Below are 57671 nucleotides of genomic sequence, written 5' to 3'. Positions count from 1 at the left end.
CTAAGATTGAAATTCCATTTGCTCAAATGCTCATGTAAGGGGAGTACAATCTATTTTTGGATCTCCTCAACATCGAGTGAGTAACTAAATTAATTTACATCTGCCTTTCAATCGTCATGGAATTCAAAGAACTCATGCAAATCGCAATCGTATGACCAAAAATATCACATATCAGTTAAAGGATTGTCCAAGGGAACTATCTACAATTGCGAATATTTGCTTGTAAGAAGGAATAATTACCCACACGATCTTAAAGAGAAACTATAAATTTTATTATGCTTTTGTTCTTGAAAAAGTATTAGGGGAAAATTAATGAGAATATTGTATAAAATATTTGCCCGCAGATATGTAATTTTATTAGTGGTTTTAGCCCTGACTTTAATGTGTTCTTTTAGTGCTTATGCCTCAGATATTGCAACTCAAAATGGAACTTATGATTCTACAACAAATGAAAACATATCTAACAAAAACAACAGTCAATTACCTGATAACGATACAAATTCTACTACAAATGTTGTTACAGGAAATACTGAATCTACCGGAGATGTATTGGATATAAAGATAAATGTATTGAATCAGCTAATCCAATCTATTATTTTATTATTTACTATAATCATAACCATTGGTATCGCAATACACCAAGTTTTAGAACCAAAGTACCATCCGTTATTGAAAACATTATTATTTAAAAGAATGAATGGTTTCTTTTTAGCATTGATCTTACTTTTTTATTTTGCAGTGTTGGCAATAAATTTTTATCATACACCTACCAGTCGAGAATTAAATATTGAATTACCTATCATATTTCTCCCAATATTCTTCCTATTATTCGTATTGTACAAATTGTTATGTTATTCAAATAAATCAACTCTAATCGAATTATATTTAAAATCATTAAGTAGCTACGATATTTTTTCTGAAGTTTGTAATAAATTTGAATATCCAAAAGAAGAAAATATATCGGGTCCACTTATCGCTTTAAAACATTCTTATTATACATTTCAACACACAGATGATGATGAAAAAGTTGATTTGCCTACATTTGCAGAAAATATAAAGAGAGATGGTGAAAAGATTAGAAAATTGAATTTAGACATAAGAACTCTTGGTCAAGAGTCTGATCTTGAGTCAGTTTTTGATATTTTAGCATTAGCAATTGAAAAATCAGAATATAAATTTTTCTCAAAATGTATTGATAAAATGAATGAGAAAATATTTCCAATTTTACTTGACAATGCTCTTAACGATACGATCAAAGAGAACATTGTATTATTGATAATTGAAAATTACACAAAGCTAGCAAAAATCTCAATCCACGAAGAAAATTACCATTCTTATACAATTTTAATTCACAATTATGAAAAAATCGGGAAAATACTTATCGACACAAACGATTTTAAGAATGCAAAAAAAATAGTTGATTGTGTTGGAACTCATTCATTTGACCTTAATAGTAAAACATTCCATGTTGACTATTCTTATAAAGGAAATGACTGTATTTTTAATTTGATTAATTACTATATCGATAAAGAATCTTATGATGATCAAAAAATACAAAGATGGTTAGAAATAATAGGTGCAATTGCAGAAGATATTGTAAATGTTGACTACCAAATAAAGCATCGATCCATAAGAGACGATTATACATCAAAAACAGAATCAGATTACAATCCGGTTAACCAAATAATTAATGATTTGGAACTTCTGAATACAAAAATAATTAAAAAGATCACTCCAATAAATGATGTTTCTAAAAATGGAGAAAATCTTATTGAGACAATCAGCTTAATTTTAAAGCAGATAACCATGGAATTATTGAAACGAGATGATTACTCTACTACTTATAATGTCTATTCAGCATATGGACAAATAGCTCGGGCAGCAATTGGTAATGAAGTACATTATGCAATACATTACATTATAGATGATCTTCATAAAATCGGAAACGAAATCATCATTAAGGAGTGGCCTAATAATTCGAATGCATTATTATTTGATATAGCTGAATTAGGTGTTTTTGCTGAAAACAAAGAATTGATTAATGCATATGAACCAAAAGAATATTGGTTCTACAATTTTGCAGAAGTTTTAAAGCATTTGTATGAAAGATTTGTTGATGTTTTTGTAGAAGAGCCACACCAAAAATATCCAAGTGACTTTTTCATGGAGTTGGGGATAGTCTCTGATTCTACAAATTTTGAAAACTATTACAAATTATGCAAACCAGACGAACATATATGGGAAGATGTCAAGGAAGGACCTTGACTATGAAATTATAGTAAACTTCTAGTTCTTGTTAATGATAATAATTAAGAGTATCGTAAAAAAGAAAAAGGTCCAGAATTGGATTAATTCTGGCAAATTTTTAAGTTTAGCTTTTTCGGGGTGGACATTTGTGAAATGTTGACACCTTTAAAGCTGACAGAAGTCCAATATGATACCTTGTTTCCAGAATCATCATTAATACGATGATCCTGCACCCCTTCATTTTTCAACTTTTTGCAAAATGCATTATATTTAATGGGTATTGCACAGTTATCGGTGCACCATTCCTTAAATTTTTCATACATTTCCTGCTTTGATATTAACCCATTGGAACCGAACACAACGCAATCTTCAAGGAAAGTTTCCACTGAATTTATATTTGCTCGATATGTTTTTTCAATATCTTCGGGGGATTTTTCATAGGTAAACTTGTTATTCTTAAGTATTCGGTGTAAACCTTCAAGTGCAAGATTCAAGAATCCCGACATCTCTTCAGGAGTGCATAATTTCTGAAGCAAATTTTTATCTTCCTTTTTTCCATCAAAAGTATTTGGGAATGGGATTAAGAGCCACCGTCGGTAATACGCATAGGTTCCATCTTCAATTGGGGGCAGATTGTTGGCACTGAAAATTAATCGTGCTGTATTTTCGAATTCGAAGGAATCCTTGTATTTCTGTTCCCCATGTATCTTGTCTCCACCAACTAGCATTTTGAAAGTAGAGTCTGAATAAATCCTATGTGATGGAATATCAGGCGATATGTTCACCAATTTTCCGAATAGTCTGGCAACAGAGAATTTATCCTTATCAAGCTTTTGAAGTGATACCCCGCTGATGTTATGTTCTCCGATAAAATCTTCCAGGAATAGAAGGAATATAGATTTACCATTCCTTCCATTTCCGTATAACATCAATGCTTTTTGCAATTTTGTATCTGGTATCAGGCAGTATCCGGAATATTCAATAAGAGTTTGAGCATCTTCTTCAGAAACGACTTCGGACATGAACTTCTTAACCATTGGACAATCTGCATCGGGGTTATATTTTACTGGAATTCGAATTGTAGAATACACATCGGGTGTATGCGGTATGAATTGCCCATTATTTATGTCATAAAGTCCATTGGTGAGGTTTATAAGATGTGCATCATTGTTTAATTCGGATCTTTCTATTTGAGTTTCATCCTCAATGAATCTTAGGGCTTCTGAACGATCCTTTTCTTTGACATATTTTTGTAATAACCTGTTGACCATCCACCTTATAACTTCAACACCGTCATTGACATAAACACCATTCCTGTAGACGTAGATGTCTTTCTTACCACTCTTGCCAACAGTTAGGAATCTATAAAATTTCCTAATGTCAGATGCCAATAATGGAACATCGATGTTCTTTTTTTCATCCAAAAAATATTCGGATGGTTTGCTGTTTATTATTTCAGCATACCTCATATCCATTAATATGTCAGCAAGTTCAAATGCGGCTTCTGAAGATACTTTGTACTTTTCTTCAAGCGAACTGGCAACATAATCTTCCGTAGCACCATCGTTTACAATATTAATTCCAGTTTCTAACATCTTCTTTCCAAGAGTTTCTTCCAGCTGGTGATGTTTACAGAAGGGCTTTATATCGATATTGCTACCTTTATCATGAAGGGATCTTTGATGCCTCTTATTATATGCTTTAATGAGTTCATTAAGATTATCGATATGTTCATTACCGAGTTTATTCATTAATACATCAGCAATTGACTTCGCATTTCTTCCTTCTATGTTTCCTTCAGTAATTTGTGCTATATAGTTAGCAACGTCCATGGTTCTCTTTTTATTATATGAAAAGAGATCATCGGCTTTGATTTTGACAAAGGATGGATGAAGTTCATCCTTGTATTTTGCATAGAATTGGAAATTTTTGCCATCATATCCAATCACAAATTGCAAGTCAGAGTTGCTTGTTTTAAGCATGAAAGATGCTGAAACATCGGTTTTTTTAGGATCTCCGATATCTTTATATCCATCTTCTGGCTTACTTCCTTTTGCAGCATTATTAATTTGCGGGTTTTTGGCGAGATCCGTAAATTCTTTTTCATCAACGGGTTCAGATTTCGGATTATCAGTCATATTTGGATCACCTTGTACGTATTGCAAGATAAACAATAATCCAATAATGAGGATAGTTTTTCCCATTCCTCTTTTGTACATCCCATAATTTCATAGGTAGCGGAATATCCTTCAAGTAATTCGTCATCCGTTTCCATTTTAGCAATTAACTTTTGGATGAATGTATTTGCAATTTTCATTTTTAGCTCTGCAATTTCTATTTTTTCATTTGCAAAGTTAATCATTTCTCTTGCAGCCTCGATCATTTCATTTGCAATTTCTATTCTTTCATCTGCAACTATGATCAGATCATTTGCAAATTCTATTCTTTCTTCAACGGACATTTCATCACGATTAATCATTTTAGTCACCTTTTTATTTATCCACATTTTAAGCCTCTGCCTCATTAATATTCATGATTTCAACCGAAACATCAACAAACAATTTTAACATCGGTTTTGTTTTGGCCATCAGATCATACAATTCGGGATTCTTTTTCTTCAACAAAGCAAATTCTTTAACTAATTCATTTTCTTTCAAATTTTGACTATTTACCATTTTTATACTCCTTATATTTGTTTTGATTTATTTTGGAGTTTGAATCATGAAGATTCAATCCTATAATGGGCAGGGGAATATATATCATCTATTTAGTACGTACTAAATGTAGAGGAATACAATTTGCAAAAGATGAATTATGATATATATAAAAAAATATATGATGCGATTCCAGAAAATGGAGATCCAATAAGATACAATAAATTGTATGATAAATTAAAACCAAATCTTAAAAGGATAAAACAAATCGAAGAAAAAAAATCTCATAGAAAATTAGGAATGATGAGCAAGAGTACACTAACTAAATACTTGGACTTTTTAATTTTCGAAAATTATGTTATTCGAACTAAATTAGAAGGAACTCGTGGTGGTGGCGTAGAATATAGAAGAAATCTTGCATACAATAAAATAAATGAAATGGCAAACGACGCTACAAATACAGCATATTACCAATACATCCATCTCAATCATGCCATCACAAAAATTATTAAATTGTTGCTGATGGATTTAAAAAAATATTCCGAAACAGATAAAAAGAATCAGGGGTCGAAAGATTATAGATTAATGATAGATGATCAACTTGCACCCATGCTCAATAAATTGACCAAACATGTTGAAGAAGAACAACTGGATGAAGATGTATTCAGGTGTTTGTTGGGTGACCATAACAATTCGCTGAGATACAAAAATTACGAATATGGTTACTACAAAGATGTGCTAAGACCATTACTATATAATACAGATGCAGAAGATGAAGAGCCACTAATCCACCAAAAATTGTTATTAAAAACAAAATACAAAGATGTATCACACGATTCACTTACTGATATAGATGCTGAAGATGGGGAACCACCAGTTCACCAAAATTTGGTATTAAAAACAAAATACAAAGATGTGGAAGATAAATTACTATCTTCTATTAATAAAGAGAAAGTGAATGAAAAATAATCGGTTGTAGTTAATGTATTATCAAATTTAAATAACCTGAATGCGAGGGGTGCGATTCGAACGCACGAACTCCTACGAGAATGGGTCCTAAGCCCATCGCCTTTGGCCTGGCTGGGCAACCCTCGCACAATTGCTGTTGTTAAATAGCTATTTTACATATTAATATTACGGAAGTATTTTCATTTAAAAATATTACGAACCCCTGTGAGAAGTTTCCTAAGCCCTGCGCCTTTGACCTGGCTGGGCAACCCCCGCAAACAGAAACAATCTGTAAACTCATTTTTGATATTTAATCTTATGCAATGGATATGCCAGAATCTATTTTCTATGCACCCATATCGCAGCCCGTACAGTTCTCAATTAACAGATTCAGCCGGAGGATGTTTGAGGGACCTTATTTCCCTCAGGAACATGACCGCCACAACTACGAGCATCAGGTATATACCGATCGGAGCTGCCATCCAGACACCCATAAGACCGTATTGTTTCGGCAAAATGAACAATAAGGGGATAATGAAAATGAATATCTTACCGAAATGGATGAACAATGACGGTTTTATCTTATTCACGGACTGGTAATAGACCGCTGAGGAGATTATAATACCTTCAACGATGATCCCGAAAATGAATATTCTCATGCCTTCAGCAGCGGTTATCAACAACTCCGGATCGTTGCGATTGAAAAGCTGGATGATAGCTTCCGGAAACGTGTACAGCACAATAAATCCTGAAAGCCCTACCAAAAAACAGGATAACATTGCCATCTTTATCGCACTATAGACACGGGAATAGAGCTTTGCACCGTAATTGAAGCCGATTATTGGCTGGACACCGGCAGAAATACCCTCGAATATCATGTAGAAAATCGCGAACGAATATTCGATGACACCATAGGAAGATACAGCGACCTCTGAACCGTACTTCAGAAGCATATAGTTATAGCTCAGAACAAGCACTCCGAGAGATATCTGCATTACAAATGCAGGAAAACCGGTCTTCAATATACCTGCAATTATCTTCGGATCAGGGCTTATATCGGAAAGACGAAGCCTCAAATTTGCATAGCTGCTGAAGAAATATGCTGTGAATACAACAGCAGAAGTCACAAATGCTATCACCGTAGCAACCGCTGCACCCTGCATACCCATTCCCCAGCGCATGACGAAAAGGTAATCAAGAACAACGTTGATCACTGCACTCGCCACCATCATTTTCATCGCGAATGAAGGACGACCGTCATTACGCACAAGAGAGTCGAGACCTATGCCTGCAACAAGACCGATCGAACCTATGAACATTATACGAAGATAATCGTTAGCCATATCAAAAACAGTTCCATTGGCACCCACCAGTCTAAGCAATGGTTCGGTAAAAAATAGGCCTAAAATAGCAAAAAATGTGCTTACCACAACTATTAAAGGTAGCATATCAGAAGCAATACGGTGAGCCATTTTCTTGTTACCCTTTCCAAGCTCAATCGCCACAAGTGAAGCACCACCAGTGCCGATAAGCAAAGCTGTTGCCACCATAGCAATGAGCAAAGGGTAAACAAGCGTCACTGATGTAAGTCCAAGAGTGCCAACACCATTGCCGATGAAAAAACCATCAATTGTGATCTGAACGCCACTGATGATGAAACCAAAGACTGCAGGCAATGCAAATTTCCGGAATAACTTCCCGATACTTTCAACTGCCAGTTCGTCTTCACTCATTTCCCACGACTCCATTCAAGATTGGAAGTTATCTTTTCCCACAAGCCTCCAAAGACCTCGAACTCATCATCGTTGAGTATTTCCCTGATCTTTTCAAAGAATAATTCATCAGCAGATCTGCTCAGTTCGATCACTTCATTTCCTTCTGCAGAGAGGGTCAACCTGGATACACGTTTATCAGTGTTCGAGCGTTCGACCTCCAGCAAACCCATATCAACAAGTTTCCTGACCATGTTGCTTGCAGAAGGTTTCTTAACATCCATTGCAGATGCAAGCTCCGATATTGTAGGATTGATAAGTGACCGAACTTCCCTGAGATATAATAAAGAATTAAAGCTCACATCGGAGTACTTCTCAAGCATTTCATTTTTGTTAAGGATCTTCTGGTAGTACTTGTCGACCTTTTCAAATGAAAGTTGTACGGGCATATTGGTTAGTTAGACTAACTAATATTTAAGAATGGTGGAGAACTATCGAACAAAAAATAAAGAACAAAACAGAGATCAACGTCAAAAACAACTAAACCAAAAAAGAAGATTCACAAAATACATCAATATTATAAACATAAGACCATGCAACTGTTTATTCACATCATCAGATATCGGTAACCTGACTTGCTGACCTGAACATGAATAATGAGATCTCCCTTTCTTTGCTGTGCTCAACAATAGGTTCCGGATAGTTCGGAACCTCTACTCCACCATCCTTATCCGGTTTGTGAATGTACCGTGGTTCAACATCTGCCAGTTCCGGGATCCACTTTTTGATGTATTCACAATCTTTGTCGAACTTCTTTTGCTGCAGCCAGGGATTGAATATCCTGAAATATGGCTGAGAGTCAGCACCAGTGGAAGCAGCCCATTGCCAGTTACCATTATTCACACATGGATCATAGTCCACAAGTTTGCTTGCAAAATATCGCTCACCCCACCTCCAGTCGATATGAAGGTCTTTCACAAGGAAGGAAGCTACGATCATCCTCACACGGTTGTGCATGTACCCGGTGCTGTTGAGCTGCCTCATACCTGCATCAACTATTGGAAATCCTGTCATCCCCCCACACCACCTACTGAACTTTTTCCTGTCATTTTCCCATTCCATGGATTCATATTTTTTCCGGAATGGGTGACCAAAAACATGAGGATCATTGTATGCAAGGTGAGTGAAAAAGTCCCTCCAGTAGAGCTGTGCCACCAGTGGATGATGCAGTCCAAGCTCTTCCACTATGGCATGATATACCTCCCTTATCGAGATCGTGCCAAACTTGTTATGTGCAGAGAGTCCGGTGGTTGCATCAAGGGAGGGATAATCCCTTTCTTCATGATAATTATCGAACATGTCGAGGTTTTCGAGGATCTTCAATGCATTTTCCCTGCCCCCGTGCAAATATATGTTGCTATTATCCCGACTCAGCATTTTGTCCAGAATACCTTTATCCTCACCTCCAATGACTCCTTTGAAGAAATTACCCGAATCCATCATCGAAGGGAACTCCACAGGCAACTTAGATGATGCCTTGAAAAAAGGAGTGAATACTGAATAGTGTTTACCACTTTTTGTAATTACATCCTCAGGTTCATTGAGAAGGACATCAGGACTCTGGAAGAAAACAGCATTATGCCTATTACAGACCTTTTCTACCAGAACATCCCTTTTTTTGCTAAACGGAGTATAATCCCTGTTAACAAAGACAGCATCCACCTGCTGCTCTTCTATCACCCGTTCTACGACATCATGTGCTTTCCCATAGAATATGTGCAGATCCCCATTTCTTTTTTTGAGCTGAGACCTAAGATCCTTCAGAGATTCCACCATGAACTGGAAAGCATTTTGGCTGAAATACCTGTTATCCTCCTTCTGCCGGGGATCAAATATGAAACAAGGTATGACCTCAACTGAACTTTGCAGTGCATTTATGAGGGCTGTATTATCATCGACCCGCAGGTCCCTCCTGAAAATAAAAAGGGACCTCTGGAACCGGGACATTATTCGAGCTCCACTGCGATCTCGTTTCTCATGATCATAGGAGGGACCCAGGGAGGATTATATCGCATCAGGAACATCTCGCCTTTTGGCTTCAGCCCATGCTCTGAGAGCTTCTCCTCAAGTATGAGTCGATGAGATTCAATTTTAGAAACGGTCACATATCCTGAAAAAGATATCACGGCAAGCTTCCTGGGAGATACATCGTGGATCGATACAGCCTCATCCACAGGTAGAGGAGCGTTGCCTGAATCATAGCCTTCCGGTAAGACAAAAGACATATGCAGGACAGTGTCCTCCTGCCGGGACATTACAGGCGCAGTCATCGCGATCTTTGCATCATTTTCGTTCTTGCCGAAGATATAGTCGGAGAGTATCCTGAAACCAGAGTTCGAATCCTTTGCTTCTGCAGATATGAATGTACTTTCACCATACTGCCTTATCTCAACTCCGTTACCAACCTCTTCTATCACTGTATAATTAAGTTGTTCAGTACTCATTGAAACCCTGACCCCCACCAGAAACCATATTGCAACAAGAGCTAACATTAGCAACAATATCACAAATACTGCCCCCAATTTCTCCATGATGAATATGGGAGTGGGAACTTAATAAGTCTTTAGAAAGGAAAACAAAATGATGATAATAAAACCACAGTCATCACTCCAGGGAGCATTGGTCATAAGAAAATTAAAAGGATGCGCCGACCGGGATTTGAACCCGGGTTTAGGGCTTGGAAGGCCCCAGTCATAGCCACTAGACCATCAGCGCACTTGCATCCCCTAACTTGCATTTTTAGAATATAACCTTTTCGCCTAAACCTAATAGCAAGACAACTGTATTGCACCAGCTCCAATACGCCCGGCCACACTTATAAGGAATATGTGCTGCGAAGCTCCTTGATCTGGTCCCTTAGTGCTGCTGCCCTCTCAAATTCCAGATTTGCAGCTGCCGAATGCATCTCTGCCTCAAGATCAATGACCATATCTGCAAGCTCCATATCGGACAGGTCTTCTGCAACCTCAAGAACCTCGGACTTAACTTCCTCATATTCGGTCTCTACAAGCTCCTTCTGTAAAGCCTTCCTGATGGTCTGCGGGATTATGTTATGCTCCTTATTATACGCAAGTTGCATCTCACGCCTGCGGCTGGATTCCTTCAGGGCACCTGCCATTGAGCCAGTTATATTGTCAGCATACAGTATTACGTACCCTTCCGCATTTCTGGATGCTCTTCCGATCGTCTGTATCAGCGACCTTTCAGAACGCAGGAATCCCTCCTTGTCTGCATCAAGGATCGCAACAAAAGCAACCTCAGGAATATCAAGACCTTCCCTCAAAAGATTGATACCGACAAGAACATCGAACTCGCCTTTCCTCAGGTCCCGGAGGATCTCTGCCCTCATGAGAGTATCAATGTCCGAATGCATGTAACGCACCCGGATCCCCATCTCCAGCAAATAATCGGTCAGGTCTTCAGCCATACGCTTGGTCAGGGTCGTCACAAGAGTGCGCCAGCCGCGTTCCGTTACCTTGTTAACCTCCCCGATAAGATCGTCGATCTGATTCTCCACAGGGCGCACGAATACTTCAGGGTCCACAAGCCCTGTCGGCCTGATTATCTGCTCCACAACTGCACTGCTGAGCTCCAGCTCATAGTCCGCAGGAGTGGCTGAAACATATATTGCCTGGTTTATCTTCTGATGGAACTCATTGTACCTCAAAGGCCTATTATCAAAAGCAGAAGGTAAGCGGAAACCATAGTTGACCAGTGATTCCTTCCTGGCACGGTCACCATTATGCATCCCCCTTATCTGAGGAATGGTCACATGGGACTCATCGATCACCAGAAGGAAATCATCAGGGAAGAATTCAAGCAAAGAGGATGGAGGATCGCCCGGACTCCTGCCATCGAAATGACGGGAATAGTTCTCGATACCGCTGCAGTACCCCAGTTCACGGATCATCTCCATATCGAATTTCGTACGCTGTAGCAGCCTCTGAGCCTCAAGTATCCGATTCTCAGACTCAAGCTTTGCGACCTGACCCTCAAGCTCTTCCTCGATAGAATCCAGCGCATGCACCATCTCTTCCTGAGGCATTACAAAATGCTTTGCAGGATATATGACAATACTGTTATCCTCTTTTACAACCCCGAGTGTCTTGCCGGTCAGAGGATCAAAGGAAGAGATCCTATCGATCTCATCCCCGAACAATTCGACACGGATACCATGAGTCTCCTGTGCCGGAAACACTTCAACAGTATCCCCTTTTGAACGGAACGTGCCTTTGGCATAGTCCATTTGGTTACGTTCATACTGAATGTTGATAAGACGTGCGAACAGGTCACTCCTTTCGATCTGTTCACCCGGCCTCAGAATTACGGACATGGACCTCCATTCTTCAGGAGAACCGATGTTGTAGATACTTGAAACACTGGAAATAACAATGACGTCCCTGCGTTCGATCAGCGATTTAGTGGCTGAAAGCCTCAACCTGTCGATCTCCTCGTTCACAGAGGAATCCTTCTCAATGTAGGTATCGGTGGTCGGAAGATAAGCCTCAGGCTGGTAGTAATCATAATAACTGACAAAATATTCCACAGCATTATCAGGGAAGAACTCCCTGAACTCCGAGAACAACTGAGCTGCAAGGGTCTTGTTATGAGCAATTACAAGCGTAGGCTTCTGTACTTTCTGAATAACATTTGCAACTGTGAATGTCTTACCGGAACCGGTCACACCCAATAATACCTGATGCTTTAAGCCCTTGTTAAGGCCATCTACCAGCTTTGCGATAGCTTCTGGCTGGTCACCTTTTGGTTCATATTCAGATACAAGCTTAAAATTGCTCATCACTCTGTGAATATGTCTGTGAATATCTATAAACGTATGTATGCGACACTTTGACCCTATTCACAATACAACATGATGTAAATACATAATTACATGTCCACAACATTTGGCCACGGCATCCCACCTGCAAAAACAAGGAAAGACCAATGATAATTTACAAAAAAAGTTTCAGATCACCATTTGTAATTCCATAGAAAATAATCAAATTAGGTCAATAAAAATTATATCCTCTGCATTTGCCACACAGGAGCATATCCCTGTTGTGTAGCCTGGGCAGCAACCTCTTCCCTGTCCCCGATGTAAAGATATTCACGCTGCGTACGGTTACCACGGCGTTCCAGAAGGTTCTTACGATACATGCGGGAGAGATATGTAGAAACTGTGCTTAGCTTGATCTCGCCGTAAACGCGTTCGTAGTTCTGCTGGACCTGTTGTGAAGTGGACCAAACACGAGGATGCTCATACTTCAGGAACAGTTCAAGCCGTTCGTTGATCGTAAGCTTTGAATTGTCTACCTTGTCGCGAAGTGGTACATTCGAAACAGTATTGTTGTTAACCTGTGGGACCTGTTGTTCTGTCATAGCACCCTGAACTGGACGAACAGGAGCGAAGTTGCCAGAAGATGCAGTCGCTTGCAGCGGTTGTACTGGTTGTTGATAACAAACCGGCTGGTTCACTACAGGATTCACAACTGGATTAACTGTTTGCTGGTTTACAGGCACATAGTACTGTGGGTACTGTGGAATTTGCTGTACCGGCATCTGCACAGGCTGGTAATAAGGCTGTGCTTGTTGTGGAACTGGCATCACGGATACAGGATAGTATTGTGGTGGTACAACCTGTGGAGATTGTGAAACAACAGTTTCCGGAGTTGTCGCGGAAGTTTTTTGTGAAAATAGTTGCTGAACGTTTTGTTCAGATTGCAGATCGGAGGATGAAGAAACGGTCGAACGAGGCTGCACCTCACATAAAGTATCAATAAACTTGATAACCCGTTCTTTTACGTTCTCACCAGCAAATTCAATACTGGTGTTTTCTTTTCCTTCGTCATCGATTATTTCGAGCCGAATCTTCATCTTCTGCGCCTCTGCAGCGTATCCATCCATCCCCTCAGATCGGTGGATTCACAAACCATTCATCCCCTCAGATAATGGCTTAGCTTTTATGTGAATACAGTTTCATGCAATCGATTTGTACTTTGATAGTACAATTGCTTTGAACTGCAATACATCCATTGTACTTAATGGTATATAAATGTTGGGATATAAATACAAGTCATTATCTGTAGAATGGTAAATTAAAGCTTTTAAAACAGTTTTTTTCAAAAATAAATTGATTAAAACGCTTTAAAAAACATAGAATATAATTGTCTAAAAACAAGAAAAGCCAGAATACCAGCATATTCCAGTGAACATTCCAGTGGAAGTAAGGGGGTTTGTTTTCATACATTTTTTGCTGTGATCATCTACTTAAAATCAAAATAAAAAGTTATTAAGCCTTTAGAATATAAAATAAAAATAATAAACAGATATTAAGTACATAAAAGGTACAATTATCATTTAAATTAAAAATAAAGTTATAAAAACAAAGAGATATAGATCCAGAAGCGATCCGAACACCTGCCGCACAAACCATTATTGCCCCAGTCAGTTGCTTTTATATTATATGATGTTTATAAGGACGAAACATGACCGACGTAAGTGCAGGATCATCAACGGGAAATGATGTGACGGATATGAATTCCAACAAAATAACCCGCGAAGCAGAAGAAGTTGAAGACATGGACGTCCAGTCGATACTCAACGAGAATGAGGTCCTGAAGGTCCAGAACGAAACTATGAAAGCAAAGCTCCTTGAAGCCAACATGATGGCTAACAAGTACCTTTCAGAGATCGAAAAGCTGAAGGAGCAGTTGGACCACCTCACAACACCACCACTATTCATTGCTAGTGTCATGGAGATAGAAGACGATATGGTACTTCTGAGACAGCATGGCAATAATCAGGAAGTTATGACAAGAGTGCCACCAGGGATGCAGGGCATCATTGAACCAGGTATGCGCGTGAGCATTAATGCAGCGTTTTCCATCATATCCACGATCAGTAAGGCAGCAGATGTCCGTGCCCAGGTCATGGAACTCATCAATTCACCAGGCATTGACTACGATATGATCGGTGGCCTTGACGATGTGCTCAAGGAAGTCATCGAATCAGTTGAACTTCCACTGACCGAACCGGAACTTTTCGAGAACATCGGAATAGAACCACCAAGCGGAGTCCTCATGTACGGAAGTCCGGGAACAGGGAAGACACTGATAGCAAAGGCAGTTGCATCAAGAGCAAATGCCACATTCATCCGCATGTCAGGTTCAGACCTCGTGCAGAAGTTCATCGGAGAGGGTGCAAGGCTTGTCAAGGACATATTCCAGCTTGCAAGGGACAAGTCCCCATCAATCCTATTCATCGACGAGATCGATGCAGTCGGAGGTATGCGTACACACGACGGTACAACCGGCTCTGCAGAAGTGAACCGAACAATGCTACAACTTCTGGCAGAGATGGACGGATTCGACCCCAGCGGCAATGTCAAGATAATGGCAGCAACCAACAGGATAGACCTGCTCGACCCTGCACTCCTTCGCCCTGGCAGATTCGATCGTATAATCGAAGTGCCACTGCCGGACGAGAAAGCAAGGGAAGATATCCTTAAGATCCACACAAGGAAGATGTCACTCGAAGAAGGTCTCAACCTCGCTAAGATCGCAAACATGACCGATGGTCTGAGTGGTGCAGACCTGAACGTAATAGTCAAGGAAGCAGGCATGTTCGTTCTGAGAAGGAGAGGCGATATGATAACCATGAAAGACCTCCTTGATGCATTCGAAAAGGTCGTATCAGAAGAAGAAGTAAATGCACCATTTGGAATGTTCGTTTAAAGCGAACTTCCAACTACCTTTTAGACGATAAGTATAAATATAATCGATTGCTTTTAGGGGGTGCTGAAAAGCACTAAACCGTGTGCTCCGATAGTGTAGCACGGCCAATCATGCAGGACTCTCACTCCTGCGACTGGGGTTCGAATCCCCATCGGAGCACCACTAACTTTTTTATGATTCTACTCTTTTTGAACTCAATTTCGAAGAAATATAATTTGTGTTTGATACTAAGTATTGCTTCATGAGATCAGTTGTCCTATCAGTCAGATCCAGACAGTTCGGGCAGCAAAAATATATTAAGCACAGAACCATACATTTATTAAAAAACGTATTAAGACAACATGGCTAAAGAGAGATATAATGGACCAGAAAAAATTAGCACAATTGCCCTTAGCAGGAACGCTGATCGGCGCATTAATCGCATATTTACTAAGACCGGAAGCTCCACAAGTAGGCAAACTACCATTAGGAGTGGTCATGACAAGGGGAGCAGACCTAACCGGCACAGAGGAGATATTGATACCAATAGCAGAAGCATCATTTAACTATACGATCACAGGTGCAATAATAGGTGCGATAATTGGTATAATAGTATTCTGGATCATGTTCAATAAAATGAACAAATGATATACGATCCAACAGGGCTAATTAACCCACATTAACGATACTACTTTTTGGGAACACCTGACCAACTTGCCGTTCTTTTAAATGATTGAGGTAGTAGGGTTTCCGAAAGGTCCAGACCTCAACAGAACCCATACCAATCAGAACACCACTAACCTTTTTGGAGAACCTTAACTAAAGAGCAATGCACATATTACTGCATATTGCAATAGCCTGAATTTTGATGATGAGAACAGTTATTCGCCATCAATTACTTTCCGATACTGCAACTCACATGCATATAAACAAGCTGCCAGCTTCTTGTCCTTCAGGTCGTTCACAGTTTCCTTTAGCCCAAGCTTTGAACATTCCTCATAGACCTTACAGACATCACAACAATTAGTACTCACAGGACAAACTCCGGAATCATATCTTTGAAATATATCAGTGAAGGGTAGAACTTAAATTCTACGCTCTTTACAGGAAAATCAGATTATCAGACAATAAAACAGTGAATAAATGCAAGCATACGATCATTAAAAGCAGAAAGATACGACGGGGTAGGTCTACTCCCCCATACATCAGCGTACGGAGGAAAATGCTCCACCATCAAAGACTTGACAGGAAGGATACTTTGCTAAGTGCAAAGACGACGAAAGAACCAACTGCAACATCCTGAAGGTTTAGAGGGATGATGCCACCAGGATTCGTAAGTACATAAATGATCAGTGTTGCTATTCCTGCAAATGCAAAAGCTCCAATAATAACATCTTCCATTTCTACCATTTTTTATCACGCTCAATGAGGGGGCTAAGCATGCGACAGAGGTTGAAAAGTCAACCGGTATCGTATATACACAAACCGCGACTCGTTTTGTTATTTAGAAGTGTTTTTTCCTAAAAGATAATGTTGTATATATAGGTTTCGATTTGATCGAAGGACAATACCTTTAAAGACTAAAAAAAAGTAGACTGAAACGGTAAATAACACTTGTAGGAAAAATACAATAAAATCGAATTGCAATTCATTTATGTACAAAAAATAAATAGATATATGAAAAAAAGAGAAATGTGTAGAAAAGGAAGGAGAAGACACGATTTAACCTGAACGCAAATCAGGCTGAAACGTTAACTTCTCCTGCCCCATCCACGGAGTTGTAAAACACAGAATGAACAATATCCCCCAGATCTTCATCCATAAAGGGCTTCGTGAGGTAGCCCTGGTGCCCTACCCGGCTTGCCCTTTCACGCGTAACCTTTGAAGAATCTGCGGTGATGAATACTATAGGGATGCTATATGACTCACGTATCTTCATAGCTGTTTCAACACCATCCATTCCACCCTTTAACCTTATATCCATAAGTATAAGATCAGGGTGGATCGCACCCACCATGGAAATGGCTTCTTTGCCCTTTGAAGCAAAACCAGTTACAGAGTAACCCATTTTCTCAAGTTTCAACTTGATCATCATACCGACGATCATTTCATCTTCAACAACAACTATCTTCTTACTTTTCATAGTAATATCCAGATCATCCCAAACAGGACCATTTTCGTACCCATACCCCAAACATATACCCATTCATGCCGTACTGTAATGCACACCATCGCTCATTACGGACCTCGTCATATTACTGATCATAAGACCGGCTAACGACTTGATCACATCAAGGCTGTCACGATCACCTTCAGGAATAATAAATTCAGAAGATGACGACGCGATCAATAATCCCACAAACCGATGTTCATGATGGATAGGGATAATGGCCGTACCCTGCAAACCCTCATCCTGCATCCGAGCACCTGTAATGAAAGGATATATTTCAGAATAATGCTTGTAAATAGGGAAGCCTTTCTGTGCAAAGTTCACCTGACCGGAATCAGCTCCAAAATAGGAGACACTGTGTACAAATTCATTTGAAAGTCCCTTATGATTCACAAGTACCAGCCCCCCGGTAACCTCGTCAACCACATACAAAGCACAAATATCAATAGCATCGAGCTGAGTGGTCAGCTCAAGAAGGACATCCATTGAGTCCTCCAGATTAACAGGCCAGCTGAGATCGCTTCCCAGCTCATCCTGAATGAACATAAAGTCATCACGTTTTTTCTCATCATTGATATCAACTATCTTCGCCTTCAAATATCGCATAAAACCATCATCGTCATAGATGATCTGCGTCTTCTCACGAACCCACCGGACATCACCATCTGCATTCATTATCCTATATTCCTGCACCAAATCCTCTGTGGAATTATCAGAGTACTTCTGCAGGGCCTTTCTAACCATTTCAAGGTCAGCAGGATGAATAATATCTTCATAGGACAGGCCACCAAGTAAAAAATCATTGGGTTCATAGCCGAAAACACACACATCATCTGATACGGATTCCAGTGGCCACCCATATTCAGACTTCCAGACGAATGAGACCTCAGGCATCTCGTCTTGAAGATCCGGCAAATTTACGATCCCTTTTATCATAGCACCTACCCCATTCAAAAAATTAAATTAATCATATATCAGAATTCTAAATTTTTATCCAAAAAAGATAACCGTTCCCGGAAATATCCGGGAACTATTCAGCAAATAGAGGAGTTGTTTTCTATCACTTCTCCTTTGAAATTGCTGATACCAGACTTACAGCAGCGATCTTATCGACATGAGCCTCGTGCTGTGAGTAGAACCACATTGGAACATAGAGACCAAGCACGCATATTCCGACAATGGTTGAGAACCAGCTACCTTCAACACTGTTAAGGTAGATCACACCGACCAGACAAAGTGGCAGGTTGAAAAGACCGAACAGCAATGCTACGTTCTTCCATCCGGATGGTGCTTTGAATGGCCTCTCAAGACCAGCAAGGTCAGGCCTTGATTTTGCCTTTACGTATGCGAAAAGACTGATACCGTTAGCACAAACATATCCAATTGCTGATGCAGCAAGGATAGCTGATGGAGTACCCATTGAGATCAGGATCAGGTTAAAGATACCGATAACGACCATTGCAAGGATTGGAGTACCGTGTGTATTTGTCTTTGCGAATACTTTAGGAAGGTTTCCTTCAGTTGCCATTGAGTGCATTGCCCTTGAGGAACCAAGGTATGCAGTCTGGATGATCAATACCATTGCTGCAATGAGCATGACAATAGCTACTGTTGAACCGACATCACCAAGTGCTGCCTGTGCAAGTGGAAGCATTGGGTCAATTGGTGCAGCTGCAATACCATCGATACCAAGTACACCGGTAATGGTCATCTGTACAAGGATGTAAGCTACCAGACAGATAGCACCACAGGAGAACAATGCCTTTGGCACATCAGAACCCGGGTTCTTGTATTCAGGACCATAGATAGCTGCAGTTTCCCATGCACAAGCACTCCACTGAGCCATTGCAAAGATACCGAGAAGGATCAGGATATGATGGAAATCCCATGCCCAGTCAGTAGGCAGCCATGTGCTGGTGATGTTAGACATTGCGAAGTCACCGGTTGCATAAGGTGCCAGTGTAATAATTGCCATTGGAATAAGTGAGAAAGCTGCAAGAATATAACCTACAAGCGCACCACTTGAAAGTCCACGGTAGTTAACAAGTATCAATCCACCGAAGATCACAACACCTGCGATCATTGCAAGCTGGTACTCGCTGAAAGTTGCTGCCAGTGAAGGGAACAGGCTGTGGAGATAAAAACCTACAAGGATCGCAAAGATAGCAAGTACAGGGTTCCATGCGAACCAGTAACTCCATGCACTGAATCCACCGATCAATTTACCCTTGTCGTACTTTCCTTCATGGTTAGGTGACTTGAAAACGTTCTGCGCAAATCCAGGCAGACCGGATGCGTTAGGGAAAGTTGTTGCAAGTTCACCATAAGCGAGGTTCTGCATAAATCCCTGGAAAACAGAGAGACCCCATACAATAATAGCAAATGACCATAGATAACTAGCAAAATAACCAATAGATGGCAAGATCAATAAAGGTACACCAATAGCAATAGCCAATCCCTGTTTCCAATCGATCGATCGTTCGAGCTCACCGGCATCACAGACAACTTTAGCACACTGCTCTGCGTGCGCCCAGTCTACGCCAGATCCTTTTTCTTCAGACATACTCCATCACACTCCTTTTATAAAATTTGCTTAAACTAGCAATAAAGAAAAACCGAGATGGACCTGATATCTGTCAGGCCCATATCGGCAATAATGTACGATTAAACCCGGAAGGTTTAAGCGATAGTTTCCCTGAACTTGTCACAGCAGTTGATGTCGATTCCGAGAAGCTTCTCGATGTTCATCTTAGCTGCAATACCCTTTGCACAGCCAGGAACTGATGTGATTACACCAATGTCGAGCTCTTCCCTGAGTTCCCTCATGACATACTCGTCGGAGAGATCTGCGGTTGAAACTCCAACTTTCTTTGCAACGAAGTCCTTTGCTTCGCCGATTCTCATGTTCTTAGCGAACTGCATCCTTGCAACAAGGTCACCAGCTGCCCTGATACCGGTCATACCTGATGCCATGATATGTGCAATTGGCATACCGAGTGGGTCACCGACACCGATCTATATACCATCGACGCCTGCGATCTCGACCATTGCCTTGCTTGCCCTGGTTACTGCATCTATTGGTGGAGTCTCAAGCATTGGGATACCACCGACACCCATACCCATATCTACGTGAACTGGAATTGTTGATGCCTCAACAGCTGCCTTCATGAAGGTAACTGAGCGACCAAGGTTCCATGCGGATGACCTGCTGGTGTTGGTGTTACATACAGGACCGAATATGTTTGCTCCTGCCTTTGCTATAAGTGGTGCCTGCTGGTGTGGCCACAGACCTGCAAGTACTGTACCATCGTACTCAAGCTCTCCGTGCATACCGAGAACAAGTTCTCCTGCCATACCTGCTTCAATGTAGATTCCCGGGAATTCTTTCCTCAATGCTTCGATAGAATGAAGGGATGCATACATGTCACCGTCACCGGCTGCACCGATGGTATCGAAGTTGACACCGTCACAACCAACATTCTGGAGTTTTTGCATGATCCAGGTCATGTCGCGGATACCGTGCTCTGCAGCATGGAAAATAGAGTCCTGTGCTTCGGAGATCTTGAATGCTTTCATAAGATCGCCAGGGTTCTCGAATGGACCATCAGGAGTGTAGTAAAGACCCATGTTTGGCATTGCGCCATAGAGCATAGGAATGATCATATTCTGCTGGCAGGATTCCATTGTCTGGCATTCCTGTGAAATTACTGGTTTGACAGGCTTGTAACTGTAGTCAATATGACCGAGTTCCATTGTGTCTGCACCAAATGCACGCTCGTGCATCATTGAACCAACAAGTCTGCTTGAAGGAATACCTACACCACTGTTACCCTGGTCACCGTCGATCCTGATTGCACCGATATCGTGGGTTACAGGAACTTCCATGCCTGGCTCAACACCAACGATCCTGTTAGGGTTGGTGATAATGTCGAGCATCTTATCCATCTGGTCTTCAGTAAGTGCAGCAATGTCACCGAGATCTGCTGCATCTGCGGAACCTGCTTCGATGTCAGCACGGATATCTTCCTTGCTCATGAAGATCTTTGCGCCGTCACCCATTCTTAAGAAATATTCTGTTGCCATTTTAATAACCCCATAAATTAAAGAAGTAACTCCTTTGCTTTGACTACAGCTTCACTTGCATTTTCTGCATAGCAGTCTGCACCGATCTTCTTTGCCCATGCATCTGTTGCTGGAGCACCACCGACCATGACCTTAACCTTGTCTCTGAGACCGTTCTCCTTGAGAAGTTCAACGACTTCCTTCTGTCCCTGGAGTGTTGTTGTCATAAGTGCGGAGAGACCGACCATGTCAGCATCGGTTTCCTTGATCTTGTCAATGAAATTCTGGAGAGGTACATCTCTGCCAATGTCGTGTACTTCAAAACCTGCTGCCTGGAGCATTGTTGATACAATTGCCTTACCGATATCGTGTACGTCGCCCTCGACAGTACCATTGACAATTACACCGAGCTTTGAAGCAGCTCCACTGCCTGCCATCTCGTCATCCAGTTCTGCGACACCTGAAGACATTGCGTCTGCTGCCATCATAACGTGTGGAAGGAAAAGTTTTCCTCTTTCGAAGAGAACACCAACTTCGTTCATACCTGCTGCAAGACCCTTATCAATGATCTCTACTGCTGGCACATTGCCCTTTGCCTTTGCTACTGCAGCTAATACTTCATCTTTTTTGCAGGACACTACCGCATCGGATAGCTCTTTGAATAATTCCTCGTTTGTCGTGTTACAACCTCCATTAAAGTCGTGGAATATCTACCACATGATTATGGTAGCAGGATTGCTCCTTACCACTAATAGAATGAAGAACCAGAATCATATATAGCATAATTTGCGTTGGAAGTTCGACTGATGTTGGAAATGGAAAAGACCATGAGAAAAGACCAGTGTCATTGGATATTCTAAAGGCATGAGAAATTCCAAAGGCTTTGGTTTATATGCAGATTTGAACATTTATTAAATAATCAAATCCAACAGGCTTCTTTTTTGAAAAAATAATTATTTTACTATAAATTCAGTTCATCCCGAGGAACAACCGAAAGAATCATTAATGTTAATACTGGATTTTATAGAGGAGTTTCGATGAAATCCTCATTAAGTGATACAATATGGCTTTCTGAAAAAAGGAAAAACCTTCTTTTACTGCTCGTTGAGGGACCAAGGAATATCGACCAGATAAAGACGTCCCTGAATGTCACGTCAAAGGCAATGATGCCCCAGATAAAGATACTCAAAGAGCAGGACATGATCATACAGAACGAAAACGATGAGTATGAACTTTCTGATGTTGGCAGGATAATAGTCAGGAATATGAGCCCGTTATTGAAGACACTTGAAGTAATAGAGGAAAACAGGGAGTACTGGGCTACCCGCGACCTTACAGCAATACCCGGACCCCTTGCGTACAGGCTGGGAGAGTTAGGACAATGTATGCTTATAGAACCTGATCTGAATCACATGTTCGACCTTCCTGTCGAATTTACAGAAAACCTGACAAGGTCAAAAGATGTTAAGATGTTTGCATCATATTTCCACCCATTATACCCGGAACTATTTTCAGAGATCATTGAAAAGGGCATTCAATTCGAACTCATCCTTACAGACTCTGTCCTCGATCGAATGAAGAACGATTGCCTCGATCATCTTAAACTGCTCATTTCATCTGATAATACGCAGCTTCATGTATGTGATGATAGTATCAAGCTGACGACCATATCTGTCACAGAACGATTTACTTACATATGCCTCTTCAACAAAGATGGCAGATACGACCACCGGAAGATCATGAGCTTTGATGATAGTGCACGCATCTGGGGTGAAGAATTGTTCTCATATTATCAGGAACGATCCCGTGAGTTGAAAGATATCTAATAAGGAACAAACAATATGGCTTTGAGAAAAATAGAATGGAAAAACGTACCACTCAGGTCTAAATTGATCCTTTTTATCGTAATAGGTGTCTTGCTGGTACTTGTAACATCAACTGCTGTCATCATATCCACTGTTACCAATCAGGAAGTAGATCTTGCATATGAGCAATCCATCGAAAAATCAAGAGGTTACGCTAACCAGTTCGATGTTGATATGCGAAAGAACCATGCAATAGGTAAGACGATCGCAAATTCAATGGCTGCATACGAAACTGCTGACAGGGACGAGGTCAATGAAATATTGAAAGAAATAGCAGTCGAGAACCCGGACCTCCTTGGAACATATGTTTGTTATGAACCAAATGCCTTTGATGGCAATGACATCACTTTTGTAGATACACAGGGGCATGATTCCACAGGAAGGTTCATCCCGTATTGGAACAGGATCAACGGTGACCTTCAACTTGACCCACTGCTAAATTATGATACTTCCGATTACTACCAGTTACCAAAGATACTGAAGGAAGACCAGATCATTGATCCTTACTTCTACGAAGGAGTCTTCATAGTAAGTTATGTAACCCCCATAATAAAGGAAGGGAAATTTATCGGCATCGGTGGCGTGGATGTTTCCCTTACCTACCTTGATGAAGTGGTAAGTGAAGTGAAGGCATTCGACACAGGATATGCATTCATGACAGGAAATACAGGCATCCTTGTCTCACAACCCGAACAGAAGGACTGGATCGGTTACAAGACACTCTATGATTTTGATGTCCCGGAAATAACCACCATGGCAGATGACATCAAAGTAGGAGAGGGAGGATATATAGATACTATCGATCCTACCACAGGAAAAGAGGTAGTAATGTTCTATGAACCGATCAAGACCGGCGATTTTTCATTTATACTTGTAGTTCCAAAGGAGGAGATGCTTGCAGGTGTTGTTGAGCTTCGTAACAACCTCATTGTGATCTCCACCATATCCATCATTTTCATGACCGGGCTTGCAGCACTTATTGCAGGCTTTGTCACAAGACCCATCAATGCTATCGTAGCCAGCTTTAAGGACGTTTCCGATGCAGCAGTAGGAGGGAAAATATATGCCCGAGCTGATACCGAAGTAGATATCGATTTCAAGGACATACCCCTGGGTTTGAACGAGATCCTTGACGCCTTCACCAAACCAATGGCTGACACCATGCGTGTGGCCAACGGCCTTGCAAAAGGAGAACTTGAAACACGTATCGCCCCCGGTCTTAAAGGTGACTTCAAAGATCTGGGAGATACCCTCGACAGGTTTGCTGAAAAGCTCAATAACATTATTGATGAATCCAATTCAGTACTAATGGCTTTCCAGAGAGAAGATTTTACACACCAGATCAGTATCAAAGGGGAAGGCGACTTCAAGATACTTACTGATGGTATTGAAGAAACAAGGCAGGCCCTATATAAGATCACTAGCGAACAGAAAAAGGCCAAGCAGGAATTAATAAAGTATGCGGAAGAGCTTGAACACTCCAATCAGATGAAGGAAGAGATGGAGCATGTCATCGAGAACAGCCCTGTTGTCGTATTCAAATGGAAGCCAGAAAAAGGATGGCCTATTGAGTTCGTATCCAAGAACATTTCACAGTTTGGTTACTCACTTGAAGATTTTGAATCAGGTAAAGTAAAGTATGGAGATATTGTCCACCCACAGGACCTTGCACGAGTCGAAGCCGAACTGCAAAGAAGATGTGATGAGGGATACAGCAAGTTCAACATCGAATATCGGATCCTGACCAAATACGGTACTGTCCTCTGGGCAGATGAGAGGACATTCATACGCCGTGATGAAGATGGAAATGTGAACTACCTGCAAGGGATCATTGTAAACATTGATGAAAGAAAACGTGCTGAAGAGGCTCTTATAAAGATAGAGGATATTCGCAAGAAAGAGATCCATCATCGCATAAAGAATAACCTGCAGGTAATATCCACATTACTATACCTGGAATCTGATAAATTCAAGGATAAAAAGGTAAAGGAAGCTTTCAGGGATAGTCAGGACAGGGTCAGAACAATGGCACTTGTTCATGAAAAACTATACCAGTCAGAGGATATGGAAAGCATTGACTTTGCAGACTATACAAAGAATTTAATTAATTACCTGTCACAGTCATACGTTGTCGGGGACCGGGATATAAAAATTGATCTGAAAGTGGAAGATATTTTCCTGAACATGGATACAGCAGTGCCACTAGGGATCATTATCAATGAACTTGTTTCAAACTCACTGAAGTATGCTTTCAAAGACAAAGGAGAGAAGGGGATTATATCAGTAGACATAAAGCATTCAGGAGACGACTTCACACTAACTGTCTGCGATAACGGATGTGGAATACCTGAAGATATTGACTTCAGAGATACCGAATCCCTTGGACTTCAGCTTGTGACGAATCTGGTCGAGCAGATCGATGGAACGATCACGCTTGATAAAGAGACTGGTACAAAGTTCACAATAATATTTACAGAAGAAAAATATGATATATGAGAGGGAATTAATGACTCAAACTAAGATCCTGGTCGTAGAAGATGAAAAAATTGTTGCCTTAGGTATCAAGAAGATGCTGAAGAATATGGGATACCTTGTCCCCAGCATCGCATCTTCCGGAAAAGAAGCCATCAGTAAAGCAGAGATCACATTTCCGGATCTTGTTTTGATGGACATAATGTTAAAAGGAGATATGGATGGTGTCGAAGCTGCTGAACAGATCCGACAGCTTTTCGATGTTCCCGTAGTCTACCTTACAGCATATTCCGATGAAAAGATACTGGCCCGAGCTAAAAGGACAAAACCTTATGGCTATATTATCAAGCCTTTCGAAGAAAACAGCCTCCATGCCACCATAGAGCTTGCACTCCACAATTATAGAGTGGAAAAAGGACTTGAAGAAACTTGAAGATGACCAGTTATTAAAAATGGTGCGTTGATACACACATCCAGATTAAAGATGGATGCTTTGATAATATATATTGAAATTAAAAAGGAAGCATCACAACATACGTTGCGATGCATTAGAATATAATTATTTCTTGAATTCAGTGTATCCGCATTTACCACAGGTAAGTCTGTCCTTGTGGTCTGCAAGATATACACCATCGCCACAGCGTGGGCAGAACTGCCTGAGCCTTTCGATGGAATCGCCGGTAACTTTGTAGTAGTCTTTAACTGCCATTATGATCACTCACTGTCTGCTTCTTCAGCTGGTTCTTCAGATGCTTCGTCTTCGACAACTTCAGGTTCTGGAAGTTCGTTCCTCTTAAGGACATATTCCTTCTCTACAACCTTCATGCGATCTGCATCTTCGTAGATCTTTGCGTATCCTTCAGCTGCAGATATACCGTAGCTGTTATCGAACTTCTGGAGAATGACGAGCTCAAGTGGCACGTTAAGCATTGCAGCCAGTCTGTTCTTTACATCGATCCTTGAAGGTGTTGCACCCTCAAATGTAGCATCGAACTTCACTTCCCTTCTGTTGAGAAGTGCGTTGTTTTTATCTTCTGTGATATTAATATCCATTTAATTTCCTCCGCACATTATTGAACTGTTCTTTATGATCTTGTTTTTCAAGAATTTTATCAAATAGATCTTTTATTTCTGCTTTTTTGGATTCTGTGACCCTTACAAGCATTACACCTTTATCCGGTTGCCCATACATGATAACCGAACCTATAGGTGCCATCATCATCGCAGGTAAAGCGGCAAGATCCTCTTCGCCTTTTACGAATATCCGGACATTCTGATCGGACACTACTGCATCGCCTATCACAGAGATCAATTCTTCGGAGATAACACCAGCAGGATTATCAACTGAAATTTCAGTAAATCCCTGATGTTTCGTACCATCGACGACCTGTGAGGAAGCCGGTGCTCTTTTCGTCCTGTCGTCCACGATCAGTACATCTGGAATGATGTTTGATTCGAGCAAGTGGAAAGTAGTAACATCACCCACAGATATAAGTTTTGTGGGATTCCCGAGATCCTTTACCGAGCTTCTGACGGCATCACCGCCAGCACCTTCATACAGGATACCAAAAGGTTCCCGAAAAAGATGACGAAGACTCTCCGGTAAAAGGATCTGTAAACCCAAAATTACCGCACCTTCAAAGCATATTTGTCGGCAACTGTCACGCCGATCATCTCTGCGATCTTAGATCGCTGAGGATCCACGATAATAACAAGTCCGCTCCAGTCAGCGCTCAAATTGCTTGAACCACAGACAGGACAGGTCTGACCTGTTACCAACCTGTGACATTCACGACATACCTGATCTACCATTATAGATACACTCCGGTTTACTCATTAGATTCATCGGATTTTGGCTTGCGTGCATCTTCCAGCCATTCCAGCCTTCCAAGAGCATGCTGGCGCATGGTCAATCCGATCTTACTGTCCCTTGGCTCTCTTTCGTTAGTGCTTACAGCAACTATACGAGCACGTACCTTGTCACCTTCTGAAAGGGTACGATCTCCGTTCTTGCTAAGTAGCCTGCCGTTCTTACCATCATATGACATGAAGTCGTCAGTGACCTGGCTTACGTGTAAAAGACCATCCATGGCACCTATGCTAACAAAAGCACCGAATTCAACTGTCTCGACTACAAGTCCTTCAATGACTTCCTGAAGCTGTGGGATGAACACAATAGCATCGAAAACAACGTCGTAATAGACCGCTCCGTCACCAACAAGGATATGACCTTCTCCAACTTCTTCAATATCCGTGACCGCAACAATTGCACCAAGCGTCTTATCGACCCTGCCCTCAAGTTTCTCCTTTAGTGCATCCTTCACACTGACCCCAACATCCTCACCCAAAAGGCGGGGAGCCACACGGACCGTGTCCGCAAGTTTCATCCTTTTATACATATCTCGATCTCCAATATGCCCTGCATTAATCTAAACTGCCACTATAATTGTAATATGAAATGATGATCATGTTATATCCAAACGACTCTTCTGGCGCAAACGCACAACGGTCACATCCACTTCCTTCAGACGTTTGACCAAACCGACATCATTGGTCAAAACCGCCGCCCCTGTATCAAGAGCCAGCTGAAGGATGACATCATCAGCACTTCCTGTACGTTCAACAATGGTACATCTGTCTGATAATGATAGTGCAACCTTTGCCGCTGTTCTGTTCTCACCCTTATACCTTTTGACCAGGATCTTTATCTCATTTATGACCGCCTGGGGAACAATGAGCTCATCATAGCCCAGACGTTTTAGTTCTGTGAAGATATCGACCTTGAACTGAACTGGTATCATTAAACCGTTCGTATCTATTATAACCTTCAAGCCTTAATGACTCCCACGCCTATTAGCCTCCAACGGGAACCAACACGCCTGCTGATAGCAACCATAGAGCCAACTTCAGCACAGACCGGCCTCTTGAGCTTGGTCTCAGCAACATTTTCCCTGGCACTTGTTACAATACCAACAGTAGTAGCAGTTCCAACATTGAGCATCAGTGGTTCACTGGTCTTGATCTTACCGATCTCGATCGGTTCATCATCTGAAATACCAACCACACGTTCAAGAAGCTTAAGGTCCAGAGTGAATGAATCATGGGTAGGAGGTAATGTATCAGGTGCACCTGCAACCTGACCTGTGAGTGAATCACTCTTTGTGATACTTGGGTCAAGTCCTGTACCTAATGCAAGCAGTCCTCCCGGAGTTGCCTCTTCTACCTTGTCGCTTCCTGCAGCGATCATATTGATAGTAGTAAATATAGGCTCCCAGTGAATAGCATTCTCGCTTTCCACCTTGCGTCCCGGACGGATCTCAAGCTCATCACCCGGATGCAAAGAACCAGCTGTAAGCGTTCCACCGATGACCCCACCTGCGATCTTATCGATAGATGATCCAGGCTTGTTGATGTCAAAGGACCTTGCAATAAGCATGTGTGCAGGCTTGTCAAGTTTCTGCACAGGCGTTGGGATCATTTCGTTCATTGCATCGATCAGCACATCGATATTGATGTTCTGCTGTGCAGAGATAGGAACAACAGGTGCATTCTCAGCGACTGTTCCCTTTACGAACTCCTTGATCTGATGATAATGCTCGATGACCTTCTCCTTTGGAACAAGGTCGATCTTGTTCTGGACGATAACAATGTTCTCGATACCAATGATATTCAAGGCCATAAGATGCTCTTTTGTCTGTGGCTGCGGGCATTCCTCGTTCGCAGCGATCACAAGGATAGCACCATCCATGATAGCAGCACCTGAAAGCATTGTGGCCATCAATGTCTCGTGACCAGGGGAATCCACAAAAGATACGGTCCTCATATCCTCGGTCTTTTCACCACAGTGTTCACATTTCTTGGCTACAGTATAGCACTGGGGTTCGGGGCAAGTTGGACATTTCCTGAAGGTAGTATCCGCATACCCTAACCTGATCGAAATACCACGCTTCAACTCTTCACTATGAGTATCGGTCCATACTCCAGATAACGCGCTTACAAGCGTCGTTTTCCCATGATCGACATGACCTACCATGCCAATATTAACACAAGGCTGACTCAATTTTTGATTTCCCTCCCTATCGGGCTAAAATAAAAGTGTGATCTAATATAATTATACGAATTCAACGTAACTACTCTGAAGTTTGTGATACCATGTCATTCCTAATATATAAGTGATTTCAACCATTATAATATCATACCATGTTAGTACGGATCTAAAAAGATCAGGAATAGCATAAAGAACACGAATCCTGCCAATAAAAAGAAAACGATGAGAGAAATGATCACTCATCGTTGCTGTTATTTGAAGACCTGCTGCGATAAACAAAATAAGCCCCACCAGCGATCACTATTAACAGTACTGCGCCAATAATGATCCCGGTCATGCCGGAGCCACTGTCATTTGCAGATGCAGGGAGAATTTCAGTCTTGATCTTCACCGTGTCCGAGATACTGTCATGCCCGTCAGTATCCTCATACTTGATCTCACTGTTCAGTGCATAAGCCTTCGGTACTGCAAGATCATCGACCTTTAGTTTGAACACTGCAACAGTGCTCTCGCCGGAATCAAGTGTACCCAGGAATGCCTGGTCATCGGTAGTACTGAACGGATCAGCAGCACTTATCCTCACAATCGCATCCTTTGCAGGAAGATCACCCACATTCTCAAAGGTAACATATAGCAGACCTTCGGTGTCAGGATATAGGTCACCGGATACATTCGTTACCTCGAACCTTGCCTCATCCTTCACAAATATATCAAAGGTAGTGTTCTGCCCACCTACATCATACCAGAGTCCGACCTCCATATTAGTAATTCCAAGATCGGTCTCATTGTCGCCATTTATCTGGACATTCTTCTGATATCCATAGTAGAGATCAAGGCGCATAGGGTAGCTACCCGACTCCGCATTCTTTGAGATCTCTACATTGAACCTGACAGGAGATTCGGTCTTCTGCCCAGATACAAGAGTACCTGCTTCCTGGGGACCGGACTTTACTTTGATAGCAGGGTCAAGAGGGGTCAGGATAGCAACGATACCGATAGCTGTCGTTCGCTGTGATTCATAGGACATTTCGGTTCTCTGCAACTTCTGCTCCAGCTGAGTAAGGTAGAAATCATCTTCCTCCGACCTGAAACCTGTGATCAGACCCTTGTTCATCAGATCGAGGTTCAGTGTAACGGTATCACCACGTTCGAACTCATTATCACCAATGAGGGTCGCAGTCACATCGGGACCACCAAATACGGTATAATAGTTCTCACCAAAATTAAAGAAATCAGGTAGTTCCGCATTAGCTGCCGTAAACTCACCATTCGATGGAAGTGTAGACTCTGCGTGTACCGGTGCTGCAAAAAGCAACAATACAGCAAGTGAGGCCATAATTGGCAAAGCGTATCTGGAATCTGTCATTTTAAACATAATTAATCCTCTTCATAGTTTTAATTTGATAATTTTCAATGTATTACTTTTTGCCGTTCATCTTCCGTATCGTATTGTATCCCATGTAAGCTCCTATCAGAAGTATTCCTGCAAGTGCCAGCGTCGTTATGCTGATACTTGCCTTTCTTGACTTAAGAGGGACCTCGACAATAATGTTGTCCGAGAACTGTATTTCACCGTCCTCATCACAATACTTGATCTCACTATCAATTCCGTAATTCTTCTCAACTGCAGAGATCTCCGCAGCAAGATCAAATGATGCGGTCTTACTTTCTCCCGGTCCGATATTGCCCAGGTTTACAACTGACCTGTCAGAACTCAACGGTTTCATCACAATAATCCGAGCAAAAGCATCAGCTGCTTCGACCTCACCCACATTTGTGTAAGTAACATTAATGGTACCTGACTGTCCGGATGTAAGCTCACCATCCACTTCGGATACTACGAACTTTGCAGCTGGTTCGATCACTAGAGGAATCTGAAGGGTAGTGTTCCTTGTCTTGTAGAATGTGGTATGGTCAAGCTCAGGCAACCCAAGCCTTACAGTACTACCATCAGTCATCTCGACCTGACTCTGGAACTCATAACTGACAGGCATCAAAAGCATGTAATTTCCTGCAGGAGCATTGTCAGAGATAGTTATAGTAAACGACATCGGATCATCCGGCAACACTCCGGGGTATAGACTATCAAGTGTCCGGACACTTGTGGTGGGGTCGACCTCGATATAGTCTGTGGTCGAGACCATCTCAGCCTTAACCCCAAAAGCAGTAGTCCTCAATGACTCATATTCGATCTCCTTTAAAGACAGTGCATGTTCTCCATTATTTGTATCCACATCAGTCTTAGCCTTGAAACCGTACAGTACACCTCTGTTCGAGAGAACAATGCGGACCTGTGCAGTCTCGCCTCTCTCAAACTCGGTGTCTCCGAGAACGGAAGCATAGAGGTCCGGTTCACCGTAGGCATCATAATAATTGGTAGAGAATTCAGAGTTGGGCTGTATGAACTCTTTTGCTCCGGCAGCAGGGGATACGACCGTGACCGCAAATAGAGCTGCAGTCAGCAGAACAGCCATCACAACTGCTGAATTCACATATCTGTTTTTTTGTGTGTTTTTACAGTTCATCAAAAGGCATCAGCCTCCGGGTCAGCGCTATATTTTGTTATTTTTGTCGTTGATACATCATCTTCGAATGATCTATCAAGTATTATCTTTTTTGCCTTCCTCTTTTCACGGAAATTATCGAGCAATACCATCACAGGAGGGAAGATCACAAATGTTGCGAATAGGGCAAGCCCTACATCTATTACAGTGATCATACCAAAGCCGCTGATCATATTGAAATCGGAAGCTACCAGTGCACAGAAACCGAACAGTGTCGTAAGTCCGGAAGTGACTATCGCTTTTCCGATCTTTACTCCTGCTTCGGTCATTGCTTCTTCAGGACTGGCACCTTTCGCCTTTTCCTCAAAATATCTCTCCATCATAAGTACAGCATACTCGGAACCCACACCAAGGATAAGTGCACCCAGTGTAGCTGTCATTGGATTATATTCCATACCCAGCAAGTACATCAGTCCTCCGGACCAGCCAATGACCATGAACATTGTCACTACCGGCACAAGTGCCTTGAGAAGATCGCGGTAGATCAGAAGAAGTCCACCGAATACCAAGCCCAGTCCCAGGTATGTCATAAAGATACGCCCTGACGTGAGGGCTCCAATAACTTCTATGAACACAACGTTGCTTCCGGTTATCGTAGCTGTCATTCCGGGAGGCGGGGACATCCACAGCATATCCTCCCTCACAATATCCGCAAGGACTTCAACCCCCTCCATTCCAATGCTTCCCATTACATCACCAATGTTCAGGTTAAGCAGGAGCATATTCTCACCGTACATGAAACGGTCTTTTTGCTGAGCAGGTATCTGTTCATACAAAGATCTTATCTCAGACTCACTTTCAGGAATCATACCGCCATTCATCGACTTAATGACACTGGCCATGCTTTCCGCCCCAATGATATTGTTCCGGCTATCTACTTCATGAGAGCTGAACTCATCCACCCACTTCAAAGTCTCAGGATCAGCAACATTGTCGGTCTTGATGATAATATTCAGCTGGTCCTCACCACCAGTGATATCAGAAAGATGTCCTAGGTTGATCAATGCCGGTAGGTCCTGTGGGACAAAGGTTTCCGTATCTGTCTGGATCCCTACCTGAGTATCAGCCACCAAGCCACCGGCACAAAGCAGAACAGCAATGGACAGAATCATGAAAGGATGTTTTATGGTGAAATGGGTAGTTCGACCCAGGAACCTGTCCAGAATGTCCGGCTTGGGTTCTCCAGTACCGGGAGATGATGTCTTTGATTTGTTTTTGCCTCTCAGGGACAAGTGTCCGAACTTCTCCTTGCGTATCGATTGCATGTTGTCAAGACCATATATCACAGTCACACCTACGAACAGGGAAGCAAGGAAGCACATCACAATACCTATGAGAAGCAGCTTCGCAAAATCCTGTATCATAGGTACGCTTGATGTCAAAAGGGAAAAGAATCCTAGTGCTGTGATTATAAGGGCGATCAGGACAGCAGGGCCGGTGTGCTTGATAGTATCCACCACTGCCTCTGCCGGCGTCTCACCACGTTCAAGCTCCTCTTCTATACGATTATGGAACTGGATGGCATAATCTATACCCAGACCGATCAGTACTGGAAATGCGGCCATTGAGACCATGGTCATTGGTATCTCCAGATAGCCCATAGCACCAAATGTGTATATGATACCCAGCAGAACAATAGCAAGAGGCATTAACCTCCACCTGACATGACCGAACACAAGATACAGGACAACGATCATCAGGACAACTGAAAGCCCAAGCAATACACCCATACTTGACATCATTGCGTTGTTCATGGAGACCATGAAAGCCGGCTCCCCTGTTACTATTACATTATAGTCAGGAGGGAATTCTGCAAAGGTTACAGATGTTTCGACTTCCCTCAGTACCTCCTGTTTCTGGTCATCGGTTAAAGAGCCTGCTATTTCAACGTAGATAAGTGTATGAGTATCGTCCGGCATCAATCCTTCAGGAACATAGTCGTTGAGGAGGGACTCTAATTCGACCTTGTCTTCAGGAAGTGATGCTTCACCGGTGAGAGCGAAATTGGCATCTTTGACAAACGAGGAAACACTTTGTACTCCTACAACACCGGGTAGTGTCGAAGACATGTGATCAAGCCGATCCATCGCTTGCAGCAAAGCGGGATCATTTACCTGCCCATCCTCCACCATTATAACAATGGCTTCGGTACCAAAGATGTTCATGTAAAGGTGATCAAAATCCTGATACAATTGTGACGTCTTCTCAACGAATGTTTCAGTTCCAGATTCCATGGCGATGTTCTGTGCACCCTGAGCAGAGACAAGGACAAATAATAATGCTACTATAAGTATAGGGATAGTATTATTCTCAATAAAGATCCCCAGTTTTTCAAATACATTTTTTATGCTGATAGCCCCCTCATCCATTATTGTTTATTTTTAGATTCAAGAGAACATTTTTCATCGACTAGTTCGACCGATCGATCGTACATATGACGATGAAATTCGATCAATACAAGCTGTGCATCAAGGATCTTGTCAAGCTTTTCATCATCCATATCATCCATGCACATTTTTACGACCGAAAGCATTTTGTTGAAGACCTTCCTGATCTGTTCAATGCCTTTTTCGGTAACAGAGATCAGGACTTTCCTGCGATCAGAGGGATCATCTTTTCGAAAGACAAAGCCCTCTTTCTCAAGGTTATCGATAAGACTGGTAACACTGCTCTTTTTTAAATCAAGGATTCTGGCAAGTGTAGAAGGCATGATCTCGCCTTCCCTCTATATCAGGAGAAGGGCTCGGTTCATGGTTTTGTGCGCACTTGTACGACCTTCATCTTCCAGGCAACACTCAGTCATGTTACCCTCAAGTTTTCTTTTGAGATGTTCCATCTCCAGATGGAGTTTGATGAGTTGCTCGATCTTATCCAAATTTTACCTCCTGAATACGGCACTAACCTTTTAGTCCGTGACGATTAGATAATCGAATCATTTGATAAACTAATAGTTAGATTTTCTAATATTCTATGTATTATATAAGGGTTTTGATGTTGCCGACGAGTATGACTATTTTGACAGTTGTTTGCCGATATATGCGCGCGTTAGAATTAATCTCAACGGATGAAATATACAAACGGAACAAAACTACAAATTCTAAAAAAGAGCAACAGCTGAAGCATTAAAAGCGAAATTAAACAACATAAAACATCGATAAAAGAGTTGGAGGAGGAGTACCATTAGACACACCTCCCCGTTTGGAGTCAGCCTCTAAAAGGAGTGATGTTATAAAAAGATATTTGTCAATGATTATTCACGATCTTATGTCACTTTTAAAAATAAAATTGAATTAATGGATAAAGTAAATCTAACTATAGCACGACCAATGTGTTGCATAATCCCACATATAAATCCCAAAACAAAACATATCGACCCCATCAAATCATAAAACGATGGGATGTAGACCCCATAGAACATCACTGCCAGGTAATTTTACAATACCCTTATATACATATCAACACCAACAAATAATGGCTATTGTTTTAAAATTAAGGGAGTTGATTACATGTTATCTCAAAATTTACCATATATGGATATGACATATTTTGATCTACTGTCAGCACTGATAATACTTATTGTAGGAATTGTTCTGGCAAAGTTATTGGCAGGTATTTTTAAAAACGGATTGAAAAAAACAGAACTTCCTGAACTTGTCGCAGAATTCCTGTCCAGGTTCGTTCTGGCACTATTATATGTTGCAGTCATACTTGCAACGGTATCAGCACTTGGTCCTGACATTAGCTCAATAGTAGTCGGCCTTTCAGCAGTCATAGGTTTAGTACTTGGCTTCGGAATGCAGGACACACTGACAAATCTTGCAGCAGGCATATGGCTCGCCACACTGAGACCATTCGACAAAGGAGAATATGTATCAGTGACCGGCTACTCAGGAAGTGTGAGTGATGTTGGTTTTATGGCAACAGAATTACTTACGCCAGATAACAAGGTCATCACCATTCCTAACAAGGTGATCTGGGGAAGTGCTATCGAAAATGCAACGAGGATGCCTACCAGAAGAGTTGATGTTAACGTTGGTATCAGCTACGATACAAAACTTGACCAAGCCATACAGGTTGCTATGGACCTTATGAAGAACAACTCAATGGTCCTTGCTGATCCAGCACCTGCAGTTGTAACTACCGAGCTTGCAGATTCATCCGTAAATCTCCAGCTTCGTGCATGGGCAAATACTTCGGATTACTGGGGAGTCAAAGGTGACCTTACCAACGGAATCCTGAACGCATACAAGGAAGCAGGCATCGAGATACCATATCCGCAACTGGATATCCATATGAACAAAGAATGAATCATTTGATATAAGGGGGAACTAAGAGATGACAGAAAATAACCCAAGCATCCAGCCATCAACGAATGGGCCATACCTAGTAAAGGATCTTAAAAACCTGAAGAACTCAAAGGGAGATACTTTTGAACCACAGCCTATGGCAGCCCTCTGTCGCTGTGGACAATCGTCAAACAAACCATTCTGTGACGGCACACATTTGAAAGTAGGTTTTTCAGGTGAAAAATCTGAGGACAGGCAGCCTGACATGGTGGACGATTATGTTGGAGAGAAAATTACTATCCACGACAACAGGGGCGTGTGCTCCCACAGAGGATATTGTACAGATAATCTCCCAACCGTTTTCAGGATGAAGCAGGAACCATGGATCGACCCCGATGGAGCCAGTGTGGAAGACATAATTAGGGTTATCGAGATGTGCCCATCCGGGGCTCTGAGCTACACGAAGGACGGCGTGCTGCACAAGGAACTTGACAGGGAACCGGGAGTCACTGTTACAAAAGATGGACCACATGACGTAGTCGGCGGGATCGAACTTGACGATCCTGATGGAAACACCCCCGAATCTAAGGAACACTACACCCTCTGCAGGTGCGGTGCTTCAAAGAACAAGCCGTTCTGTAGCGGCGAGCACTGGTATGTAGAGTTCAAGGATGAGAAGAACTGACCCTTATAAGCGCGAGGGATGAAATTGGGTAAATACAGATGTTCGGTCTGCAACTGGACATATGATGAAGAAACAGAAGGGCAGGATTTTGATTCCCTGCCCGATACCTACACCTGCCCTGTATGTGGTGCACCGAAATCCGCATTTGTTCAGGAAGGCGGTATAAAGGAAGAAAAGGGCATCAAGACCACTGTTGCTGACAAGATCGTCGAACAACTGGAATCTTATGGCGTAAAATATGTCTATGGCATACCAGGGGATTCAAACCTCCCCCTTATCGATGCCATCAGAAGAAGCGAACAGATTCGTTTCATCCTCACACGCCACGAGGAAACAGCTGCATTCATGGCATCTGCACATGGCAAGATGACATCCGAACTTGGCGTGTGCATATCCATTGCCGGCCCAGGTTGTACCAACCTGATAACCGGATTGATGGATGCTGCCACCGACAGGAGCAGCGTACTTGCTTTTGCAGGCCAGGTTCCCGAAATATATCTTGGAAGCGAGGCTTTCCAGGAGATCGACCAGATAGAACTGTTCAAGCCATTCACTGAATTTTCCGAGACCATTGCAAGGGAAAATCAGGCATTAACGCTACTCACCCGGGCAGTTAAGTACGCATACCGAAAACCGGGAGTCTCGGTCCTTAGCACTCCCACAGATATTCTTGCCGAAAAGCTTGGTGAGAAGGTATATTTGCCTGAAAAGAGAGTTTTCATGAACACGACCTCTCCAAAGGACGAGGATGTGCAAAGAGCAGCGGAACTTATCAACGAATGCGAAAAAGTGACCCTCTTTGCAGGCTGGGGTTCCCGCCACAGCGGAGAACTGCTGCTGGAGATTTCACGAAAACTTAAAGCACCTATTGCAACTACATCAAGGGCAAAAGGTGTGATATATGAAACAGAACGCTTAAGCGTAGGTGTGCTTGGTTCCATCGGGTCAAAGCATGCAGCTCAGGCCATCAAGGATTCCGACCTGATAGTCATAATCGGGTCCGGGTTCAGACAGGCGAATCTCGTACCTCCCTCCGTAAAGATAGTACAGATCGATATCGACACTACTAAAATAGGAAAGACCTTCGATGTGGATGTTGGCATTGTCGGGGATGCAGACCTTGTGCTTAAAGAACTGTTACCCCTGATAAATGAAAAGGAAGAGAACAAGGAGTTCCTTGAACACATCGACAGGATGAAAGCAACTCACCGAGAGGAACTTGAAACGGAGGCAACTGACCTGTCCATCCCGATAAATCCCGGATACGTTGTACAGGCCATCAAAAGACATGCAGACCAGGATGCCATCATCTGCGTTGATGTCGGGGATCATACATACTGGTTCTACAAGAAGTTCGTCTGTGAAGGACAGAAGACATTCATGTCAGCAAACATCGCGAGCATGGGTTTTGCACTCCCGGCATCCCTTTCGGCAAAACTTGACTATCCTGACAAACAGGTCATCTGTGTGACAGGTGACGGCGGGTTCGGGATGCTCATGGGTGATTTCACAACAGCTGTAAGAGAAGGACTTGGCATTAACGTCATCGTCTTTAACGACGGCAAGCTCAAGAACATTAAGAAAGAGCAATTAAGGGATAACTATCCTGAATACGGAGTTAGTTTCCCCAACCCTGACTTTGCAGAATTTGCAAGATCTGCCGGAGGGGAAGGCTACAGGATAGAAGACCCCGCACAACTGGACGAAGCAATAGAAAAAGCATTCAAATCCGGAAAAGCAGCACTTATTGACGTACTCGTTGACCCCGACAAGACTGCTGCCAGTACAAAGAGGGTGGATTAAGGGGTTACTTCCACACCCTTCCAGAATGCAACATGCTTTGCAATCTCTTCTGCAGCCTGTTTTGGATCAGGATAATGCCAGGCTGCATCTTTATTTACTTCACCACCTACAACGATGTCATAGTAATATGCCAGACCCTTCCAGGGACAGGTCGAGCGAGTATCTGATTCATGCAGGTATTCCCGATTCACTGAATCCGGCGGGAAGTATAGGTTTCCTTCGACCATTTTTACTGCATCACTTTCTGCAAGTATGACCCCATTCCATTTTGCTACTGCCATAATATATCCACTCCTAGAAAACTGGTTAAAATAAATTAGAAAGCATCGTTTATGTGGATTTTGGTCAGCTGGAAGTATCAGCTTTTGTCTGTAGCCTTACATCCAGTATATGAAAATTGCTAAAAGATCAAGCCTGTTGAATGAGAAAAAAGATCATTCAATAGCAAAAATATGAATACCCATACTCTCAAGTACCAATCCCAATTTGAAAAGCGGGAGACCTACAACGTTAAAGAAATCGCCCCTGATACATTCCACAAGTATCGCACCTTTACCCTGTATCGCAAAAGCTCCGGCCTTATCCAGAGGTTCTCCTGAACTTACATAGGATTCAATCTCATCCGGATACATCTTTTTCATTTTCACATCAGTGATCTCAGAAATACTGACCTTTTTCCCGGAATCAATATCCAGAACTGTCACACCTGTGATAGCCTGCACAACCTTCCCACTGATAGCAGAAAGCATCTCCTTTGCTATCTCGGAAGAATGCGGTTTCCCAAGAACTTCCCCTTCACAAAGTACCACAGTATCAGCAGAGATAATGATACCTGAACCAAACTGCCCGGCAACGTCCCTTGCCTTGGAAAGAGAATGATGGACAACCAGCTCGGTTGCATCCATCCCAACTTGTGGAGCCTCATCGTAGGAACTCACATAGACCTCGAAGTTGTCCCCGATTATCTGCTTTAACAATTCTTTCCTTCGGGGAGAAGCTGATGCAAGAACTATCCTCCGCATGATATTAGATACCCTTGAAATAGTGACCTCTGGAAAACTCCACCCCCCTCCGGGGTCGAAGTTCTGCAGGCTTACCGTCAAGCACTCTTCGATATGCCAAAGTGATCTCTTTTACATCCCTCTTGCCATACAGGGACAAATCCAGACGCATAACATTTGCACCACATTTCTTCAGTTCATCAATTTTATCGAGCATGTCAAGCACCTTGGAATCATAGATCAGCGTCCTTTCATTCACACGCTTTACCGGATATTCCACACTCTTTGAATCAACCATAAGCACTTCACTGCTGTCCGTAGCACTTCCTTGGTCAAGCAAAGGCTTCAAGAGGTCATGTTCTGTGATAAGCATCAGTTCCCTTCCATGCACAACTATTTCCAGTTGATGTTCCTTACCACGACAGGAAATGTCATCACAAGCATCACTGATCTCATCAAGGTTCAACTCGGTAGATAATGTGACACGATATGCACCGGCCCTGTAGAACTCATCTGCTGTGTGAGAATTGAAAGTATTGAACTCCTTTTGCACCACGAACGGCACTCCAAGCTCTTTTGCAAATTCAACCTGCCCCAGAGTGTAGCAGGCAATGAGGAAACCATTATCTTTTGCTTTTTCCATTAGCGGCAATAGCTCCATGAGCTCAGCTTCGTGGCTTATGCGTGGTGCCATGAGAACGATCTCAGAACTTTTCCTGGCATCACCCAGTTTCCCGGTATACTCTTCCGACACCAGCTCGTGGAACTTCCTGATAGGCAGGTAGACTACGTCCGCACCCATATCCACAGCCTCAAAAAGAGTGCCTGCATTCTTCACTTCCACGCTCAGAAGCGGAGTTTGCTTTTTAACCCTGGAAACAGCATCCTCACATCGACCTTCTGTGCAGAAGTGTGATATTTCTGATAAATGCGGATGTTTTTCTCCCTTCCTGTATTGTGCAAGGATCTTTTCAAGCAACTTTTCCGCAGCAACCCGCCTTGCCCCGGAGAGCACTCCAATCGGAATGAAAATATTCCCGTTGATCTTCATATCCACTGAAGATGCCGAAAATGAAGTATCCCCTAATTTCTCCATTGCTGAAACGATCTGCTCTTTGGAAGTCGGGGCTTTTTGTGCCTCCTGAACTTCAAAATCATCAATAACCTCAACGCTCATTTCGCCCGAGGTCATCCTGACCTTTAACCTTTCCCCAACCTCAGCAGTCACTTCGAGGCTTACAGGAAGTCCCTTTGCATTTGTCCGCCGAAGGGTTTCCAGAAGCATCTGATCGGTTGTAAGATAGACCTCATTGCCCCTGGCAACTGCTTTGCCGGTCTTTGAACTGATCTCAATGATGACCTTTTCACCTTTTTTCGCGGTATTGATCTCATTCTCGTTTACATCCAGAAGCTTGTTGATAGCAGAACCCAGCACACCTGCCTTTGTGTGTATCCCTACACCATCCTTTACCTGGACATCTTCCTTCAGGGTCAGGGTTAAACTGGTGGTATACTTGTAAGTCGAAATATCCTTGATCTTCCCGAGGTAAACACCATAACTTGAACTGTATTTGGAGTGGACAACATCCCTCTCGCCAAGAACGAAGCCCTTTGTGAATCCACGGTAGAACAACTGCGCAAGATCCTTTTCGAGAGACTCGATCTCGGCCTCTTCAAGATTTTCGTCATTACAGATCGCTTCTACTACCCGTTTGTACACACTTGAACTTTCGGTCACATATTCCGGTTTCTTCATCCTTCCTTCGATCTTAAGACTTCGAAGACCGGTTCCAACAATCTCATCAAGTTCTGAAAGTGTGCACAGTTCAGCACAACTTATAGGGAACCTGCCCACACCTTTAACATTAACATTACGACCGTTCACAACGAAATTGTATGGCCTTCTGCAGGGCTGTGCACAGGCTCCGCGGTTAGCACTCCTGTCGCTCATAAAACTGCTGAAAAGGCATTTCCCGGAATAGGAATAGCAAAGTGCACCATGCACGAATATCTCTATCTCGGTATCAGAATGATCCACAATATCAGTGATCTCTTTCACTGTTAGTTCACGTGAAACGATGACACGAACAGCACCTTCGTGTGCAACAAAGTCTACACCTTTCATGCTGTGGACTGTCATTTGCGTACTTGCATGAAGTGCCAGATCAGGATAGGTCACATGAAGGATCCGAAGAAGACCGAGGTCCTGCAGAATAATAGCATCAATACCAAAAGAATAGGCTTTGTCCACGACATCCAGAGCATGCTGAAGCTCCTTCTGCTTGATAGGTATGTTCAATGCCAGAAATGCTTTTACACCATGCGAATGCAGCATATCAATAGTATCTTCAAGGTCTTCCATGGAGAAGTTCTTAGCACCTTTTCTTGCATTAAGGTCGGTCACACCAAAATATACCGCATCCGCACCACCTTTAATGGCACCCATTAACGCGTCGACATCTCCTGCCGGAGCGAGAACCTCAGGAGGAACATCACATACCTTTTTATCATTTTTTAATATCATCAGATCACATTCTTGTGGAAGGGATCCATCCATATATCGAATGGACCTTTCATCTAATTAAGACACCCCTCTTATCAGATGTCTTCTAACAATTCCCTGGCACTCTCATGCATACTCAGGGAATCTTCTTCGCGACCCATCTTTCCAAGCAGGGAAGCCAGATTGTCAAGGGTTCGGGATGCATGCTTCTTGTAACTGACCTTTTCAGGTTCGGACTTGAGCAGCCCTGCATATATCTCCAGAGCGGATTCATAGATACTTTTTGCATCCTCGTAGCGGCCCATGTCAGCAAGCAGCTTTGCAAGGTTGTTCAATGTAAGTGCAGCACCATACTCATATGCAGGATCATCAGGAATACGGTCGAACAGACCCATATAGCCTCCAAGGGATTCCTCGAACATGGTCTTTGCATCTCCAAAATGCCCTTCCTGGGCTAACAAGGTACCAAGATTGTTCTTAATGGAAGCAATTCCAAACTCGTGCAAGAGAGGAGCTTCACCCGCTTTTATCAGCTCGTCCCTCATGGACAGTGACATATTGTAGCTCTGGCGTGCATCATCAGTCCTGCCTGCTTTCATAAGGAACCTGCCTTTATCATCATAAAGTGTTGCAACCTTTGTGCGATATGAAAGGTCCTCAGAATCCATCAGGGAGAGCTTCTCATACATTGAAATAAGGACGTTGTGGTCCGCTTCCTTGTCCAATTCGGGAGAATCCAGAAGCAACAAACCTTCCATTTCAAGTAAGATATTCCTGAATATTTCCAGGTAAGTTCTGTTATCTGGTTCTTCACCCGACAGCTTCAGGATAACAATAATGGACGTTTCATAAATGGAACGTGTGTCATCGAGCATATTTTCGTCTGCACGCCTGCATGCGAGTCCTGCCAGACCCATGAAAAGATCAGAGACCTTACTGGAAAAGGAAGGATCATCAATTGTATCTCTTGGGAGTAACTCCACCAACTCATAGATGCGTTCTTTTGCAGAGTCATATTCACCAGTGGTCATGAGGGCATCAACAAGCTTCTCAAGAAGTTCCAGTGACTGGCCATATAACATACTGTTCGAAGGATCATCCTTCTTAAGCACTGAATAACCATCGAATGCGAATTCCAGATAAGGATATGCATCCTGCATAAGCCCCATCCCATAGAGAAGATTGGCCAGATTGGTCCGGATCGTCAGGACTGTCAGGGCCTTTGGACTGCGATCCCTGTTCAACGGGTCAAGCACGACCATCTTGCCGGAAAGCTCCAGAGCTTTCTCGAACATCTCTTTTGCCTTTTCATTGTTACCTTCGCCTGCCAGAATGGTGGCAAGATCGTTCAGCGCATAGACAGCACCGGAACGGTAAGCATCGTTCCCGGGTTCTCTGGCAAGGAGTTTATCATAGGATGCAACAGCTTTTTCAAAGAAAGGGATCGCCTCAAGGGTATTGCCCTGCTCTGTGAGAAGGGAAGCGGTCTTGATCAAGGCCATTGCCTTATGCTCTTCAAATGAAGGATCGGAATCTGGTATAGCCTCAACCATTTCAGATGCTTCTGAATACATGTCAATGGCTTTCTCCACCATACCTGCATTCATAAGGAAACTGCCCATCCCATCATAAAGTGTTGCGATCTTTGTGCGATATGAAAGGTCCGCAGGATCCATCCGGCAGAGTTTCTCATACATTGAGATAAGGGCATCATAATCTGCCTCCTTCTCAGCATTAGCAGAATCCAGCATCAGCAGTTGTTCCATTTCAAGTAATATGTTCCTGAAGATTTCCAGATAAACAATGTTTTCAGGTTCATCCTCCAATAGCTTCAGTATAACACTAATGGAAGTTGCATAAATGGAACGTGTGTCATCGAGCATTTTTTCATCTGCACGACTGGATGCAAGAGTTGTCAGTTTTATGAAGATATCGTAGACCTTTACAGAAAAGTCAGAATCGTTAGTTGTACCTCTTGGGAGCAACTCCACCAGCTCATAAATGCGTTCTTTTGCGGAGTCAAATTCACCAGTATCTATAAGGGCATCAACAAGCTTCTCAAGAAGTTCCAGTGACTGTTCATGTAAGATGCTGTTTGAAGGATCATCCTTCATGGCAACTGAATACCCTTCAAGGGCACGTTCCAGATTCAAACTTGCATCCTGCATAAGCCCCATCTCATAGAGCAGATTGGCCAGATTTGCACGGATCGTCAGGGCACTTGTACTGTGATCCTTATTCGAGGGATCAAGCACAACCATCTTTTCGGAAAGCTCCAGAGCTTTCCCGAACATTTCTTTTGCCTTTTCATTGTTACCTTCGCCTGCCAGAATTATGGCAAGATCGTTCAGTGCAGATGCAGCACTTGAACAGTAAGCAGCATTCCCGGGTTCTTCGGCAAAGAGTTTATCGTAGGAAGCAACAGCTTTCTCAAAGAAAGAAATAGCTTCAAGGGTATTACCCTTATCTGCGAGAAGGGAAGCGATCTTGCTCATGGCAAGTGCCTTGTCCTCCCCAAAGGAAGTATCAGTATCTGGCATATCCCCGATCATTTCAGAGGATTCAGAATACATGTCAATGGCCTTCTCCATCATGCCTGCATTCATAAGGAAACTGCCCTTCTCATCATAAAGTGTTGCGATCTTTGTGCGATGTGAAAGGTTCTCAGAATCCATCAGAGAGAGCTTCTCATACATTGAGATAAGGACATCATAATCCGCCTCTTTCTCAGTATCAGGAGAATCCAGTACCAGCAGTTTTTCCATTTCAAGTAATATATTGCTGAATATTTCCAGATAAGCACTGTTTTCGGGTTCTTCCTCCAATAAATTCAGTATAACACTAATGGAAGTTTCATAAATAGAACGTGTGTCATCGAGCATATCTTCATCTGCACGTGCAGATGCAAGCTTTGCCACCCTCATGAAAACATCAGAGACCTTTCCGGAAAAATCAGCATCATTAGTTGTAGCTTTCGAGAGCAGGTCCAGCAGTTCATGCATGCGATCCTTTGCAGGATCATACTCACCAGTTGCCATAAGGGCAACAACAAGCTTCTCAAGAAGTTCCAGTGACTGCTCATGCAATATACTATCCGAAGGAGCTTCATCCATGATTCCTGAATACCCCTCAAATGCATGTTCCAGATTCAAACTTGCATCCTTCATAAGACCCATATCATAGAGAAGATTGGCCAGATTGGCCTGGATAGTCAGGGCCTTTGTGGTGTTCTCCCTGTTCAAAGGATCAAGTACGACCATCTTGCCGGAAAGCTTCAGCGCTTTTTCGAACAATTCTTTTGCCCTTTCATCGTTACCTTCTTCTGCCAGAATTGTGGCAAGATCGTTCAATGAAGAGGTAGCACTTGAACAGTAAACATCGTTCCGGGGTTCTTTGGCAAGTAGTTTATCATAGGATGCAACAGCTTTCTCAAAGAAAGGGATAGCTTCAAGGATATTGCCTTGCTCTGTGAGAAGGGAAGCAGCCTTGTTCATGGCCAGTGCCTTATGCTCCACAAATGAAGGATCGTGATCTACTATATACTCAAGCAGACCAGATGCTTCTGAGTACATGTCAATGGCCTTCCCAATCCTGCCATCTGACTCCATTATACCTCCGATAGCCTGCAGTACATTGACGAGCAGACCAGAAGATCCGGAATTTCTTGCATCAGTTTCTGCTTTTATCAAACACTCAAGGGCATCCTCCTGCTGGCCATCATGTAAGAGGGATATTCCCTTGTTGTAATTTCGAAGCGCCATATCATTTGATCTTTTGGACATTATCGTAAACCTGTATTTGTACCTGATTTCCACCTGGATGCCCTGACAACACTCCGATGAGAGGGCATAACAACAGTAACCTGATAATCACTTTCATGCAATAAGAAAGTATTACCTTTTCGCTTTCTTCTGGCTACATCCTAGGTATCTTAGTGTTATAATTCTTTGCCTGAAAGGGACTTCTATTTAAATGTTCAATCCATTATTAGAAAGGTTGAATATGGATCTAAAGAAGCTCTTACGCCAGGTAAAGGACAACGAGACAGACCTTGAGGCTGCAGAAAGCCAGATACGGTCAATGGGCTATGTGCAAATATCGGATATCGCAAAACTCGACACGTTCCGCAAATGTAGAACGGGTGTAATAGAAGCCATACTGGCCGAGGGAAAGGAAGCTGACGATATAGTCGAGATCGCAAAAGCACAGATCAATGCCACAGGAAGAGTACTCATTACACGCCTTGACGACGAAAAAGCCACCTCATTAAAAAGATCATTCCAAACTAACAATATCGAATGGAGCACACATTCAGGAACGGCTGTTGTGCACGACGGCACTCCTACGCCGGAGACAGGAGGAAGAGTTGTCATAATTTCAGCAGGTACTGCAGATATAAGGGTCGCTGAGGAAGCAAGAATGACAGCTTCAGAGATGGGGTGTAAGACCCTGTCCATTTACGATGTGGGAGTCGCCGGATTTCACAGGCTTATCTCAAAGATGCAGGATATCGAAGAATATGACCCAGATGCCATTGTTGTAGCTGCAGGAAGAGAAGGTACATTACCAACCGTGGTATCCAGCCTTGTTGATGTTCCAGTCATAGGATTACCTGTATCCATTGGTTATGGTGCCGGTGCTAAAGGAGAAGCTGCATTGTTATCTATGCTGCAATCCTGCTCGGTAATATCAGTTGTCAATATTGATGCAGGATTCGTTGCCGGGGCATTCGCAGCAAGAATTGCAAATAAGGCAGCTGAAGCACGCAATCCCGATAACAAAAAAGGTTGCTGATGAAATGAGATCACTTATTTTTGAGCCATTCTCAGGTGCATCCGGAGACATGATCCTTGGAGGCCTTGTAGGGCTTGGTCTAGATGGAAACGAGCTTCGAGACATAATTGAGTCTTCTTTAGATGTCACTGTTTCTGTGGGAACTGCAAATAAATGTGGTATTGAAGCTACAGACGTTCATATCCAAACACATGATGATAAGAACAAAAGAAGATATTCAGAACTTCTCGATACCATCAAAGCTGCAGCATTACCTGCTGATGTCGAGAAAAGTGTTCTTGGCGTTTTTAGACTTATTGGAGAAGCCGAATCAAAGATACATGGAAAACCCCTTGAAGAACTCCACTTCCATGAAGTCGGGCAGGATGATGCCCTGGCAGATGTCATCGGTTCCTGTTATGCCATCCATAAAATGAAAGCTGACCACATATTCTGCACCCCGGTAAACGTTGGTGGTGGAAATGTAAAGGCAGCCCATGGCACATTCCCGGTCCCTGCACCTGCTACTCTTGAAATACTGAAAGGAAGCGGGTTGCCCATCTACAACTCCGGTGAGCGAGAGCTACTTACACCCACAGGTGCAGCCATTCTTGCATATTTTGCAGAACCTGTGGACAGACTTCCTATGGGAAAGGTACTTGAGACCGGATATGGTGCAGGAGATGCTGAGACGGAGACGCCGAACGTCCTCCGTACAATGCTGATGGATGTTACTGGAGAACTCAGCCGTGATTCTATAGAAGTGCTTGAGACAAATGTGGACGATGTGACGGGAGAAGTCCTCGGAAACCTGTTCGACAAACTGATGGAAGTCGGAGCAAAGGATGTTGCCATTACACCCACTACCATGAAGAAAGGTCGTAGTGGACATATTATTCAGGTTATAGCAAAACCTGAGGACAGTGCACGCATTGCAGGAGAACTTATGCGCCAGACCGGCACTCTGGGAGTACGCGTCATTCCCACGAAACACCGTTTCATAGCTGACCGCAGGATGGACATTGTAACCATAGCAATTGAAGACCAGAAGTATGAAATTGCTGTGAAAATAGCACAGGACAGGAGCGGAGAGATCCTACACATTTCTGCAGAATACGAAGACTGCCGCCGCGTAAGCGACATTAGCGGGTTGCCTTTGAAAGAAGTTATGCGCCGTACAGAGGAGACCGCGTGGAAGAGATTTAAGGGCCTCTGAAACAACAAAACTATTTTTAGAAGATTTCTGTCGAGTAATCAGGGAATTATGCGGCAGGTCCATGCATGAGAACAATAAAGGCGCTCGAGCCTTGTTTTCAACTTCCGTATTAAATTATAACTGATAGTTTATTAAAACAAATCGACTTGTTTACTTCAAAAAGGGAGTGCATCGACTACATTATTATATAATATAAGCTCGACGAAAAATATGAAAAAGTAAGTAAGATTTTGATAGAGGACTCGTTTAACCAGATATCTTTAGAAAAAACATAGAAACTTTTGATTCTCATATTAGATTAAAAAAGTTTATTGATAGCGATATTTTGTGCCCTTATACTAACCTCAATTAATAATTAAAAGTTAAAATCGTTTATAATTAACAAAATTAATGGATAAAATAAATAATATTTTAATATAAGTTCTCCTGATTGCTTTTTTTGAGTAAGTGTTCTGTTGAAAATAAAAAGAAATGTAACTCTATTTCTTGCAACTATTAAAAAAATCCCAGACAATTAAGCCTACACTTGTCGTTTTATTAAACACTAATCTTTATAAGTATCAATTCTTAATTGTAGAAATCTTTATATTTAGTAAGATTTAGTCCAGTTTTTTTGTTTATAAAATAATTAATAAACCAAACCAACATCCAACTCAAAAAACGGGCTTGTTTATATACAAAACGCATAACTTTATATACTGGAGGATTAGTGTTTATTTGCCTACTGCAACAGGAGCAAAGGGCAAAACAAAGGAGTCAGAATTTATTTTAAATTAAAAAGGAGAAACACTTATGGCAAATAAGATAGAAGTAAGAGTTGTATCAGCTTCGCCTATCCCACATGCATTGCATGGCTTCAGGTTAAGCGACAGAACAGTTGAAGAACACAAAGCATACTACGCTCTTAAAAGCTCCTCTCAGAAAGTAGCTGAGTGATAGTTGTTATTTAATTGTCAGGCATTGATACCCTAAGAGGATCATGTCTCAAATTATCTTCTAAAAAACGATGGCTTTTCAATAAGACGGCAATCAAAATAAAAATGTCGTCCGTGAGGAAATTTACTTCCTCACGACCTCTTTTGCCTGTTTTAAATGTTCAGTACATTCATCCATCTTTGTAGCAGCTGTGCGGATATGACCTGCAACTTCCTCAAACCCAGCAGCTTCCAGCTTAGCTATCCAATCATTGAAACTTTTGCTGTGGCTTTCATTGTGCTCAATCCAGTGTCCCAGAAGATGTTCCAGTTTTCCTTCATCCAGTTCTTCTACCATTTAACTACCTCCAGTTAAGTATTGTTCAAACAGTTCTTGGATCAGTGATCTCACCAGTCAGCGCAGACGCTGCAGCTGTTGCAGGGGATCCCAGATAGATCTGACCACCAGTACCCATCCTTCCTCTGAAATTGCGGTTTGCTGTAGAGATGCAAACTTCACCTTCCCCGATAACACCCATGTGACCTCCAAGACATGGACCACATCCGGGAGTTCCAAGGGTCGCACCTGCCTCCAATAATGTTTCAGCAGTTCCATTGCGAATAGCTTCGATCATTACGGAGCGTGATGCAGGAATAACGAGGGTCCTGACAGCTACCTGCTCCCCTTTAAGGATATCAGCAGCAATTTCAAGGTCTTCGAGCCTTCCATTGGTGCATGTGCCAATGAAAACCTGGTCCACCTTTGTGTCAGCAACTTCCATAACATCACATACATTATCCACCTGATGAGGACGGGCAACCTGAGGCTCAAGGTTTGCTGCATCAATATAGTACTCAGCGCAGTATTCAGTATTCTCATCGGCGTAAACAGGTTCATAATCTTCAACAGCCCTGCCTTCAAGGAAATCGAATGTTTTCTTGTCAGGAGGCACTATACCGGCCTTGCCACCCATTTCGATCGCCATGTTACAAAGCGTCATCCTGCCGGATATTGAAAGATCTGTGATGGTATCACCATAGAACTCTGCAGCTTTGTATGTAGCTCCGGCAGCACCCACTGTACCAATGGTCTTGAGGGTAACATCCTTGGCAAGCACATGCTTACCTAATTTACCCTGTGCTGTTACCTTGATGGTCTCAGGAACCTTGAACCACAGCTTGCCTGCGGCAAATATCTCGGACATGTCAGTAGCTCCCACACCGGTCCCAAATGCTCCGAAAGCACCGTAAGTGCATGAATGAGAATCTGCACCAACTACAAGCTTACCAGGCATTGCAAAACCATTCTCAGGAAGCACCTGATGGCAAATGCCTTCACCCACATCAAAGAAGTTGGGAATTCCCTGCTCTGCGATCCACTCCCTTATATCGTGATGTAATGAAGCAGTTGTTTCCGTGTTTGCAGGAGTGAGATGATCAAATGGAATTACGATACGTTTTGGGTCCCATACCTTTTCAAGGCCCATTTTTTTGAACGATCTTACTGCAAGCACACTGGTGCCGTCATGAGCCATGGCATAATCCACGTTCGCCATGATAAACTCATTTGCTTTTGCTTCTTTTCCGCTTGCCCTGCTAAATATTTTCTCGCTGATGGTACTCAAAAGACTAACTCCTGTATCACTTGCTTACTGAATACTACAGTAAACAGATAAATATGTGTATCTGTCCACAGCTGCAAACCGGAGAAAACGGATAATAGTAGATCAAAAGAACTAACTTTATAAGATCGACAATGAAATAAGTTAATAAATAAACAAATAAATGAATCTGAATTAATTAAAAAAAGAGGATCATGAAAGGTCTTTCAGCCTTTCAATGTTCTCCAGCATCATTTGATTCTCAGCTATAACCTTCTGCTCTATAGTATCAATGATCTCATCCATTGGAACAGTTAGAGTATACACTTTTATAGGTCTGCCCTTTCCCTGTTTCTTCTTTACTTCTTCGACATCCACCCAGTTGTTATTCTGAAGATAGGTCATGGCAATACTGACCTCTGGTTGCCTTAAACGTGACATCCTTTCGACCTCACGGGAAGTTATCTGTTCAGCAGTTAACAAACAAGCAAGTGTCTTTGCCACAGGCTTCGAAACATTCAGTTTCTGAAGGAGCAAGACCATCTCGTTGTCTTCATCATCCATATAAAATTCTCCGTTATTCATACGTCCACCATTATAGTACGAGTTTTATAAAGGGGGTATTATCTATTAGTTTATAAATTTTATGTTTCGGTTATTATATAAAATCAATATTTCAGACCAGCCATATACCCAAATCCTGCTTATTGACCAATATTCGAGATGAGACGCTTCGCTCAACACTTCAAATAAAGTAGTACAATGTCACGGGAAACATGACCAACGATCAGCATGGCTAATAAAAGGAACCAGTTGAATGCATGTGGCAAAAATCCGTGAAAAACAATGAACTAATTTAATAAAATAGATAGAACAATATTAGAGATCTTTAGAAAAGTATTGATGGTGGGCCCGCTGAGATTCGAACTCAGGACCTTTCGGTTATCAGCCGAACGCTCCACCTAGCTAAGCTACGGGCCCAATGCGTATCATGCACGATGTTGTTCATCGTACGAGCTACACAATACTCATTCTAGTATATTAACATTTCGTACCTAGATGCCATCATTATGAAAATATAAATGGTGTGAGAAGAAACGCCAGCATTATGCAGCGATAGCTTTATTTTAGATAATGGTAAGTATGGTTTAGATATTGGGCCGGTAGATCAGGGGAAGATCGCTACCTTGGCATGGTAGAGGCCTCGGGTTCAATTCCCGACCGGTCCACTAAAAAACTTTTGATAGACCTAAGCAGATGCCGATATTTTGAAGAAATGAGCATCTGTTTCTTTGCCTTTTTTGTACTTAATTAGGATGGTTATTTTGTGTGGCCTCAGCCAGAAATTAAGCCAGACTATACCCGCCGTTATTTTCTCCCCTGGAAGACAGAAATTAGTTTGAGTTACAACACTGCTTATTTTGTTTGAGGCCTGGCAAAAATTAGTGGTAATTCCAAGAGCTGTTATTTTCTGCCGGTTCCTGGGGAAATTAGTTGATCTTCAAAAGGCCCGTAATTTCTCTGAGATCCCACACAAAACAAGGCTGATTAAAACAAGGATTAATTTGTGTCCGGAAGCAGACAAATTAAGCAGAGTTATACCGGCGGTTAGTTTGTCTGAGATCCGGCACAAGGCACAGTTGTGATATCAAAATATTTAATATATAGAAATCCTCTTCAATAAGAATACAAATATGTAATATGATGCTGGAAAAATCCAAAAGATATGCAACTATCATTAGGGTATTTTTGAAGTATAATTTGTTTTCACTTTTGTACAAGGATATTCATAAAGATCACATTTCCAACAAGAAATGCACATGTGCTTTAGATTTAAAAAATAGGAGTAATGCTACAAAGCTCCGTCTTGCTTTTGAGGAACTTGGACCAAGTTTTATAAAATTGGGACAGATGTTGAGCAAGCGCCCTGATTTAGTACCATACACATACATACTAGAACTAGAGAAATTACAGGACAACGTCAAGCCTCTTGACTTTGATAAGATGCGTGAATCTTTTGAAACGGAGTGCATCTGCGAGATGGGGAAAGGAGATCATAAACACCATCCGACCTGTTACCATTGTAATGATATATTGGATATATTCGATGAACTTGATACAACACCAATAGCAAGTGCATCGATAGGTCAGGTATACCAAGGGGTCATTAACGGAAAGAAAGTTGCTGTGAAGATTGCACGTCCAAACCTAATTGATACAATAAATTTAGATCTCGAAATAATCAATGATCTAAAACCGTTTTTTATAAAATTAATGGGTGTCGGAGACAACTTTGATTCTGATCGATTTCTTCGAGAATTCAAAGAAATGCTTCACAATGAGCTTGATTACAAAATAGAAGCTATGAACATGATGCGCTTCCACGATAATTTTGAGGAAGTAGAAGATGTAATCATTCCAAAGGTCTACCTCGATTACTGTAGAGAAAGTGTACTGGTCATGGATTTTATAGAAGGAACCTTGGTTAAAGATGTAGGTGACATTAACCAGGAAATAAAATCTCGATATGTCCAACTTATAAGCTCGAGTTACCTGAAGCAAGTATATTTAGATGGATTTTACCACGCCGACCCACATGGGGGGAACATTGTAGTTAAAGACGGTACGGTAGCATTCATTGATTTTGGTGCAGTCGGTAAGATTGATGATGAGTTAAGGCGCAACATGTTGAACCTGTTCTATGCTATAAACAAAAAGAAAGTGGATATGGCAGCAGATGCATTTTTGAAAATTGGTAAGCTGAACAAAGAGGATCTCGATATTTCAAGATTTAAGTGGGATATTGATGAACTAATTACAAAACAACATAGGGGTATTGGGGAACGTAAAAGCGATAATTATGCACTTCTTGCTTTGAAATACAACATGTCGCTTCCAAGTGAATTTTCTACACTAGAACGTGCACTTATACTTGTTGAAGCAGTCTGCCTTAACCTTAATCCAAACTATAATATTATGGATGAAGTACGTCCAGTCATATCCAAAGCCCTAAAAGAACGTTATTCACCAACGCAAGCCGTTGAATTTGTCCAAATGGAAGGTGATGAATATATAGACATATTCAAAAACCTACCATCTGGGATCAATGACGTAATTGAAACTATTCGTGGATACAAACTTGAAAGGTTAGAAGCCAAGAGCAATACTCTCAAAAGGTACCGCCTACTTGGAGAATCAATGAGATATGCATTACTAATGGTCTTGATAATCTCATCTGTGTATCTGATTATTCAAGGAGACTTCAGTTCTTTAGGGATTGTTGGATTTTTTGTATCACTGATTATGAGTGCCTATACGTTGAGAAGCTCTTTATGACAAAAACAGAAACGTGGGTCTGGTTACCCCACATTAAAAGTAGATTGATCAATCAAAGTGTTTTCAGATAGTCAATTAGATCTTCAATGTCTTCATCGGACATATCCCACTTTGGCATTGTATAATCAAGTTCCTCTCCAGAAGGATCCTTACCTTCTCTTATAGCAACCTTGATAGTTTCATCAGTGTATGGGGGATGTTCCTCATGTTCATCTTCATGCTCTTCTTCAGCAGTCAGAGTTTCATAGGTTATATCTGGAGGAGTTACAGTCCCCATCATAATTGGTACTCCACCTTTACCATCGACTCCATGACAGCTTACACAACTACCACCGTGAACATAAAGCCAATGAGGTCCACCACTTACTGGTATTTGTTGTTCATTCTCATTAAACCCAGTATAATAGATCATTTCTCCGTTAGAGTCAAATTCTGTAACAATATTGGAATCCAATGATGAATCATATTGATCAGGATACATGAATCCAGGTTCATGCCATCCATATTCCTGAGACATCATGTTGTAAGAATCAGTCCTTTCGTTCACACATCCAGCTATAATTAATATTATTCCAATCAAAACAAATGTCATAACAATTCTTTTTGCCAATTAAATTCCCCCGACTTTCATTAAATGGATACATTAAAACTTAGATAATACAACAATAAGTATTTTTTGTAGCAGAGGATATCTAAAAAACACCACTGGTACATCGATATTATGAAACTCTAAGCTACAGCCTTTAAGCTCTTTAAGCCTAACAATTATCTATTACATTGAGCGGGAATCAACAATAGGCCTTCCAAAAAGGCCATCTGATGGTCAGTATATGTCAAATAATGTCAAAATACAAACATTTATAATCAACTGGAATAAAAGAAATAATGATGTCCAAAGAACTCAAAACACTTCCTGTGGTTACCCGCGAAAAAGGTACTGAAGAGAGCTGTAGTACCGGAGGTTGTGGAAGTGGTGCTTGTGCTGGAGGTTTTGGGATAAAAGCAGGATCTGAAAAGAAGGTCGTATACAGGAACATCCTTACCTATTTACTTATAGGGATTGTAATGTTGCTCACGGCATACATCACCCTTAGTATCATCACTTCAATCCTCAACTAAGCCCTTATTCCTTTTCATCTTTTGTAGAACTGAATTACAAACGCTTACTGATTAGTTTATATAAGTCAAAATGAAATATGATTATGGTGTAATAATAGGGCAAGTATGGTGGGACATATTTGTTGCAAATACACTCTCTGAAACACTATGTTTCAGTAATTCCAGATGAAGTTCATCATTTAAAGTGGGGGAAATAAATGACACAACAATTAAAGCCATTAGCATTTAGTTTAGCTGCAGCAATCGTTGCTGCAATAGTAATGCTTTTACTTGGAATACTTGGAAATTTAGGAATGTACACGGGTGCAGTTGAGATGATGCAACAATGGCATACGTTCTTCTCGCTGGATCCAACTGGTATAATTGCTGGAATGGTTGAAGCTGCAATCATTTCATTCATTTTTGCATATTTGTTCGGAATCTTCTATAATAAATTTGCTTGATCGGGGTGTGTGGAATGAACCATGAAATGAAGTCTGCAGGAAATCATGAACCAGATGAAAAAATGCCTCATGAGCATGAAATGCACGGGATGGAGCATGAAGGAAAAAGTCATCACGCTATGATGATGGAAGATTTCAAAAAGAGATTTATTGTTTCACTAATTCTTACATTCCCTGTTCTGATTCTATCACCAGCCATACAATCATTTTTAGGTTTTGAGATTAAGTTTTTTGGTTCAATTTTTATCCTCTTCATATTATCTTCAGTAATTTACTTTTATGGGGGGCACCCCTTTCTTAAAGGAATCTTCAACGAACTAAAAACTAGACAGCCAGGTATGATGACACTTATTGCAATTGCCATAAGTGTGGCCTACTTCTACAGTTCTGCAGTAGTTTTTGGATTACCAGGGAAGTTCTTCTTCTGGGAACTGGTTACACTAATAGATGTCATGCTTCTGGGTCATTGGACTGAAATGCGTTCTGTCCTAGGTGCTTCAAGGGCTTTGGAAGAACTTGTGAAGATAATGCCTTCCGAAGCTCATCTTATAAGAGACGGAGAGACAGTCGATATCCGTGTGGATGAACTGGAGGTTGGAGACAGAGTACTTGTCAAACCTGGTGAGAAGATCCCGATTGATGGAGTTGTGATTGAAGGAGAGACCAGTGTTAATGAAGCAATGCTGACAGGAGAATCCAAACCAGTATCTAAGAAGAGTGGGGATGAAATTATCGGCGGGGCTATTAATGGAGAAGGATCCCTGCATATAGAAGTCAAGAAAACTGGAAAGGATACATATCTAAATCAGGTCATTGAGCTTGTTAGGACTGCACAAGAAAGCAAATCCAAGACGCAGGATCTGGCAAACAAAGCTGCTTTGGTGCTTACAATCATAGCCATAGGTGTTGGTACGTTGACCCTTGTGGCATGGTTATCCTTTGGCCAGGAGTTTGTTTTTGCTCTTGAGAGAGCGGTTACTGTTATGGTTATAGCGTGTCCACATGCTTTGGGTTTGGCCATTCCTCTTGTTGTTGCTGTATCCACATCTCTGGCAGCAGGCTCGGGTCTACTGATCAGAGAAAGGCAGGCTTTTGAGAGAGCAAGGAATCTTCAGGCAATCGTTTTTGACAAAACTGGAACACTTACAGAAGGTAAGTTTGGAGTCACAGACATAGTACCTCTTGCAGATACAGATAAAGATGAAATTCTAAGATTATCTGCTTCTCTGGAATCGGACTCAGAGCACCCCATTGCTCTTGGAGTTGTAAACAGTGCAAAAGAACAAAACCTTGAACCAGGTAATGTTGAAGATTTCAGATCAATTCCTGGAAAAGGTGTTGAAGGTTCAATTCAGGGAAGAAGATTGAAAGTAGTAAGTCCAGGGTACCTTAAAGAAAATGGAATCGATCTTCAAAATGATCAAATCGAGAAAATAGAACAGCAGGGTAAAACCGTTGTATTTTTGCTTGAAGGTGA

The 57671-nt window shown here is 42.0% G+C and carries 52 protein-coding genes, 5 tRNA genes and 1 pseudogene (1 of these 58 cut by a window edge); 19 read left to right on the top strand and 39 right to left on the bottom strand.

What is annotated here, in order from left to right:
* The first annotated feature begins 312 nt into the window (after positions 1-312).
* Entirely contained in the window at positions 313-2265 is a 1953-nt protein-coding gene (locus E7X57_RS04920) for a hypothetical protein (protein ID WP_135611099.1), read from the top strand.
* Between the two features lie 83 nt (positions 2266-2348).
* Here E7X57_RS04920 and E7X57_RS04915 read toward each other — a convergent pair whose 3' ends face one another.
* From E7X57_RS04915 to E7X57_RS12430, 3 genes are read right to left on the bottom strand one after another with little or no spacing between them, the layout of a single operon-like run.
* Positions 2349-4385 carry a phage/plasmid primase, P4 family gene (locus E7X57_RS04915; RefSeq protein ID WP_167880898.1) on the bottom strand — a complete coding sequence of 679 codons (2037 nt, stop codon included), beginning with the start codon at positions 4383-4385 and terminating at the stop codon, positions 2349-2351.
* The gene (locus tag E7X57_RS04910; RefSeq protein WP_167880897.1) at positions 4382-4771 is read right to left on the bottom strand and encodes a hypothetical protein; all 390 of its coding nucleotides are present in this window, start codon (positions 4769-4771) and stop codon (positions 4382-4384) included. Before E7X57_RS04910 ends, E7X57_RS04915 begins: the two co-directional genes overlap by 4 nt.
* Positions 4755-4922, bottom strand: coding sequence for a hypothetical protein (locus E7X57_RS12430; protein WP_167880896.1), 168 nt, complete (start codon positions 4920-4922; stop codon positions 4755-4757). The genes E7X57_RS04910 and E7X57_RS12430 overlap by 17 nt, the downstream gene beginning before the upstream one ends.
* A 123-nt stretch (positions 4923-5045) precedes the next feature.
* Between E7X57_RS12430 and E7X57_RS04905 the strand changes: the two genes are divergently transcribed.
* Positions 5046-5870, top strand: coding sequence for a hypothetical protein (locus tag E7X57_RS04905; RefSeq protein WP_135611093.1), 825 nt, complete (start codon positions 5046-5048; stop codon positions 5868-5870).
* 41 nt (positions 5871-5911) lie between these two features.
* Here E7X57_RS04905 and E7X57_RS04900 read toward each other — a convergent pair.
* The 8 genes from E7X57_RS04900 to E7X57_RS04865 form a co-directional block, all read right to left on the bottom strand.
* Positions 5912-5996, bottom strand: a tRNA-Leu gene (locus E7X57_RS04900).
* A gap of 230 nt (positions 5997-6226) precedes the next feature.
* Positions 6227-7582, bottom strand: coding sequence for an MATE family efflux transporter (locus E7X57_RS04895; protein ID WP_135611090.1), 1356 nt, complete (start codon positions 7580-7582; stop codon positions 6227-6229).
* Positions 7579-8010: a MarR family winged helix-turn-helix transcriptional regulator gene (locus E7X57_RS04890; RefSeq protein ID WP_135611088.1), complete on the bottom strand. Its 432-nt coding sequence runs from the start codon at positions 8008-8010 to the stop codon at positions 7579-7581. Before E7X57_RS04890 ends, E7X57_RS04895 begins: the two co-directional genes overlap by 4 nt.
* A 166-nt stretch (positions 8011-8176) precedes the next feature.
* On the bottom strand, positions 8177-9568 hold the full coding sequence (locus E7X57_RS04885) for a deoxyribodipyrimidine photo-lyase (RefSeq protein WP_135611086.1): 1392 nt from the start codon (positions 9566-9568) through the stop codon (positions 8177-8179).
* Positions 9568-10065: a heme-binding protein gene (locus E7X57_RS04880; protein WP_167880895.1), complete on the bottom strand. Its 498-nt coding sequence runs from the start codon at positions 10063-10065 to the stop codon at positions 9568-9570. The genes E7X57_RS04885 and E7X57_RS04880 overlap by 1 nt, the downstream gene beginning before the upstream one ends.
* A 199-nt stretch (positions 10066-10264) precedes the next feature.
* Positions 10265-10336: transfer RNA gene (locus E7X57_RS04875), tRNA-Gly, on the bottom strand.
* Between the two features lie 100 nt (positions 10337-10436).
* A complete protein-coding gene (gene uvrB, locus E7X57_RS04870; RefSeq protein ID WP_135611082.1) occupies positions 10437-12419 on the bottom strand; it encodes an excinuclease ABC subunit UvrB in 1983 nt (660 codons plus the stop codon).
* 221 nt (positions 12420-12640) lie between these two features.
* A complete protein-coding gene (locus tag E7X57_RS04865) occupies positions 12641-13525 on the bottom strand; it encodes a BlaI/MecI/CopY family transcriptional regulator (RefSeq protein ID WP_135611080.1) in 885 nt (294 codons plus the stop codon).
* 581 nt (positions 13526-14106) lie between these two features.
* Here E7X57_RS04865 and E7X57_RS04860 point away from each other — a divergent pair.
* From E7X57_RS04860 to E7X57_RS04850, 3 genes are all read left to right on the top strand, one after another.
* A complete protein-coding gene (locus tag E7X57_RS04860) occupies positions 14107-15354 on the top strand; it encodes a proteasome-activating nucleotidase (protein WP_210409027.1) in 1248 nt (415 codons plus the stop codon).
* A gap of 84 nt (positions 15355-15438) precedes the next feature.
* A tRNA-Glu gene (locus E7X57_RS04855) sits at positions 15439-15516 on the top strand.
* A gap of 198 nt (positions 15517-15714) precedes the next feature.
* A complete protein-coding gene (locus tag E7X57_RS04850) occupies positions 15715-15981 on the top strand; it encodes a hypothetical protein (RefSeq protein ID WP_135611078.1) in 267 nt (88 codons plus the stop codon).
* Between the two features lie 233 nt (positions 15982-16214).
* Here the strand turns inward: E7X57_RS04850 and E7X57_RS12425 are convergent, their stop codons facing one another.
* The 7 genes and pseudogenes from E7X57_RS12425 to mtbC all read right to left on the bottom strand — a co-directional run bounded on the left by E7X57_RS12425 (position 16215) and on the right by mtbC (position 22275).
* On the bottom strand, positions 16215-16367 hold the full coding sequence (locus E7X57_RS12425) for a hypothetical protein (RefSeq protein ID WP_167880894.1): 153 nt from the start codon (positions 16365-16367) through the stop codon (positions 16215-16217).
* Between the two features lie 199 nt (positions 16368-16566).
* Complete coding sequence (locus E7X57_RS12420) at positions 16567-16743, bottom strand: hypothetical protein (RefSeq protein ID WP_167880893.1); 177 nt, start codon at positions 16741-16743, stop codon at positions 16567-16569.
* Positions 16744-17071: 328 nt separating this feature from the next.
* Positions 17072-17527 carry a response regulator gene (locus E7X57_RS04845; protein ID WP_244603601.1) on the bottom strand — a complete coding sequence of 152 codons (456 nt, stop codon included), beginning with the start codon at positions 17525-17527 and terminating at the stop codon, positions 17072-17074.
* Positions 17528-17539: 12 nt separating this feature from the next.
* Positions 17540-18439: a GAF domain-containing protein gene (locus tag E7X57_RS04840; protein ID WP_135611076.1), complete on the bottom strand. Its 900-nt coding sequence runs from the start codon at positions 18437-18439 to the stop codon at positions 17540-17542.
* A gap of 124 nt (positions 18440-18563) precedes the next feature.
* The gene (locus E7X57_RS04835; protein ID WP_135611074.1) at positions 18564-20066 is read right to left on the bottom strand and encodes an APC family permease; all 1503 of its coding nucleotides are present in this window, start codon (positions 20064-20066) and stop codon (positions 18564-18566) included.
* A gap of 116 nt (positions 20067-20182) precedes the next feature.
* Positions 20183-21586: pseudogene (gene mtbB, locus E7X57_RS04830) on the bottom strand ([dimethylamine--corrinoid protein] Co-methyltransferase).
* A gap of 17 nt (positions 21587-21603) precedes the next feature.
* A complete protein-coding gene (gene mtbC / locus E7X57_RS04825; protein WP_135611072.1) occupies positions 21604-22275 on the bottom strand; it encodes a dimethylamine corrinoid protein MtbC in 672 nt (223 codons plus the stop codon).
* A 327-nt stretch (positions 22276-22602) separates the two neighbouring features.
* On the opposite strand from mtbC, the gene E7X57_RS04820 reads away from it, so the two are divergent.
* Genes E7X57_RS04820 through E7X57_RS04810 form a run of 3 tightly spaced genes read left to right on the top strand, consistent with a single transcriptional unit; the run spans position 22603 to position 26335 of the window.
* Positions 22603-23391 carry a winged helix-turn-helix domain-containing protein gene (locus E7X57_RS04820; RefSeq protein ID WP_135611070.1) on the top strand — a complete coding sequence of 263 codons (789 nt, stop codon included), beginning with the start codon at positions 22603-22605 and terminating at the stop codon, positions 23389-23391.
* A gap of 15 nt (positions 23392-23406) precedes the next feature.
* Positions 23407-25926, top strand: a complete 2520-nt coding sequence (locus E7X57_RS04815; protein WP_244603599.1) for a histidine kinase dimerization/phosphoacceptor domain -containing protein — start codon at positions 23407-23409, stop codon at positions 25924-25926.
* Between the two features lie 10 nt (positions 25927-25936).
* Positions 25937-26335: a response regulator gene (locus tag E7X57_RS04810; RefSeq protein WP_135611068.1), complete on the top strand. Its 399-nt coding sequence runs from the start codon at positions 25937-25939 to the stop codon at positions 26333-26335.
* A 126-nt stretch (positions 26336-26461) separates the two neighbouring features.
* On the opposite strand, the gene E7X57_RS04805 is transcribed toward E7X57_RS04810, so the two are convergent.
* The 12 genes from E7X57_RS04805 to E7X57_RS12415 form a co-directional block, all read right to left on the bottom strand.
* Complete coding sequence (locus E7X57_RS04805) at positions 26462-26611, bottom strand: 30S ribosomal protein S27ae (RefSeq protein ID WP_048193869.1); 150 nt, start codon at positions 26609-26611, stop codon at positions 26462-26464.
* Positions 26612-26616: 5 nt separating this feature from the next.
* Positions 26617-26955 (bottom strand): 30S ribosomal protein S24e, encoded by a 339-nt coding sequence (locus E7X57_RS04800; RefSeq protein ID WP_135611066.1) that lies wholly within the window; start codon positions 26953-26955, stop codon positions 26617-26619.
* Positions 26945-27526, bottom strand: coding sequence for a GTP-dependent dephospho-CoA kinase family protein (locus E7X57_RS04795; RefSeq protein WP_135611063.1), 582 nt, complete (start codon positions 27524-27526; stop codon positions 26945-26947). The genes E7X57_RS04800 and E7X57_RS04795 overlap by 11 nt, the downstream gene beginning before the upstream one ends.
* 2 nt (positions 27527-27528) lie before the next feature.
* Complete coding sequence (gene spt4 / locus E7X57_RS04790; protein ID WP_048193751.1) at positions 27529-27714, bottom strand: transcription elongation factor subunit Spt4; 186 nt, start codon at positions 27712-27714, stop codon at positions 27529-27531.
* A gap of 17 nt (positions 27715-27731) precedes the next feature.
* Positions 27732-28301 carry a DNA-directed RNA polymerase gene (locus tag E7X57_RS04785; protein WP_135611061.1) on the bottom strand — a complete coding sequence of 190 codons (570 nt, stop codon included), beginning with the start codon at positions 28299-28301 and terminating at the stop codon, positions 27732-27734.
* A 66-nt stretch (positions 28302-28367) separates the two neighbouring features.
* Positions 28368-28733: a DNA-binding protein gene (locus E7X57_RS04780; RefSeq protein WP_135611059.1), complete on the bottom strand. Its 366-nt coding sequence runs from the start codon at positions 28731-28733 to the stop codon at positions 28368-28370.
* Entirely contained in the window at positions 28730-29962 is a 1233-nt protein-coding gene (locus E7X57_RS04775; RefSeq protein WP_135611057.1) for a translation initiation factor IF-2 subunit gamma, read from the bottom strand. Before E7X57_RS04775 ends, E7X57_RS04780 begins: the two co-directional genes overlap by 4 nt.
* Before the next feature lie 223 nt (positions 29963-30185).
* Entirely contained in the window at positions 30186-31325 is a 1140-nt protein-coding gene (locus E7X57_RS04770) for a COG1361 S-layer family protein (RefSeq protein WP_135611055.1), read from the bottom strand.
* Positions 31326-31368: 43 nt separating this feature from the next.
* On the bottom strand, positions 31369-32442 hold the full coding sequence (locus tag E7X57_RS04765; protein WP_244603598.1) for a COG1361 S-layer family protein: 1074 nt from the start codon (positions 32440-32442) through the stop codon (positions 31369-31371).
* A gap of 32 nt (positions 32443-32474) precedes the next feature.
* The gene (locus E7X57_RS04760; protein ID WP_135611050.1) at positions 32475-34883 is read right to left on the bottom strand and encodes an RND family transporter; all 2409 of its coding nucleotides are present in this window, start codon (positions 34881-34883) and stop codon (positions 32475-32477) included.
* Positions 34883-35224 carry a MarR family winged helix-turn-helix transcriptional regulator gene (locus tag E7X57_RS04755; RefSeq protein ID WP_135611048.1) on the bottom strand — a complete coding sequence of 114 codons (342 nt, stop codon included), beginning with the start codon at positions 35222-35224 and terminating at the stop codon, positions 34883-34885. Before E7X57_RS04755 ends, E7X57_RS04760 begins: the two co-directional genes overlap by 1 nt.
* Before the next feature lie 15 nt (positions 35225-35239).
* Positions 35240-35389, bottom strand: a complete 150-nt coding sequence (locus tag E7X57_RS12415; protein WP_167880892.1) for a hypothetical protein — start codon at positions 35387-35389, stop codon at positions 35240-35242.
* Positions 35390-36050: 661 nt separating this feature from the next.
* Between E7X57_RS12415 and E7X57_RS04750 the strand changes: the two genes are divergently transcribed.
* The 3 genes from E7X57_RS04750 to E7X57_RS04740 are packed head-to-tail and all read left to right on the top strand — an operon-like array spanning position 36051 to position 39288.
* Positions 36051-36821 (top strand): mechanosensitive ion channel family protein, encoded by a 771-nt coding sequence (locus E7X57_RS04750; RefSeq protein WP_244603597.1) that lies wholly within the window; start codon positions 36051-36053, stop codon positions 36819-36821.
* Positions 36822-36849: 28 nt separating this feature from the next.
* Positions 36850-37485: a CDGSH iron-sulfur domain-containing protein gene (locus E7X57_RS04745; protein ID WP_135611046.1), complete on the top strand. Its 636-nt coding sequence runs from the start codon at positions 36850-36852 to the stop codon at positions 37483-37485.
* 24 nt (positions 37486-37509) lie between these two features.
* Positions 37510-39288 carry a thiamine pyrophosphate-dependent enzyme gene (locus E7X57_RS04740; protein WP_167880891.1) on the top strand — a complete coding sequence of 593 codons (1779 nt, stop codon included), beginning with the start codon at positions 37510-37512 and terminating at the stop codon, positions 39286-39288.
* Here the strand turns inward: E7X57_RS04740 and E7X57_RS04735 are convergent.
* The 4 genes from E7X57_RS04735 to E7X57_RS04720 form a co-directional block, all read right to left on the bottom strand.
* The gene (locus E7X57_RS04735; protein WP_135611042.1) at positions 39285-39569 is read right to left on the bottom strand and encodes a DUF427 domain-containing protein; all 285 of its coding nucleotides are present in this window, start codon (positions 39567-39569) and stop codon (positions 39285-39287) included. The two genes, E7X57_RS04740 and E7X57_RS04735, sit on opposite strands and share 4 nt — an antisense overlap.
* A gap of 153 nt (positions 39570-39722) precedes the next feature.
* Positions 39723-40310 carry a Maf family nucleotide pyrophosphatase gene (locus E7X57_RS04730; RefSeq protein ID WP_135611040.1) on the bottom strand — a complete coding sequence of 196 codons (588 nt, stop codon included), beginning with the start codon at positions 40308-40310 and terminating at the stop codon, positions 39723-39725.
* 4 nt (positions 40311-40314) lie between these two features.
* Positions 40315-42813 (bottom strand): U32 family peptidase, encoded by a 2499-nt coding sequence (locus E7X57_RS04725; RefSeq protein ID WP_135611038.1) that lies wholly within the window; start codon positions 42811-42813, stop codon positions 40315-40317.
* A 74-nt stretch (positions 42814-42887) separates the two neighbouring features.
* Positions 42888-46574, bottom strand: a complete 3687-nt coding sequence (locus E7X57_RS04720; RefSeq protein WP_135611036.1) for a tetratricopeptide repeat protein — start codon at positions 46572-46574, stop codon at positions 42888-42890.
* A gap of 220 nt (positions 46575-46794) precedes the next feature.
* Here E7X57_RS04720 and larB point away from each other — a divergent pair, with 220 nt between their 5' ends.
* The 3 genes from larB (at position 46795) to E7X57_RS12410 (ending at position 49717) form a co-directional block, all read left to right on the top strand.
* The gene (gene larB / locus E7X57_RS04715) at positions 46795-47586 is read left to right on the top strand and encodes a nickel pincer cofactor biosynthesis protein LarB (protein ID WP_135611033.1); all 792 of its coding nucleotides are present in this window, start codon (positions 46795-46797) and stop codon (positions 47584-47586) included.
* Positions 47587-47590: 4 nt separating this feature from the next.
* Positions 47591-48781: a nickel pincer cofactor biosynthesis protein LarC gene (gene larC, locus E7X57_RS04710; protein ID WP_135611031.1), complete on the top strand. Its 1191-nt coding sequence runs from the start codon at positions 47591-47593 to the stop codon at positions 48779-48781.
* 792 nt (positions 48782-49573) lie between these two features.
* Positions 49574-49717, top strand: coding sequence for a hypothetical protein (locus E7X57_RS12410; RefSeq protein WP_167880890.1), 144 nt, complete (start codon positions 49574-49576; stop codon positions 49715-49717).
* Positions 49718-49840: 123 nt separating this feature from the next.
* On the opposite strand, the gene E7X57_RS04705 is transcribed toward E7X57_RS12410, so the two are convergent.
* The 4 genes from E7X57_RS04705 to E7X57_RS04690 all read right to left on the bottom strand — a co-directional run bounded on the left by E7X57_RS04705 (position 49841) and on the right by E7X57_RS04690 (position 52277).
* Positions 49841-50053 (bottom strand): hypothetical protein, encoded by a 213-nt coding sequence (locus E7X57_RS04705; protein WP_135611029.1) that lies wholly within the window; start codon positions 50051-50053, stop codon positions 49841-49843.
* 25 nt (positions 50054-50078) lie between these two features.
* Positions 50079-51311 carry a 3-isopropylmalate dehydratase large subunit gene (locus E7X57_RS04700; RefSeq protein WP_256369404.1) on the bottom strand — a complete coding sequence of 411 codons (1233 nt, stop codon included), beginning with the start codon at positions 51309-51311 and terminating at the stop codon, positions 50079-50081.
* 198 nt (positions 51312-51509) lie between these two features.
* Positions 51510-51881, bottom strand: a complete 372-nt coding sequence (locus E7X57_RS04695) for a transcriptional regulator (RefSeq protein WP_135611025.1) — start codon at positions 51879-51881, stop codon at positions 51510-51512.
* A gap of 319 nt (positions 51882-52200) precedes the next feature.
* Positions 52201-52277 (bottom strand) — tRNA-Ile (locus tag E7X57_RS04690).
* A 176-nt stretch (positions 52278-52453) separates the two neighbouring features.
* On the opposite strand from E7X57_RS04690, the gene E7X57_RS04685 reads away from it, so the two are divergent.
* Together E7X57_RS04685 and E7X57_RS04680 are read left to right on the top strand one after the other, a co-directional pair.
* A tRNA-Ala gene (locus E7X57_RS04685) sits at positions 52454-52525 on the top strand.
* 472 nt (positions 52526-52997) lie between these two features.
* Positions 52998-54632: an AarF/ABC1/UbiB kinase family protein gene (locus tag E7X57_RS04680; RefSeq protein WP_244603596.1), complete on the top strand. Its 1635-nt coding sequence runs from the start codon at positions 52998-53000 to the stop codon at positions 54630-54632.
* Between the two features lie 52 nt (positions 54633-54684).
* Here the strand turns inward: E7X57_RS04680 and E7X57_RS04675 are convergent, their stop codons facing one another.
* Entirely contained in the window at positions 54685-55242 is a 558-nt protein-coding gene (locus E7X57_RS04675) for a cytochrome c (RefSeq protein WP_244603595.1), read from the bottom strand.
* A gap of 275 nt (positions 55243-55517) precedes the next feature.
* Between E7X57_RS04675 and E7X57_RS04670 the strand changes: the two genes are divergently transcribed.
* From E7X57_RS04670 to E7X57_RS04660, 3 genes are all read left to right on the top strand, one after another.
* Positions 55518-55751 carry a hypothetical protein gene (locus tag E7X57_RS04670; protein WP_135611023.1) on the top strand — a complete coding sequence of 78 codons (234 nt, stop codon included), beginning with the start codon at positions 55518-55520 and terminating at the stop codon, positions 55749-55751.
* Between the two features lie 197 nt (positions 55752-55948).
* Complete coding sequence (locus E7X57_RS04665; RefSeq protein ID WP_210409026.1) at positions 55949-56194, top strand: hypothetical protein; 246 nt, start codon at positions 55949-55951, stop codon at positions 56192-56194.
* Positions 56195-56208: 14 nt separating this feature from the next.
* Positions 56209-57671, top strand: partial view of a heavy metal translocating P-type ATPase gene (locus tag E7X57_RS04660; protein WP_135611021.1) — the 5' portion only. The gene runs 571 nt beyond the window's last position; the window shows 1463 of its 2034 coding nt (coding positions 1-1463); the start codon lies at positions 56209-56211; the stop codon falls past the right edge of the window.

It is taken from the genome of Methanococcoides sp. AM1 (assembly GCF_900774055.1).
Lineage (GTDB): Archaea > Halobacteriota > Methanosarcinia > Methanosarcinales > Methanosarcinaceae > Methanococcoides.
Note: the sequence above shows the minus strand (reverse complement) of the source record. Positions and strands in the feature narration are given on the sequence as shown.

What these genes read in the sequence shown, in the direction of transcription:
- E7X57_RS04920 (WP_135611099.1), top strand. Translation starts at nt 313, where the DNA reads ATGAGAATATTGTATAAAATATTTGCCCGCAGATATGTAATTTTATTA.
- E7X57_RS04915 (WP_167880898.1), bottom strand. Translation starts at nt 4,385, where the DNA reads ATGACTGATAATCCGAAATCTGAACCCGTTGATGAAAAAGAATTTACG.
- E7X57_RS04910 (WP_167880897.1), bottom strand. Translation starts at nt 4,771, where the DNA reads ATGAGGCAGAGGCTTAAAATGTGGATAAATAAAAAGGTGACTAAAATG.
- E7X57_RS12430 (WP_167880896.1), bottom strand. Translation starts at nt 4,922, where the DNA reads ATGGTAAATAGTCAAAATTTGAAAGAAAATGAATTAGTTAAAGAATTT.
- E7X57_RS04895 (WP_135611090.1), bottom strand. Translation starts at nt 7,582, where the DNA reads ATGAGTGAAGACGAACTGGCAGTTGAAAGTATCGGGAAGTTATTCCGG.
- E7X57_RS04890 (WP_135611088.1), bottom strand. Translation starts at nt 8,010, where the DNA reads ATGCCCGTACAACTTTCATTTGAAAAGGTCGACAAGTACTACCAGAAG.
- E7X57_RS04885 (WP_135611086.1), bottom strand. Translation starts at nt 9,568, where the DNA reads ATGTCCCGGTTCCAGAGGTCCCTTTTTATTTTCAGGAGGGACCTGCGG.
- E7X57_RS04880 (WP_167880895.1), bottom strand. Translation starts at nt 10,065, where the DNA reads ATGAGTACTGAACAACTTAATTATACAGTGATAGAAGAGGTTGGTAAC.
- uvrB (WP_135611082.1), bottom strand. Translation starts at nt 12,419, where the DNA reads ATGAGCAATTTTAAGCTTGTATCTGAATATGAACCAAAAGGTGACCAG.
- E7X57_RS04865 (WP_135611080.1), bottom strand. Translation starts at nt 13,525, where the DNA reads ATGGATGGATACGCTGCAGAGGCGCAGAAGATGAAGATTCGGCTCGAA.
- E7X57_RS04860 (WP_210409027.1), top strand. Translation starts at nt 14,107, where the DNA reads ATGACCGACGTAAGTGCAGGATCATCAACGGGAAATGATGTGACGGAT.
- E7X57_RS04850 (WP_135611078.1), top strand. Translation starts at nt 15,715, where the DNA reads ATGGACCAGAAAAAATTAGCACAATTGCCCTTAGCAGGAACGCTGATC.
- E7X57_RS12420 (WP_167880893.1), bottom strand. Translation starts at nt 16,743, where the DNA reads ATGGTAGAAATGGAAGATGTTATTATTGGAGCTTTTGCATTTGCAGGA.
- E7X57_RS04840 (WP_135611076.1), bottom strand. Translation starts at nt 18,439, where the DNA reads ATGATAAAAGGGATCGTAAATTTGCCGGATCTTCAAGACGAGATGCCT.
- E7X57_RS04835 (WP_135611074.1), bottom strand. Translation starts at nt 20,066, where the DNA reads ATGTCTGAAGAAAAAGGATCTGGCGTAGACTGGGCGCACGCAGAGCAG.
- E7X57_RS04820 (WP_135611070.1), top strand. Translation starts at nt 22,603, where the DNA reads ATGAAATCCTCATTAAGTGATACAATATGGCTTTCTGAAAAAAGGAAA.
- E7X57_RS04815 (WP_244603599.1), top strand. Translation starts at nt 23,407, where the DNA reads ATGGCTTTGAGAAAAATAGAATGGAAAAACGTACCACTCAGGTCTAAA.
- E7X57_RS04810 (WP_135611068.1), top strand. Translation starts at nt 25,937, where the DNA reads ATGACTCAAACTAAGATCCTGGTCGTAGAAGATGAAAAAATTGTTGCC.
- E7X57_RS04805 (WP_048193869.1), bottom strand. Translation starts at nt 26,611, where the DNA reads ATGGCAGTTAAAGACTACTACAAAGTTACCGGCGATTCCATCGAAAGG.
- E7X57_RS04800 (WP_135611066.1), bottom strand. Translation starts at nt 26,955, where the DNA reads ATGGATATTAATATCACAGAAGATAAAAACAACGCACTTCTCAACAGA.
- spt4 (WP_048193751.1), bottom strand. Translation starts at nt 27,714, where the DNA reads ATGGTAGATCAGGTATGTCGTGAATGTCACAGGTTGGTAACAGGTCAG.
- E7X57_RS04785 (WP_135611061.1), bottom strand. Translation starts at nt 28,301, where the DNA reads ATGTATAAAAGGATGAAACTTGCGGACACGGTCCGTGTGGCTCCCCGC.
- E7X57_RS04770 (WP_135611055.1), bottom strand. Translation starts at nt 31,325, where the DNA reads ATGTTTAAAATGACAGATTCCAGATACGCTTTGCCAATTATGGCCTCA.
- E7X57_RS04760 (WP_135611050.1), bottom strand. Translation starts at nt 34,883, where the DNA reads ATGGATGAGGGGGCTATCAGCATAAAAAATGTATTTGAAAAACTGGGG.
- E7X57_RS04755 (WP_135611048.1), bottom strand. Translation starts at nt 35,224, where the DNA reads ATGCCTTCTACACTTGCCAGAATCCTTGATTTAAAAAAGAGCAGTGTT.
- E7X57_RS04750 (WP_244603597.1), top strand. Translation starts at nt 36,051, where the DNA reads ATGACATATTTTGATCTACTGTCAGCACTGATAATACTTATTGTAGGA.
- E7X57_RS04745 (WP_135611046.1), top strand. Translation starts at nt 36,850, where the DNA reads ATGACAGAAAATAACCCAAGCATCCAGCCATCAACGAATGGGCCATAC.
- E7X57_RS04735 (WP_135611042.1), bottom strand. Translation starts at nt 39,569, where the DNA reads ATGGCAGTAGCAAAATGGAATGGGGTCATACTTGCAGAAAGTGATGCA.
- E7X57_RS04730 (WP_135611040.1), bottom strand. Translation starts at nt 40,310, where the DNA reads ATGCGGAGGATAGTTCTTGCATCAGCTTCTCCCCGAAGGAAAGAATTG.
- E7X57_RS04725 (WP_135611038.1), bottom strand. Translation starts at nt 42,813, where the DNA reads ATGATATTAAAAAATGATAAAAAGGTATGTGATGTTCCTCCTGAGGTT.
- E7X57_RS04720 (WP_135611036.1), bottom strand. Translation starts at nt 46,574, where the DNA reads ATGTCCAAAAGATCAAATGATATGGCGCTTCGAAATTACAACAAGGGA.
- larB (WP_135611033.1), top strand. Translation starts at nt 46,795, where the DNA reads ATGGATCTAAAGAAGCTCTTACGCCAGGTAAAGGACAACGAGACAGAC.
- larC (WP_135611031.1), top strand. Translation starts at nt 47,591, where the DNA reads ATGAGATCACTTATTTTTGAGCCATTCTCAGGTGCATCCGGAGACATG.
- E7X57_RS12410 (WP_167880890.1), top strand. Translation starts at nt 49,574, where the DNA reads ATGGCAAATAAGATAGAAGTAAGAGTTGTATCAGCTTCGCCTATCCCA.
- E7X57_RS04705 (WP_135611029.1), bottom strand. Translation starts at nt 50,053, where the DNA reads ATGGTAGAAGAACTGGATGAAGGAAAACTGGAACATCTTCTGGGACAC.
- E7X57_RS04695 (WP_135611025.1), bottom strand. Translation starts at nt 51,881, where the DNA reads ATGAATAACGGAGAATTTTATATGGATGATGAAGACAACGAGATGGTC.
- E7X57_RS04680 (WP_244603596.1), top strand. Translation starts at nt 52,998, where the DNA reads ATGATGCTGGAAAAATCCAAAAGATATGCAACTATCATTAGGGTATTT.
- E7X57_RS04670 (WP_135611023.1), top strand. Translation starts at nt 55,518, where the DNA reads ATGATGTCCAAAGAACTCAAAACACTTCCTGTGGTTACCCGCGAAAAA.
- E7X57_RS04665 (WP_210409026.1), top strand. Translation starts at nt 55,949, where the DNA reads ATGACACAACAATTAAAGCCATTAGCATTTAGTTTAGCTGCAGCAATC.